The sequence below is a fragment of the uncultured Methylibium sp. genome (assembly GCF_902826655.1).
GTDB lineage: Bacteria > Pseudomonadota > Gammaproteobacteria > Burkholderiales > Burkholderiaceae_C > Methylibium.
In genome coordinates this window covers 1-56431 of the sequence record NZ_CADEFR010000006.1, presented here as the reverse complement: position 1 = coordinate 56431, position 56431 = coordinate 1, and the positions used below count along the sequence as shown (strand labels likewise).

Annotated in this window: 51 protein-coding genes (1 of these 51 cut by a window edge); 41 read left to right on the top strand and 10 right to left on the bottom strand. The window is 69.7% G+C overall.

Annotation, left to right across the window (positions count from 1 at the left end):
- The 10 genes from QZV97_RS04685 to QZV97_RS04640 form a co-directional block, all read left to right on the top strand.
- Positions 1-855, top strand: partial view of an MFS transporter gene (locus QZV97_RS04685; RefSeq protein ID WP_295639212.1) — the 3' portion only. The gene continues 381 nt to the left of window position 1, outside the view; only the last 855 of its 1236 coding nucleotides appear in the window; its start codon lies off the left edge, out of view; its stop codon occupies positions 853-855.
- Between the two features lie 13 nt (positions 856-868).
- Entirely contained in the window at positions 869-2467 is a 1599-nt protein-coding gene (gene guaA, locus QZV97_RS04680) for a glutamine-hydrolyzing GMP synthase (RefSeq protein ID WP_295639209.1), read from the top strand.
- 12 nt (positions 2468-2479) lie between these two features.
- Entirely contained in the window at positions 2480-2722 is a 243-nt protein-coding gene (locus QZV97_RS04675; protein ID WP_295639206.1) for a hypothetical protein, read from the top strand.
- Positions 2723-2732: 10 nt separating this feature from the next.
- Positions 2733-3332, top strand: coding sequence for a tRNA adenosine(34) deaminase TadA (tadA, locus tag QZV97_RS04670; protein ID WP_295639204.1), 600 nt, complete (start codon positions 2733-2735; stop codon positions 3330-3332).
- Positions 3332-4267 carry an LD-carboxypeptidase gene (locus tag QZV97_RS04665; RefSeq protein ID WP_295639200.1) on the top strand — a complete coding sequence of 312 codons (936 nt, stop codon included), beginning with the start codon at positions 3332-3334 and terminating at the stop codon, positions 4265-4267. Before tadA ends, QZV97_RS04665 begins: the two co-directional genes overlap by 1 nt.
- A 398-nt stretch (positions 4268-4665) precedes the next feature.
- Positions 4666-7449: a TonB-dependent receptor gene (locus QZV97_RS04660; protein ID WP_295639196.1), complete on the top strand. Its 2784-nt coding sequence runs from the start codon at positions 4666-4668 to the stop codon at positions 7447-7449.
- 399 nt (positions 7450-7848) lie between these two features.
- On the top strand, positions 7849-8727 hold the full coding sequence (locus QZV97_RS04655; RefSeq protein ID WP_295639193.1) for a MotA/TolQ/ExbB proton channel family protein: 879 nt from the start codon (positions 7849-7851) through the stop codon (positions 8725-8727).
- 2 nt (positions 8728-8729) lie between these two features.
- Positions 8730-9161 (top strand): biopolymer transporter ExbD, encoded by a 432-nt coding sequence (locus QZV97_RS04650; protein WP_295639190.1) that lies wholly within the window; start codon positions 8730-8732, stop codon positions 9159-9161.
- Between the two features lie 18 nt (positions 9162-9179).
- Positions 9180-9617 carry a biopolymer transporter ExbD gene (locus QZV97_RS04645; protein WP_295639188.1) on the top strand — a complete coding sequence of 146 codons (438 nt, stop codon included), beginning with the start codon at positions 9180-9182 and terminating at the stop codon, positions 9615-9617.
- A gap of 57 nt (positions 9618-9674) precedes the next feature.
- Positions 9675-10325 (top strand): energy transducer TonB, encoded by a 651-nt coding sequence (locus QZV97_RS04640; protein ID WP_295639185.1) that lies wholly within the window; start codon positions 9675-9677, stop codon positions 10323-10325.
- A gap of 31 nt (positions 10326-10356) precedes the next feature.
- On the opposite strand, the gene QZV97_RS04635 is transcribed toward QZV97_RS04640, so the two are convergent.
- Positions 10357-12990: a [protein-PII] uridylyltransferase gene (locus QZV97_RS04635; RefSeq protein WP_295639182.1), complete on the bottom strand. Its 2634-nt coding sequence runs from the start codon at positions 12988-12990 to the stop codon at positions 10357-10359.
- Between the two features lie 10 nt (positions 12991-13000).
- Positions 13001-13804: a type I methionyl aminopeptidase gene (map, locus tag QZV97_RS04630; RefSeq protein ID WP_295639180.1), complete on the bottom strand. Its 804-nt coding sequence runs from the start codon at positions 13802-13804 to the stop codon at positions 13001-13003.
- 121 nt (positions 13805-13925) lie between these two features.
- On the opposite strand from map, the gene purL reads away from it, so the two are divergent.
- The 3 genes from purL to QZV97_RS04615 are packed head-to-tail and all read left to right on the top strand — an operon-like array spanning position 13926 to position 19085.
- Positions 13926-17942 (top strand): phosphoribosylformylglycinamidine synthase, encoded by a 4017-nt coding sequence (gene purL / locus QZV97_RS04625; protein WP_295639177.1) that lies wholly within the window; start codon positions 13926-13928, stop codon positions 17940-17942.
- Positions 17943-17952: 10 nt separating this feature from the next.
- The gene (locus tag QZV97_RS04620; protein ID WP_295639174.1) at positions 17953-18357 is read left to right on the top strand and encodes a YciI family protein; all 405 of its coding nucleotides are present in this window, start codon (positions 17953-17955) and stop codon (positions 18355-18357) included.
- A gap of 2 nt (positions 18358-18359) precedes the next feature.
- A complete protein-coding gene (locus tag QZV97_RS04615) occupies positions 18360-19085 on the top strand; it encodes a heparan-alpha-glucosaminide N-acetyltransferase (RefSeq protein WP_295639171.1) in 726 nt (241 codons plus the stop codon).
- On the opposite strand, the gene QZV97_RS04610 is transcribed toward QZV97_RS04615, so the two are convergent.
- From QZV97_RS04610 to QZV97_RS04590, 5 genes are all read right to left on the bottom strand, one after another.
- Positions 19078-19899 (bottom strand): peptidylprolyl isomerase, encoded by an 822-nt coding sequence (locus tag QZV97_RS04610; protein WP_295639167.1) that lies wholly within the window; start codon positions 19897-19899, stop codon positions 19078-19080. The two genes, QZV97_RS04615 and QZV97_RS04610, sit on opposite strands and share 8 nt — an antisense overlap.
- Before the next feature lie 80 nt (positions 19900-19979).
- Positions 19980-20279: a BolA family protein gene (locus tag QZV97_RS04605; RefSeq protein WP_295639164.1), complete on the bottom strand. Its 300-nt coding sequence runs from the start codon at positions 20277-20279 to the stop codon at positions 19980-19982.
- A complete protein-coding gene (locus QZV97_RS04600) occupies positions 20272-20895 on the bottom strand; it encodes a septation protein A (RefSeq protein ID WP_295639162.1) in 624 nt (207 codons plus the stop codon). Before QZV97_RS04600 ends, QZV97_RS04605 begins: the two co-directional genes overlap by 8 nt.
- Before the next feature lie 76 nt (positions 20896-20971).
- Positions 20972-21379 carry a peptide-methionine (R)-S-oxide reductase MsrB gene (msrB, locus tag QZV97_RS04595; RefSeq protein ID WP_295639160.1) on the bottom strand — a complete coding sequence of 136 codons (408 nt, stop codon included), beginning with the start codon at positions 21377-21379 and terminating at the stop codon, positions 20972-20974.
- Positions 21376-22878, bottom strand: a complete 1503-nt coding sequence (locus QZV97_RS04590) for a protein adenylyltransferase SelO (protein WP_295639157.1) — start codon at positions 22876-22878, stop codon at positions 21376-21378. Before QZV97_RS04590 ends, msrB begins: the two co-directional genes overlap by 4 nt.
- Positions 22879-22990: 112 nt before the next feature.
- On the opposite strand from QZV97_RS04590, the gene QZV97_RS04585 reads away from it, so the two are divergent.
- From QZV97_RS04585 to QZV97_RS04495, 19 genes are all read left to right on the top strand, one after another.
- Positions 22991-24619 (top strand): 3-(methylthio)propionyl-CoA ligase, encoded by a 1629-nt coding sequence (locus tag QZV97_RS04585; protein WP_295639154.1) that lies wholly within the window; start codon positions 22991-22993, stop codon positions 24617-24619.
- A 146-nt stretch (positions 24620-24765) separates the two neighbouring features.
- Positions 24766-26031 (top strand): branched-chain amino acid ABC transporter substrate-binding protein, encoded by a 1266-nt coding sequence (locus QZV97_RS04580; protein WP_295639151.1) that lies wholly within the window; start codon positions 24766-24768, stop codon positions 26029-26031.
- 120 nt (positions 26032-26151) lie between these two features.
- A complete protein-coding gene (locus QZV97_RS04575; protein WP_295639148.1) occupies positions 26152-27171 on the top strand; it encodes a branched-chain amino acid ABC transporter permease in 1020 nt (339 codons plus the stop codon).
- A gap of 7 nt (positions 27172-27178) precedes the next feature.
- Entirely contained in the window at positions 27179-28474 is a 1296-nt protein-coding gene (locus QZV97_RS04570) for a branched-chain amino acid ABC transporter permease (protein ID WP_295639142.1), read from the top strand.
- Complete coding sequence (locus QZV97_RS04565; RefSeq protein ID WP_295639140.1) at positions 28471-29259, top strand: ABC transporter ATP-binding protein; 789 nt, start codon at positions 28471-28473, stop codon at positions 29257-29259. The genes QZV97_RS04570 and QZV97_RS04565 overlap by 4 nt, the downstream gene beginning before the upstream one ends.
- Before the next feature lie 3 nt (positions 29260-29262).
- Positions 29263-29958: an ABC transporter ATP-binding protein gene (locus QZV97_RS04560; RefSeq protein ID WP_295639136.1), complete on the top strand. Its 696-nt coding sequence runs from the start codon at positions 29263-29265 to the stop codon at positions 29956-29958.
- Positions 29959-30165: 207 nt separating this feature from the next.
- Positions 30166-32259: a 3-hydroxyacyl-CoA dehydrogenase NAD-binding domain-containing protein gene (locus QZV97_RS04555; RefSeq protein WP_295639133.1), complete on the top strand. Its 2094-nt coding sequence runs from the start codon at positions 30166-30168 to the stop codon at positions 32257-32259.
- A gap of 16 nt (positions 32260-32275) precedes the next feature.
- Positions 32276-32860 carry an HD domain-containing protein gene (locus tag QZV97_RS04550; protein ID WP_295639130.1) on the top strand — a complete coding sequence of 195 codons (585 nt, stop codon included), beginning with the start codon at positions 32276-32278 and terminating at the stop codon, positions 32858-32860.
- A gap of 16 nt (positions 32861-32876) precedes the next feature.
- Positions 32877-34052 carry an acetyl-CoA C-acyltransferase gene (locus QZV97_RS04545; RefSeq protein WP_295639126.1) on the top strand — a complete coding sequence of 392 codons (1176 nt, stop codon included), beginning with the start codon at positions 32877-32879 and terminating at the stop codon, positions 34050-34052.
- A gap of 290 nt (positions 34053-34342) precedes the next feature.
- A complete protein-coding gene (locus tag QZV97_RS04540) occupies positions 34343-35110 on the top strand; it encodes a hypothetical protein (protein WP_295639124.1) in 768 nt (255 codons plus the stop codon).
- Positions 35111-35135: 25 nt separating this feature from the next.
- Entirely contained in the window at positions 35136-36974 is a 1839-nt protein-coding gene (locus tag QZV97_RS04535) for an acyl-CoA dehydrogenase (RefSeq protein WP_295639121.1), read from the top strand.
- Positions 36975-36976: 2 nt separating this feature from the next.
- A complete protein-coding gene (locus tag QZV97_RS04530; RefSeq protein WP_295639118.1) occupies positions 36977-37171 on the top strand; it encodes a hypothetical protein in 195 nt (64 codons plus the stop codon).
- A gap of 81 nt (positions 37172-37252) precedes the next feature.
- On the top strand, positions 37253-39232 hold the full coding sequence (locus QZV97_RS04525) for a M3 family metallopeptidase (RefSeq protein ID WP_295639114.1): 1980 nt from the start codon (positions 37253-37255) through the stop codon (positions 39230-39232).
- A 16-nt stretch (positions 39233-39248) separates the two neighbouring features.
- A complete protein-coding gene (locus tag QZV97_RS04520) occupies positions 39249-40040 on the top strand; it encodes an SDR family oxidoreductase (RefSeq protein ID WP_295639111.1) in 792 nt (263 codons plus the stop codon).
- A 16-nt stretch (positions 40041-40056) separates the two neighbouring features.
- Positions 40057-40512, top strand: coding sequence for a PaaI family thioesterase (locus QZV97_RS04515; RefSeq protein WP_295639108.1), 456 nt, complete (start codon positions 40057-40059; stop codon positions 40510-40512).
- 28 nt (positions 40513-40540) lie between these two features.
- Positions 40541-41560, top strand: coding sequence for an NADP-dependent oxidoreductase (locus QZV97_RS04510; protein WP_295639105.1), 1020 nt, complete (start codon positions 40541-40543; stop codon positions 41558-41560).
- A complete protein-coding gene (locus tag QZV97_RS04505; RefSeq protein WP_295639103.1) occupies positions 41560-42759 on the top strand; it encodes a fatty acid desaturase in 1200 nt (399 codons plus the stop codon). The genes QZV97_RS04510 and QZV97_RS04505 overlap by 1 nt, the downstream gene beginning before the upstream one ends.
- Positions 42756-43694: a glutathione S-transferase family protein gene (locus QZV97_RS04500; protein ID WP_295639100.1), complete on the top strand. Its 939-nt coding sequence runs from the start codon at positions 42756-42758 to the stop codon at positions 43692-43694. Before QZV97_RS04505 ends, QZV97_RS04500 begins: the two co-directional genes overlap by 4 nt.
- Positions 43688-44596, top strand: coding sequence for an SDR family oxidoreductase (locus QZV97_RS04495; RefSeq protein WP_295639377.1), 909 nt, complete (start codon positions 43688-43690; stop codon positions 44594-44596). The genes QZV97_RS04500 and QZV97_RS04495 overlap by 7 nt, the downstream gene beginning before the upstream one ends.
- A 13-nt stretch (positions 44597-44609) precedes the next feature.
- On the opposite strand, the gene QZV97_RS04490 is transcribed toward QZV97_RS04495, so the two are convergent.
- Complete coding sequence (locus QZV97_RS04490; protein ID WP_295639097.1) at positions 44610-45533, bottom strand: LysR family transcriptional regulator; 924 nt, start codon at positions 45531-45533, stop codon at positions 44610-44612.
- Between the two features lie 66 nt (positions 45534-45599).
- On the opposite strand from QZV97_RS04490, the gene gtdA reads away from it, so the two are divergent.
- From gtdA to QZV97_RS04470, 4 genes are read left to right on the top strand one after another with little or no spacing between them, the layout of a single operon-like run.
- Positions 45600-46664: a gentisate 1,2-dioxygenase gene (gtdA, locus tag QZV97_RS04485; protein ID WP_295639094.1), complete on the top strand. Its 1065-nt coding sequence runs from the start codon at positions 45600-45602 to the stop codon at positions 46662-46664.
- Complete coding sequence (locus QZV97_RS04480; RefSeq protein ID WP_295639090.1) at positions 46661-47950, top strand: aromatic ring-hydroxylating dioxygenase subunit alpha; 1290 nt, start codon at positions 46661-46663, stop codon at positions 47948-47950. The genes gtdA and QZV97_RS04480 overlap by 4 nt, the downstream gene beginning before the upstream one ends.
- Positions 47947-48426, top strand: a complete 480-nt coding sequence (locus QZV97_RS04475; protein WP_295639087.1) for an aromatic-ring-hydroxylating dioxygenase subunit beta — start codon at positions 47947-47949, stop codon at positions 48424-48426. Before QZV97_RS04480 ends, QZV97_RS04475 begins: the two co-directional genes overlap by 4 nt.
- Positions 48423-48743, top strand: coding sequence for a non-heme iron oxygenase ferredoxin subunit (locus QZV97_RS04470; RefSeq protein WP_295639084.1), 321 nt, complete (start codon positions 48423-48425; stop codon positions 48741-48743). The genes QZV97_RS04475 and QZV97_RS04470 overlap by 4 nt, the downstream gene beginning before the upstream one ends.
- A 7-nt stretch (positions 48744-48750) precedes the next feature.
- Here QZV97_RS04470 and QZV97_RS04465 read toward each other — a convergent pair whose 3' ends face one another.
- Positions 48751-49470, bottom strand: coding sequence for a thioredoxin family protein (locus tag QZV97_RS04465; RefSeq protein WP_295639080.1), 720 nt, complete (start codon positions 49468-49470; stop codon positions 48751-48753).
- Between the two features lie 154 nt (positions 49471-49624).
- On the opposite strand from QZV97_RS04465, the gene QZV97_RS04460 reads away from it, so the two are divergent.
- From QZV97_RS04460 to QZV97_RS04440, 5 genes are all read left to right on the top strand, one after another.
- A complete protein-coding gene (locus QZV97_RS04460; protein WP_295639076.1) occupies positions 49625-50131 on the top strand; it encodes an ASCH domain-containing protein in 507 nt (168 codons plus the stop codon).
- Complete coding sequence (locus QZV97_RS04455; protein ID WP_295639073.1) at positions 50128-51624, top strand: hypothetical protein; 1497 nt, start codon at positions 50128-50130, stop codon at positions 51622-51624. Before QZV97_RS04460 ends, QZV97_RS04455 begins: the two co-directional genes overlap by 4 nt.
- Positions 51611-52864, top strand: a complete 1254-nt coding sequence (locus QZV97_RS04450) for a TIGR03862 family flavoprotein (protein WP_295639070.1) — start codon at positions 51611-51613, stop codon at positions 52862-52864. The genes QZV97_RS04455 and QZV97_RS04450 overlap by 14 nt, the downstream gene beginning before the upstream one ends.
- Before the next feature lie 4 nt (positions 52865-52868).
- Positions 52869-53873, top strand: coding sequence for a biotin synthase BioB (gene bioB / locus QZV97_RS04445; RefSeq protein ID WP_295639066.1), 1005 nt, complete (start codon positions 52869-52871; stop codon positions 53871-53873).
- 74 nt (positions 53874-53947) lie between these two features.
- On the top strand, positions 53948-55531 hold the full coding sequence (locus QZV97_RS04440; RefSeq protein ID WP_295639063.1) for a glucan biosynthesis protein: 1584 nt from the start codon (positions 53948-53950) through the stop codon (positions 55529-55531).
- Positions 55532-55540: 9 nt separating this feature from the next.
- Here the strand turns inward: QZV97_RS04440 and QZV97_RS04435 are convergent, their stop codons facing one another.
- Entirely contained in the window at positions 55541-55828 is a 288-nt protein-coding gene (locus QZV97_RS04435) for a GYD domain-containing protein (protein ID WP_295639060.1), read from the bottom strand.
- Between the last annotated feature and the right edge of the window lie 603 nt (positions 55829-56431).

Here is a 56431-nt window from a genome sequence, read left to right as displayed (position 1 = left end):
TTCGGTCTGCTGGGGGCGATGTTCGGCCTGGGCTTCATCGCCGGGCCGGTGGTCGGCGGGCTGCTGGGGGCGATCGACCTGCACCTGCCGTTCTTCGCGGCCGGCGCGCTGGCGATGGCGAACCTGCTCTACGGCTGGTTCGTGCTGCCCGAGTCGCTGCCGGCCGATCGTCGCCGCAGCTTCGACTGGCGGGCCGCGAACCCGCTGACCGCCCTGCGCGAACTGACCGAGCTGAAGGGCATCGGCATGCTGGTGGCGGTGCTGGCCTGCACGGGCCTGGCTCAGTTCACGATGTACACGACCTGGGTGCTGTACACCAGCTTCAAGTTCGGCTGGGGTCCGGCGGAGAACGGCTGGTCGATGTTCGCGGTCGGCGTGATGTCTGCGCTGGTGCAGGGCGTGCTGCTCGGCCGCCTGCTCAAGCGCTTCAGCGCGCAGCGGCTGGCGCTGCTGGGTCTGCTGTCGTCGACCTGTGCCTACCTCGCCTGGGGCCTGGCCGCCAACGGCTGGGTGATGATCGCGGTGGTGTTCGTCAACGTGCTGGGCTTCACCGTCACCGCGGCGCTGCAGAGCATCTTTTCGAGCGCGGCCGACGCCAGCACCCAGGGCCGCACGATGGGCTCGGTCAGCGCACTCAACAGCCTGATGGCGGTCGCCGCACCGGCCATCGGCGCACCGCTGCTGGGCCTGGTCTCGCACCTGCCGCAGGGCGACTGGCGCCTCGGCGCGCCGTTCTTCTTCTGCGCCCTGCTGCAGGGCGTGGCGCTGCTGCTGGCGTGGCGGCACTTCAGGCCGGATCGCCGTTCTCCCCTGCACGCCCCGACGGCCGCCGGCTCGGGCGGCCTGACTTCCTGAACGCCTGCCACCCATGCACGACAAGATCCTCATCCTCGACTTCGGCTCCCAGGTCACGCAGCTGATCGCACGGCGTGTGCGCGAGGCGCATGTCTACTGCGAGATCCATCCGAACGATGTCTCCGACGAATTCATCCGCGAACTCGCACGGAACGGACTGAAAGGCATCATCCTCAGCGGCAGCCACGCCAGCACCTACGAGGCCCAGGACCTGCGGGCACCGCAGGCCGTCTGGGACCTGGGCGTTCCCGTCCTCGGCATCTGCTACGGCATGTTCACGATGACGGTGCAGCAGGGCGGCGAGGTCGAGGCCAGCACGCACCGCGAGTTCGGCTACGCGGAGGTGCGGGCACACGGCCACACCGCGCTGCTCAAGGGCATCGAGGACTTCGCCACGGCCGACGGCCACGGCATGCTCAAGGTCTGGATGAGCCACGGCGACAAGGTCACGAAGCTGCCGCCGGGCTTCAAGTTGATGGCGTCCACGCCGTCGTGTCCGATCGCCGGCATGGCCGACGAGTCGCGCGGCTACTACGGCGTGCAGTTCCACCCCGAGGTCACGCACACGGTCCAGGGGCGGGCGCTGCTGGACCGCTTCGTGCTCGACATCGCGAAGGCCCGGCCCGACTGGGTGATGCGCGACTACATCGGCGAGGCGGTCGCGCGCATCCGCGAGCAGGTCGGCAACGAGGAGGTGATCCTCGGCCTGTCCGGCGGGGTCGACTCCAGCGTCGCGGCGGCGCTGATCCACCGTGCGATCGGCGACCAGCTGACCTGCGTCTTCGTCGACCACGGGCTGCTGCGCCTGAACGAGGGCGCGATGGTGATGGACATGTTCGCCGGCCCATCCTCCAATATTCACGCGAAGGTCGTGCACGTCGATGCGAGCGAACAGTTCCTGGGCCAGCTGAAGGGCGTGTCGGACCCCGAGGCCAAGCGCAAGATCATCGGACGCGAGTTCGTCGAGGTGTTCCAGCGCGAGGCGAAGAAGCTGACGAATGCCAGGTGGCTGGCCCAGGGCACGATCTATCCCGACGTGATCGAGTCCGGCGGCGCGAGCAAGAAGGCCACCACGATCAAGAGCCACCACAACGTCGGCGGCCTGCCCGAGACGCTGGGCCTGAAGCTGCTGGAGCCCTTGCGCGAGCTGTTCAAGGACGAGGTGCGCGAACTCGGCGTGGCGCTCGGCCTGCCGCCGGAGATGGTCTACCGCCATCCCTTCCCGGGGCCCGGACTGGGCGTGCGCATCCTCGGCGAGGTCAGGCGCGACTACGCCGATCTGCTGCGGCGAGCCGACGCGATCTTCATCGAGGAACTGCGCAACACCATCGACCCGGCCACCGGCAAGTCCTGGTACGAGCTGACCAGCCAGGCCTTCGCGGTCTTCCTGCCGGTCAAGAGCGTCGGCGTGATGGGCGATGGCCGCACCTACGACTACGTCGTCGCGCTGCGCGCCGTCCAGACCAGCGATTTCATGACCGCCGACTGGGCCGAACTGCCTTACGGTCTGCTGAAGCGGACGAGCGGTCGCATCATCAACGAGGTGCGCGGTATCAACCGCGTAACCTACGACGTATCGTCCAAGCCACCCGCCACCATCGAGTGGGAGTGAACGGAGTCAGCGATGCGTCTGGTCTTCGGAGTGCTGAGCCTGCTGCTGGTCGTCGCCATCGTCGCGACGGTGGCGCGAAGGCAGCTGTCATCGGTGGCGCCTTCGGTGGCGCCGTCAGCGGCGGCGCAAGCCGGCGTTCCCGCGGCCGGCGCGACCCCCGCCCAGCAGTCGCAGCAGTTGCAGCGCAAGGTCGCCGACGACGTCAACAAGCTGATGCAGCAGGCCCCGGCGCGCAGCGACGCGCCGGCGCAGTGAGGCCGGACCCGTGGATCCGCGCGACGAACAGGCCCGCCACGACGAAGCCGCCATGCGGCTGGCGCTCGACCAGGCGCACAACGCCTGGCTGGTCGGCGAGGTGCCGGTCGGCGCGGTGATCGTCCGGGAGTTCGAGGGCCAGCGCCAGGTCTTGGCGACCGGCTACAACCGACCGATCACGACCCACGACCCCACGGCGCATGCCGAGATCGTGGCGCTGCGCCACGCGGCCCAGCTGCTGGGCAACTACCGGCTGCCGGATTGCGAGCTGTACGTGACGCTCGAGCCCTGCGCGATGTGCGCGATGGCGCTGATGCATGCGCGCTTCAAGCGTGTCGTGTTCGCCGCGGTCGACCCGAAGACCGGCGCCGCCGGCTCGGTGGTCGACCTGTTCGCGAACCCGCAACTCAACCACCACACCGCCGTCCATGGCGGCGTGCTGGCCGAGCCCTGCGGCAGCCTGCTGCGGAACTTCTTCGCCGAGCGGCGCGAGCAGACGCGGCGCGCCCGCGAGGCTGCGGCAGCCGCAGCGGCCACGGAGCCCGACTACGACATCGTCGAGGTGATCGAGATGCAGGACACCACGCCCGGCGACCTGAGCGACGTCTGATGCACGCCCACGACCACCACCACGACGGCCCCGCGCTCAGCCTCACCATCCACTCGCCGTCCGGCATCCTGCTCCAGGGCGCGGCACTGACCCGGGCGCTGCGGCACCTGCGCCACCTCGGTTTCGATGCGCACCTCGACGAGTCGGCGCGCGCGCGGCAGCAGCGTTTCGCCGGCGACGACGAGACCCGGCTGGCCGCACTGCACCGGGTGGCCCGCGACGGACGCGACATCGCGCTGGCCTCGCGCGGCGGCTACGGCCTGACCCGCCTGCTCGATGCGATCGACTACCGCCTGATCGCGCGGTCGATCGATGCCGGCAAGCGCTGGGTCGGCCACAGCGACCAGACCGCCTTCCAGCTCGCCGTGCTGGCCCACACCGGCCGTGGCACCTGGGCCGGGCCGCTGGCGCACGACGACTTCAGTCGCACGCCGGAGCAGGGGGGTGTCGACGACGTGACCGAGGCCTGCTTCACCGAAGCGATGCACGGCGAACTCGAGGCCGTCGGCTTTCGCACCGAGACGGGGTTCGACGGACTCGAGGTCCGCGGTCCGCTGTGGGGCGGCAACCTGTGCATGCTGCTGTCGCTGCTGGGCACACCGCACTGGCCAGCCGTCAAGGGCGGCATCCTGTTCCTGGAAGACGTCAACGAGCATCCGTACCGCATCGAGCGCGGCCTGCTGCAACTGCATCAGGCCGGGGTGCTGGACGCGCAGAAGGCGGTCGTTCTCGGTGCGTTCACCGACTTCCGGCCGTCGCCGCTCGACCGCGGCTACACCCTGAAGAGCGCGATCGCCAGGGTGCGTGCCGCGACGCGCCGGCCCGTGCTGACGGGGTTGCCTTTCGGGCACGTGCCCACCAAGGTCTGCCTGCCGGTGGGTCGGCGCGGGACGCTGGCCGTGCAGGGGCGCGACGCGCTGATCGGCTGGGCCTGACCCGGGTGCGGCGGAGCGTCGCACGAGGCCGTCCCCCGATCACGGGGCATGCGCAAGCGCTTATGTAGCGCGCTACCAACGGTGCGCAGCCGGCCGGCTAGGCGACAGGCTCTAGAAACCCGCCGCCGGCCGTTACGAAGCGCCCGGAGCGAGGCCGACGATCGGGCTGCAACCCGCATGAATACTGGATTCGGCGGAACTGCTCCGGCCTCGTCCCGCGGACCCTCGGCCGCGTCCGTCATGACGATCGAGGAAACCCCGAGGCCGGGCTCATTGCCCCGAACGTGACAATTCGTTTACACAGTTGCGGGGTCATGTGCCGTCGGTTCACCAAATCGGCATGCAGATTGCTCAGCGCGTGGGTTCTATCGTCAACCTTTCCCTCCCAGGAGTCTTGAATGCACAAAAGAACGAAGCTCACAACGAGCTTGCTGGTCGCGTTCGGCGGCGTTCTGCTGTCGAGTGCGCCCATCGCTCAGGCGCAGGACGCGCAGAAGCTGGAGCGGGTGACCGTCACCGGCTCGAACATCAAGCGCACCGACACCGAGACCGCTTCGCCGGTCCAGGTGCTCACCCGCGAGGACATCGAGAAAACCGGCAAGCAGTCGATCCAGGAGATCCTGCGGACCGTCACCTCCGACGGCTCGGGCTCGATCCCGTCGTCGTTCAGCAATGGCTTCGCCTCGGGTTCCGCTGCTGTGTCGCTGCGGGGTCTGGGCGTCAATTCGACGCTGGTGCTGGTCAACGGCCGTCGCATGACGACCTACGGTCTCGCGGACGACGGAACACGCAACTTCGTGGACCTCAACTCGCTCCCGCTCGAGGCGGTGGACCGGATCGAAGTCCTGAAGGACGGCGCGTCGGCAATCTACGGCGCGGACGCGGTCGGCGGCGTGGTCAACGTGATCCTGCGCAAGAGCTACACCGGCGCGTCGATCGGCGGCTCCTATGGGCAATCCGGCAAGGCCGATGGCCAGACCACCCGGGCCTTCGGTTCGTTCGGTTTCGGCGACCTCGATGCCGACAAGTACAACGTGTTCGTGAGCCTCGAAGCTTCCAAGCAGAAGAACATCTGGTCGAAGGACCGTGGGTTCATCGGCCAGAGCGATCTTCGGTCGCTCGGCTACTACGACACCACCAACGGCGCCCCTCGGCCCTACTTCACGCTCGGACCGACGTCCAATTCGCCCTTTGGTGTGACTCGGAATGCTGATGGCACTGGGGCGCGGGTAAACATCCTTCCGTGCTCGGCCAGCCTCATCGACCCGACAACCGGCCTGTGTCGGTACAACCCGCTGGACGAGCAAGAGGTGCAGCCCCAGATCGAGCGACTCAACCTGTTCACGCGTGGCACGCTGCAGCTGTCGGAGTCGATGACCGGCTATGTCGAACTTGGTCTCTTCAACACCAAATCGAAGGCCAACGGCACGCTGGGCGCGAACAACGATGGTGGCGTCTTCGTCCCTGGGGATCCGTTCAACCCGCTCCTCGTTCACGGCCCGATGGTCCTGCCCGCTGCTCATCCGGACAACACGTTCGGGGTCGATCGGATGCTGTTCCATCGCCCGTCCGAACTAGGCGGCCGTGACCAGACGACCGACAACAAGGTCTACCGCCTGATCGCCGGCCTTCAGGGTGCTGCGGCGGGGTGGGACTATGACGTCGGCGTGTCCTACATCAAGAGCGAGTTGAAGAACACGAACACCGGCTTCATCCGCTACGGCGTGATGCAGGCGGCGCTCGACAACGGGACCTACCGCTTCACCCCGGGCGCGACAGACCCCAGCGTCATCGCGGCGATTTCGCCGGCCCTGACGAACAAGCCGACCAGTTCGATCAAGGTGATCGACGTCAAGGTATCGCGCGAGTTGATGAGCCTGGCCGGCGGTCCGCTCGGACTGGCGCTCGGTGCCGAGACGCGCTGGGAAGAGGCTGATACGCCGCCGGTGCCGTTCACGGACACCGCCGAGATCGTCGGCCTGGGCTACTCGGCGTTCAGCGCCAAGCGCCGCGTCAGTGCGGTATTCGGCGAACTCAACGCGCCGGTGACCAAGTGGCTGGAACTGAACGGCGCAGTGCGCTATGACCGTTACTCAGACTTCGGCAGCTCGACGACGCCCAAGGTCGGGTTCAAGGTCAAGCCTATCGACCAGGTCGCCATCCGCGGCACCTACGCCGAAGCCTTCCGTGCGCCCGGGCCGGCCGAGTCCGGCGGTTCCAGCTTCGGCTTCACGACCTACGGCATCCTGTCGCAGGGCAATCCCAGCATTAAGCCCGAGGAAGCCAAGAGCTATACCCTGGGCCTGATCGTCGAGCCGATGCCGGGCACCAGCGCAACGCTGGACTTCTGGAAGGTCGATCGCGAGAACGAGATCGTGCAGGCTGATCCGAACTCGATCATCGGCAACCTGCCGACGGCTGGCACTCCGCTGAGCCGAATTCCCGGAGCGCAGCCGAACACGTTCATCTACTACGACGCGAACGGAGACATCGGGACCGTCACCGGCTTCTACCGAAACGCGGCCCAGACGAAGACAGAAGGCGTCGACCTGGAACTGCGCCAGCGCTTGAATCTCGGCGAAGCCGGCCGGCTGTCGGCTCAGCTGAACTGGACCCACGTCCGGAGCTACGAGCGCACCGACCCGGATGGCAACACCTTCGAGTACGCTGGAACGCACGGCCCGCTGGTGCAGAGCGCTGGTGGCGGTTCACCGAAGGATCGACTGGCCCTGACTCTGAGCTGGGACCGTGGGCCCTGGGCGATCAGCGGTGCGGTCAACTACGTAGGCCCGATCAAGATGGTCGACAACAAGGGCGAGGTCTCGACCCAAAGAATAGATCCGGCCACTGGGCTGCCGGACCCCACCAGGATCCACAACAACAACACCGGCGTGGACTATCCGGACAACGGGGGGCCGAGAGGCTGCGGTGTGTTCGACACAGCCGGCAACATCTACAACGGTTGCCGCCTACCGTCGTTCACGACCTTCGACCTGTTCGCCCGCTGGTCGCCGACGAAGAATCTGGACCTCAACTTCTCGATCCAGAACCTTTTCGACAGAAAGGCGCCGTTCGATCCGTATCTCGCGATCCCCTACGGCATCAACTACAACCAGACGTGGCATCAGGCTGGTGCGATCGGCCGCTTCTTTACCGTCGGCGCGAAGTACTCGTTCTACTAAAGAAGCCACGAGGGTCTGAAGGACGCCGATCGGCAAGCCTCGCGCTTGCCTGATCGGCGACCCAGGAACCGTCGGTATGCAATTGCGCCCGCCGGCTCGAGCCGGCGGGCTTTTTCGTTGGCCCGTACAGGGCTGACGGCGCCTTGTATTCAGGCGTAACCCCCATTCCCGCCGTGTCCGGCCCCTGGGTCGAGCGGCCATAATTCACGGTCTCGCCGCCAACCCCTAGCCGTATCCATGGAGTGACGCTGCAGTTCCTGCCGAGCCCCGGGTTGCCTCACGAGGGTGTCCGTAGTGGCTTGCGATCGTTCCGATGGGTCCACTGGCGCTGGCCCGTCACATGCGAGGGATCGAACAGCGATCCCTTCATTTCAAGCTACCCGCTTTCACGGAGATCCCATGTTCCGCATTGCCCGTTCTTCCCTTGCCGCCTCATTCGCCGCTGCGGCGCTGGCGGCGACGACGCTGCTCGCGACTCCGCTGCCGGCCGCCGCCCAGGCCACTGACACCGCCTCGGCGCCGGCCGCTGCCGCCCCGGCTCCCGCCCCTGTGGTCGCGCCTGCGCCCGCGGCCACCACCGCCGCCGTGCCGGCGGCCCCGGCAGAGAAGGTCGACAACCCCTACGGCCTCGAAGCCCTGTGGCGGACCAGCGACGGTGTCGCCAAGGCCGTGCTGCTGATCCTGGTGATCATGTCCATGGGCAGCTGGTACATCATGATCGTCAAGATCCTGGAGCAGGCGAAGATCAGCCGCCAGGCCAAGCTGGCGGCCAAGAGCTTCTGGAACGCCGGCAGCGTGCGCCAAGGCGCCGACACGCTGGAGCAGGCGAGCCCCTTCCGCTTCATCGCCGAAGCAGGCATCGAGGCCACCAAGAAGCACGGCGGCCTGCTCGAGCACGTGGACCTCAACAGCTGGGTCACGATGTCGATCCAGCGCGCCATGGAGCGCGTGCAGAGCCGGCTCCAGGACGGCTTGGCCTTCCTGGCGACCGTCGGCTCGACGGCCCCGTTCGTCGGCCTGTTCGGCACGGTCTGGGGCATCTACCACGCGCTGACGGCGATCGGCGTGGCCGGTCAGGCCTCGATCGACAAGGTCGCCGGCCCGGTCGGTGAGGCGCTGATCATGACCGCCATCGGCCTGGCCGTCGCGGTGCCGGCGGTGCTGGGCTACAACTGGCTGGTCCGCCGCAACAAGGGCGCGATGGACGAAGTCCGCGCCTTCGGCAACGACCTCTACGCGGTGCTGCTCGCCCAGACCAACGTCAAGGCGCGGGGTTAACCATGTCGATGGCCGTCGGCTCCCCGTTCGGGGAAGAAGACGAGGTGGTGTCCGCCATCAACACCACGCCCCTCGTGGACGTGATGCTGGTGCTGCTGATCATCTTCCTGATCACGATCCCCGTGGTCACCACCTCGATCCAGGTGAAGCTGCCCAAGGAGGCCATCCAGGTCCGCGAGAGCAAGCCCGAGAACGTCATCATCTCGGTCGACCAGGCGGGCGGGATCTTCTGGTACGACGCCAAGGTGTCGGGCACGCAGGCGCTGGTGGACCGGCTCAAGAAGGTCGCGGTGATGAAGCCGCAGCCCGAGGTGCAGATCCGCGGCGACCTTGCCGCGCGCTACGACTCGGTCGGCAAGATCGTCTATGCCTGCCAGCGCGCCGGCATCGCGAAGGTCTCCTTCATCACCGAGCCGCCCGCACGCGGCGGCTGATCAAGTGGAACAACCGCCATGGGAATGAACGTAGGAAACGCCAGCGGCAGCGGCGAGCCCGAGGTGATGATGGACATCAACACCACGCCGCTGATCGACGTGATGCTGGTGCTGCTGATCATGCTGATCATCACCATCCCGATCCAGCTGCATGCCGTCAACCTCGACCTGCCGACGGGCAATCCGCCGCCGCAGCTGGTGCAGCCGCAGATCGTCAAGATCGACATCGACCAGAACAACCAGATCTTCTTCAACGGCGAGCCGGTGCAGGGCATGCAGGACGTCAACTTCAAGCTGAGCGAGATGGCCAAGCTGGACCTGCCGCTGCAGCCCGAGTTGCACCTGCGCCCCAACAAGCTGGCCAAGTACGAGACGGTCGCGATGGTGATGGCGTCGGTGCAGCGCTTCGGCCTCACCAAGTTCGGCATCGTCGGTGCCGAGCAGTTCATCGAGTAATGCGCCAACGCCCGCCGGGCCCACGAGGCCGGGCGGGCGCGCAAGGAGCCTAACGGCATGGATCTGAGCTACGACCAGCAACCCTCGTCGCGACGCCTCGTCGGCTTCGCGGCGGTGGTGCTGCTGCACATCTTCATCTTCTACGCCCTGGTGTCGGGGCTGGCGCGCAACGTCGTCGAGATCGTCAAGAAGCCGCTCGAGACCAAGATCATCGTCGAGCTGCCGCCGCCGCCCCCGCCGCCGCCCCCGCCGCCGCCCCCGCCGCCCAAGGAGATCGTCAAGCAGCCGCCGGCCCCCAAGGTCGAGGCACCACCGCCGCCCTACGTGCCGCCGCCCGAGATCCAGGTCGCGCCCAGCGTCGCACCGCCGATCACCGTGGCACCGGAGCCGCCCAAGGTCGAATACAAGATCGAGGCCCCGCCGCCGCCGGCCCCCGCGCCGGCCCCGCCGGCCGCCAAGAGCGACATCGCGATCGCCTGCCCGACGCAGACCAAGCCCGAGATGCCGCGCAAGGCGCTCCAGGAAAACGTCTCGGGCGTCGTCCGGGCCCAGGCGCGCATCAGCGGCGGCGTCGTCAAGGAAGTGACGATCCTGTCCGGGCCCCGGGTCTTCCATGCGGCCGTACGTGCAGCGATGAGCCAGTACAAATGCGTGGCGAGCGACGGCGAGGTGCTGGCCACCCAGGAGTTCGAGTTCAAGGTCGAGTAGCAGCGGACGGGCCGCAGCGGCCCGTTGCGCGCTAGGCGATCGCGTCCAGCAACTCGGTCTCGATCTCCAGCTGCCGCTTGTTCTGCTGCAGCGAAGCCCCGTCGATCAGGAAGGTGTCCTCGACGCGCTCGCCCAGCGTCGACACCTTGGCGAGCTGCAGGTTGATCTGGTGGTGGGCCAGCACGCGGGCGATCGCGTAGAGCAGGCCCGAGCGATCGCTGGCCGACACGCTGAGCAGCCAGCGCTGCGCCCGGTCGTCCGGACGCAGCAGGACGCGCGGCGTGATCGGGAAGGACTTGACGCGCCGTGACAGCCGGCCTCGGCCGGGCTCGGGCAGCGGACCGGTGGCCGCCAGCGCCAGCGAGAGCTGGTTCTCGACCAGCGCGATCATGTCGCGATAGTTCACGTCGAGGTGCTGCTCGACGTACGGCGACACGACCTGGAAGGTGTCGAGCGCGTAGCCGCGCTTGGTGGTGTGGATCTTGGCGTCGAGGATGTTGAAGCCGGCGCCGTCGAAGTAGCCGCAGATGCGCGCGAACAGATCCGGGCGGTCCGGCGCGTAGACCAGCACCTGCAGGCCCTCGCCGACGCTCGACAGCCGGGCGCGCACCACCGGGATCGGCGTGTCGACGTGGCGGTACAGCGAGCGTGCGTGCCAGGCGATGTCGGCGGCGTCGTGGCGCGCGAAGTAGCTGATCTCCAGCGTGTCCCACAGCGGCTGCTGCACGCCGGGCAGCAGCGAGTACAGGTTGAGGACGTGCAGCGTCTCCTGCTTGCGCGCCTCGATCTCGGTGTCGGCGTTGGGCCGCGCGCCGCCCAGTGCGCGCAGCGTGCTGCGGTACAGGTCCTCGAGCAGCTTGCCCTTCCAGGCGTTCCAGACCTTCGGGCTGGTGCCGCGGATGTCGGCCACCGTCAGCAGGTACAGGGCGGTCAGTGTTCGCGGATCGCGCACCTTGGCGGCGAAGGCGTCGATGACGTCGGCGTCGCTGAGGTCTTCCTTCTGCGCGATGTGGCTCATCGTCAGGTGCTGGCGCACCAGGAACTCGATCAGCCGCGCGTCCTCGCGGTCGATGCCGTGGTCGCGGCAGAAGCGCCGCACTTCGGCACCGCCCAGCTGCGAGTGATCGCCGCCGCGGCCCTTGGCGACGTCGTGGAAGAGCGCCGCGACGTACAGCACCCAGGGCCGCTCGAAGTCGGCCGCGAGCTGCGAGCAGAACGGGTACTCGTGGGCATGCTCCGGGATGAAGAAGCGCCGCACGTTGCGCATCACCATCAGGATGTGCTGGTCCACGGTGTAGACGTGGAACAGGTCGTGCTGCATCTGCCCGACGATGCGGCGGAAGACCCACAGGTAGCGCCCCAGCACCGAGGTCTGGTTCATCAGGCGGAAGGCATGCGTCTGGCCGCCGCCCGGCACCTGCAGGATCTGCATGAACAGCGCGCGGTTCACCGGGTCGCGCCGGAAGGCGCCGTTCATGACCTCGCGCGAGTTGTAGAGCGCCCGCAGCGTGCGTGCCGACAGGCCCTTGATGCCGACGACCTGCTGGTAGGTCAGGAAGGTCTCGAGGATGGCGTGCGGGTCGCGCAGGTAGAGCTCGTCGCTCGCGACCTCGAGCATGCCGCCGCGGTCGAGGAACTTGTCGCTGATCGGCCGCATCGGCGCGGCGCCGGTGTCGTTGATGCGCTCCTCGATGCCCAGCATCAGGATCTGGTTGAGCTGCGCCACCGCCTTGGCGGCCCAGTAGTAGCGCCGCATCAGCGCTTCCGAGGCACGGCGCTCGCGCGTGCCCTGGTAGCCGAAGCTCTCGGCCACGGCGGTCTGCAGGTCGAAGACCAGCCGGTCCTCCCGGCGGCCCGCCACCATGTGCAGGCGCGCGCGGATCAGCTTCAGCAGCCCCTCGTTGCGCTGCAGCTGCTTCACCTCGAAAGGCGTCACCAGGCCCTTCGCCGCCAGCGCGGTCCAGGTCTTGCCCAGGCCGGCGGCGCGGGCCACCCAGATCACCAGCTGCAGGTCGCGCAGGCCGCCGGGGCTTTCCTTGCAGTTGGGTTCGAGCGAGTAGGGCGTGTCCTCGTACTTGATGTGGCGCTGCCGCATCTCGAGCACCTTGGCGCGCAGGAAGGCGGCCGGATCGAGCGCGTCGATGTGCGCGCGCCGGAACTCGTCGAAGAGGCGCCGCGACCCGCACAGGAAGCGCGCCTCCAGCAACGCCGTCTGCACGGTGACGTCACGCTCGGACTCGGCGACGCACTCGGCCACCGTGCGCACGCTCGAGCCGATCTCCAGGCCGATGTCCCAGCAGGCGGTGATGAAGCCGCCGACGGTGGCCTTCAGGGCCTCGTTGTCGTGGGCCTGGCCGTCGCCATGCAGGTCCGGCAGCAGCACCAGCACGTCGACGTCGGAGTAGGGAAAGAGCTCGCCGCGGCCGTAGCCGCCCACCGCCACCAGCGCCGCGCCTTTGGGCATCAGCGCGTGCTGCCACAGCGGCTGCAGGGTTTCGTCGACGTGGCGGGCCAGACCGCGGATCAGGCGCGTGGCGGCCGGCGCCGTGGCGCGGCATTGCCGGAAGTGATCGATCAGCGCCGCACGTCCGTCGCGCAGCCGCGCGCGCAGCGTCGGCACGGACGGCGGCGCTGCCGCTTCCTGGCCCATCGGCGCCGCGGCCATGCCCGCAGCCTCAGGCGGCTTGCAGCTCGGGCGGCGGCGGGCTGCCGGCAGAGACCGTCAGCACCTCGTAGCCCGACTCGGTGACCAGCACCGTGTGCTCCCATTGCGCCGACAGCGATCGGTCCTTGGTGACGATGGTCCAGCCGTCGCCCAGTTCCTTGATCTCGCGCCGGCCGGCGTTGACCATCGGCTCGATGGTGAAGACCATGCCGGGCACCAGCTCCTCGAGCGTGCCGGGGCGGCCGTAGTGCAGGACCTGCGGCTCCTCGTGGAACTTGCGACCGATGCCGTGGCCGCAGAACTCGCGCACGACCGAGTAGCCCTGGCGCTCGGTGAAGGTCTGGATCGCGTGGCCGATGTCGCCCAGGCGCACGCCGGGCCTGACCTTGGCGATGCCGCGCCACATGGCCTCGTAGGTCAGCTGGCACAGGCGCTTGGCGGCGATCGAGCCCTCGCCCACGACGTACATGCGGCTGGTGTCACCGTGCCAGCCGTCCTTGATGACGGTGACGTCGATGTTGACGATGTCGCCGTTCTTCAGCGGCCGGTCGTTCGGGATGCCGTGACAGACCTGGTGGTTGATGGACGTGCAGATCGACTTGGGGTAGGGCGTGTACCCCGGCGGCGCGTAGTTCAGCGGCGCGGGCACGGCGCCCTGGACCTCGACGATGTGCCGGTGCGCCAGGCGGTCCAGGTCGTCGGTGGTGATGCCCGGCTTGACATGCGCGGTCAGCATGTCCAGCACCTCGGAAGCCAGCCGGCCGGCGACGCGCATCCCTTCGGCGTCGGCGGCACTCTTGATCGTGATCGACATGCCGGGATTATCTCACCGGCCCCTTAAAATCCAGGGCTCGCGAGATGGAGACCCCAGCTCGCACCGCCCGCCGAAACCTCACGCCACGCCCGCAGATCACGCTGCGACAGCCGCGAGCCCCATGAGCCCTCCGACCCTTCTCTGCTTCGACGGCGGCAACGCGCTGTCCGGTTTTCGCGCCCAGGCGCTGCTGCCCCGGCTCCAGGCGGTGGCGCCTGCCGTCATCGCGGTGCATGCGCGGCATCTGCACTGGGTCGCTGCGGACGAGGCGCTCCCGGCGCAGGCGCGCGATGCCTTGCAGGCGCTGCTGCGCTATGGCGACGACTACACCGGCCCCGCCGACGGCGAGCGCGTGCTGGTCATGCCGCGGCTGGGCACGCTGTCTCCCTGGGCCAGCAAGGCCACCGACATCGCGCACAACTGCGGCCTGGGCATCCGCCGCGTCGAACGCGTCACCGAGTACCTGCTGACGATCAAGGGCGGACTGCTCGGCGGCGCCCGATCGCTGGCCGCCGGGGATCGGGCCGCCGTCGCCGCGCTGCTGCACGACCGCATGACCGAGAGCGTGGCCTTCGAGCGCGAAGCCGCGGTGCGCCTGTTCGACCCCCAGCCGGGCCGGCCGATGGAGACGGTCGACGTCATCGGCCACGGCAAGGCGGCATTGGCCTCCGCCAACCGCGACTTCGGCCTCGCGCTCAGCGAGGACGAGATCGACTACCTGGTCGCGGCCTTCAACGGCCTGAAGCGCAACCCGACCGACGTCGAGCTGATGATGTTCGCGCAGGCCAACAGCGAGCACTGCCGCCACAAGATCTTCAACGCCCGCTTCACGATCGACGGCCAGCCGCAGGAACACTCGATGTTCCAGATGATCCGTCACACGCACGCCACGGCTCCGCAGCACACCATCGTGGCCTACAGCGACAACGCCGCGGTGATGGAAGGCGGACCGATCGAGCGCTGGGGACCGCAGGGCTACACCAACGCACCGGTCTACGGCGGCCGCGCCGAGATCGCGCACGTGTTGATGAAGGTGGAGACGCACAACCATCCGACCGCGATCTCGCCCTTCCCGGGGGCCAGCACCGGCGCCGGCGGCGAGATCCGCGACGAGGGTGCGACCGGGCGCGGGGCGCGGCCGAAGGCAGGGCTCGCGGGCTTTTCGGTGTCGAACCTGCTGCTGCCGGGGACCGACGAGCCCTGGGAGCGCGAGCCGGGCGGACGACGCTACGGCAGGCCCGAGCACATCGCGAGCGCGCTGCAGATCATGATCGAAGGCCCGCTCGGCGGCGCCGCCTTCAACAACGAGTTCGGACGACCGAATCTCGGCGGCTACTTCCGCGTCTACGAACAGGCCGTGGACGGCCAGCGTCGCGGCTACCACAAGCCCATCATGATCGCCGGCGGTGTCGGCACGATCAGCGACGGACAGACGCACAAGCTGGCCTTCCCGGCCGGCACGCTGCTGATCCAGCTCGGCGGTCCGGGCATGCGCATCGGCATGGGCGGCGGGGCGGCCAGCTCGATGGCGGCCGGCAGCAACACCGCGCTTCTGGACTTCGATTCAGTGCAGCGCGGCAACCCCGAGATCGAGCGCCGCGCCCAGGAGGTCATCAACCACTGCTGGGCGCTCGGTGCGCTGAACCCGGTGCTGGCGATCCACGACGTCGGTGCCGGCGGCTTGAGCAATGCCTTCCCCGAGCTGGTCCACGATGCAGGCCGCGGCGCGCACTTCGACCTGTCGAAGGTCCCGGTCGAGGAGAGCGGCCTGGCGCCCAAGGAAGTCTGGTGCAACGAGAGCCAGGAGCGCTACGTCCTGGCGATCGCGCCGGAGAGCCTGCCGCTGTTCGAGGCGATGGCGGTGCGCGAGCGCTGCCCGTACGCCGTCGTCGGCGTGACGACCGGGGAGAAGCAGCTGGTGCTCGATGCGGGTCCGGGTGCTGCCCGACCCATCGACATGCCGATGGAGGTGCTGCTGGGCAAGCCGCCCAAGATGCACCGCGACGTGAAGCGCGTCGCGCGGGCCTTCGCGCCGGTCGCGTTGACCGGCGTGACCCTGGAGCAGGCGGCCTTCGACGTGCTGCGCCACCCGACCGTGGCCAGCAAGCGCTTCCTGATCACGATCGGCGACCGCAGCGTCGGCGGCCTGTCGCACCGCGACCAGATGGTCGGCCCCTGGCAGGTGCCGGTGGCCGATTGCGCGGTGACGCTGGCCGACTACGCCGGCCTGCGCGGCGAGGCCATGGCCATGGGCGAGCGCACGCCGCTGGCCGTGATCGATGCGCCGGCCGCCGGCCGCATGGCGGTGGCCGAGAGCATCACCAACCTGCTGGCCGCGCCGATCGAGCTGGCGCGCGTCAAGCTCAGCTGCAACTGGATGGCGGCCTGCAGTGACGACCCCCAGGCGCCCGGCGACGACGCCGCGCTGTACGACACCGTGCGCGCGGTCGGCCTCGAGCTGTGCCCGGCGCTCGGCATCAGCGTGCCCGTCGGCAAGGACAGCCTGTCGATGCGCACGCGCTGGTCCGACGGCGGCGAGTCGAAGCAGGTCACCGCGCCGGTGTCGCTGATCGTCAGCGCCTTCGCGACGCTGGCGGACGTCGGCGACACGCTGACGCCGCAGCTGCGCGCCGGCGACGAGGCGGGCGACACGACGCTGATCCTGATCGACCTGGGTCAGGGGCGCAATCGCCTCGGCGGCTCGATCCTCGCGCAGGCGCTCGGCCAGGTCGGCGACGCGACGCCCGATCTCGACGACCCGGCGCTGCTGAAGGCCCTGGTCGCGGCGATCAACCGCCTGCGGGCCGGCGGCAAGCTGCTGGCCTACCACGACCGCAGCGACGGTGGCCTGTGGGCCACGGTCTGCGAGATGGCCTTCGCCGGGCACCGCGGCGTGTCGCTCAACGTCGACCTGCTGGTGACCGAGGGCAACGGCATCGACGACAGCCGCATGGACTGGGGCGACGCCAAGAACTGGACCGGCCAGACGGCCGAGCGCCGCAACGCGCTGACCCTGCAGGCGCTGTTCGCCGAGGAACTGGGCGCCGTGATCCAGGTTCGCAGCGGCGACCGCGACCCGGTGATGCAGGTCCTGCGCGAGGTCGGCCTCAGCAAGCACAGCCACGTGATCGGCAAGCCCAACGACCGCGGCGTGGTCGAGGTCTGGCGCGACACGAAGGCCGTCTTCAGCGCGCCGCTGCGCGACCTGCACCAGGCGTGGGACGAGGTCAGCTGGCGCATCGCGCAGCTGCGCGACCACCCGGCCTGCGCCGATGCCGAGCACGCGGCGGCCGGCGCGGTCGACGACACCGGCCTGCACCTGCACCTGACTTTCGATGCTGGCGAGAACGTCGCCGCGCCCTTCCTGAACCTCGCGCGACCCAAGGTGGCGATCCTGCGCGAGCAGGGCGTCAACTCGCACCTCGAGATGGCCTATGCGATGGACCAGGCCGGCTTCGAGCCCTACGACGTCCACATGAGCGACCTGCAGTCGGGCCGCGCACGGCTCGACATGTTCCGCGGCTTCGTCGCCTGCGGCGGCTTCAGCTACGGCGACACGCTCGGCGCCGGGGAGGGGTGGGCGCGCTCGGTGCTGTTCAACGCCAGGCTGGCGGAGCAGTTCGCGGCCTTCTTCGCGCACCCGCAGAGCTTTGCGCTCGGCGTGTGCAACGGCTGCCAGATGGTGGCCGCACTGTCACCCATCATCCCGGGCGCGCGGGCCTGGCCCAAGTTCACGCGCAACCGCAGCGAACAGTTCGAGGCGCGCCTCAGCCAGGTCGAGGTGCTGGAGTCGCCCTCGATCTTCTTCGCCGGCATGGCGGGCAGCCGCCTGCCGATCGCCGTTGCCCACGGCGAGGGTTACGCCGACTTCTCTCAGCGCGGCGATGCAAAGTCGGTGCACCGCGCGATGCGTTTTGTCGACCACGCCGGCCGGCCCACCGAGGCCTACCCGGCCAACCCCAACGGCAGCCCCGACGGCCTGACGGCGGTGACCACGGCCGACGGTCGCTTCACCGCGCTGATGCCGCATCCGGAGCGGGTATTCCGTAACGCGCAGATGAGCTGGACCCGCGGCGAGCTGCGCGCGCACAGCCCGTGGATGCGCATGTTCGGCAACGCTCGCCGCTGGCTGGGCTGAGGAACGGCCGATGCGTCCGAGCACTCTGGCACTCGCGATCGGCTTGCTGGTCGGTGCGGGGACGCTGCCGGTCGCACGGGCCAACGACGCGAGCCCGGCGGCGATCGTCCCGGCGCTGCCGCTGTTCGTGGTCGAGTTCCGCACCGGCCCGGCCTGGGACCCGGCCAGGCCGCCGCAGGAGCAGCCGCGCTTTCGCGAGCACTCGGCCAACCTGAAGAAGCTGCGCGACGAAGGCCGGCTGCAGGTCGGCGCACGCTACGCCGACAAGGGTTTCATCGTGCTGGCCGCCGAGTCGCTGGAGCAGGCCCGCGGCTGGATCGACGCCGACCCGGCCGTGCAGGCCGGCACCTTCGTCTACGAGCTTCACGATTTCCGCGTCTTCTACCCCGGCAGCCTCGGCGCGCCGCGGCGCTGAGCATGGGCATCGCGAGCGAGCGCCATGCGCGGCTCGATGCGCTGCGCGGCTTCGCGATCGTGTGGATGGCGATCTTCCACTTTGGCTTCGACCTGGCCTACTTCCGGCTGATCGACGCCAACTTCTACCGCGACCCGTTCTGGCTGCACCAGCGCACGGCGATCGTCAGCCTGTTCCTGTTCTGCGCGGGCTTCGGTCAGGCGCTGGCGGTGGCCCAGGGCCAGGACTGGCCGCGCTTCTGGCGGCGCTGGGCGCAGGTGGCGGGCTGCGCGCTGCTGGTCAGTGCCGGCAGCGCGCTGATGTTTCCCAGGAGCTGGATCAGCTTCGGCGTGCTGCACGGCATCGCGCTGATGCTGATCGCGTGCCGGCTCGGCGCGCGGGCCGGGGCCTGGCTGTGGCCGCTGGGGCTGGCGGCGATCCTGCTGCCGCAGTTCGTCCAGCATCCGTTCTTCGACAGCCGGCTCACCAACTGGGTGGGTCTCGTGACCCGCAAGCCGATCACCGAGGACTGGGTGCCGCTGCTGCCCTGGCTGGGCGTGATGGCCTGGGGGGCGGCAGCGGGCGACTGGGTGTCACGCCGCCGCGCCGGCTGGCTGGGCGGAGCGCTCCCGCGCCCGCTGCGTCCGCTCGCGACCCTGGGTCGCTGGAGCCTGAGCTTCTACATGCTGCACCAGCCCGTGCTCATCGGGAGCCTGCTGGCCTGGCAGGCGCTCGTGCGGCTCAGTTGAACTTGTAGTCGGTCTTGGCCTTGCTCTTCAGCTCGTCGCGGAAGCTGGCGAGCTTCTGCTGCGACAGGCGCTGCTGGATCTGCGGCTTGACCTCGTCGAGCGGCGGGAACTGCGTGTCGCGCACGTCCTCGAGCTTGAGGATGTGCCAGCCGAACTGGCTCTTGACCGGGGTATCGGTCATCGCGCCCTTGTTCAGCTTGACCATGGCCTGCGAGAACTCGGGCACGTAGCTGCCGGCGGTCGCCCAGTCGAGGTCGCCGCCCTTGGCCGCCGAGCCCGGGTCCTTGCTCGACTTCTTGGCCGCGTCCTCGAAGCTGGCGCCGCCCTTGAGCTGCGTGATCAGCGCCTTGGCCTCGTCTTCCTTCTCGACGAGGATGTGGCGCACGCGGTATTCCTTGTCGCCGGCCTGGGCCTTGTACTTGTCGTACTCGGTCTTGATCTCGGCGTCGGTGACCGGGTTCTTCTTCTCGTAGTCCTTGAACAGCTCGCGGATCAGGATGCTCTGGCGAGCGATCTCCATCTGCTGCTTGTAGTCACCGCTGGCGGTGAGGCCGCGCTTCTCGGCCTCCTGCACGAAGATCTCGCGCAGCACGACCTCGTCCTTGACCTGGCGCGCGGCCTCGGGCGGCAGCTGCTGTCCCTGGCCGCGGGCCTGGCTCTCGACCTGCTGCAGCAGCGCGTCGGCCCGCGCCTTGGGCACCGGCTTGCCGTTGACGGTGGCGATGTTCTGGGCGCCGGCGACCTGCGGCGCGAGCAGCGCGACGGTCAACGCGAACGAGGAAAGGCTGAGGGCAAGGGGAGTGGACGGCTTCATGCGTGCAACGGCGGCTGGGGTTGGAAGGCAAGGCCGATGGATGGGGTGTCGCGAGCGGATCGCGAGCCGGTTCTCGGGCCTCAGGAGTCGGTGCGGGCGGCTTCGGCGGGAGTCAGCGCCGTCAGGGCCAGGGCGTGGATGCCACGGGGCATCCAGCGGGTCAAGGCATCATACACAAGGCGATGGCGCGCGACGCGGCCCAGCCCGTCGAAGCGCGCGCTGACGATGCGCACGCTGAAGTGACCGCCCTCGCGGGCGCCGGCGTGGCCGGCGTGCAGGTGGCTGTCGTCGCCGACGGCCACCGACTGCGGCGCGAGCGCCTCGCGCAGGCTCGCTTCGATCTCGGCCGCGGTCGGTGCGGCCACGGCGGCGTCACTCATCCTCGGCCTTGATGTGCCGACTGAGGTAGAGACCCTGCAGCAGCGTGAACAGCAGCATCAGGCCGACGCCGCCGAAGAGCTTGAAGTTGACCCAGGTGTCGGTCGAGTAGCTGTACGCGACGTACAGGTTCAGCAGCCCCATGAAGGCGAAGAACGCGATCCACATGAAGTTGAGGTTGCGCCACACCGGTGGCGGCAGTTCGAGCTGCTGCCCGATCATCAACTGCAGCAGGTTGCGCCGGAACACGGCCTGGCTGAGCCAGAAGGCCGTGCCCATGACCCAGTACAGCACGCTGGGCTTCCACTTGATGAAGGTCTCGTTGTGGAACCAGACCGTTGCGCCGCCCAGCACCGTGACCAGCCCCAGGCTCACCCACAGCATCGTGTCGATCTTCTTGCCGCGCGCCAGCAGCCAGCCGATCTGCGCGAAGGTGGCCAGGATGACCGCCAGCGTCGCCAGCAGCACCGGGGCCTCGTTCGGCCCGACCGTACCGCCCGAGACCAGGAAGCCGAAATGCTGGCTCGCGAATGCGGCAGCGGCATCGGGCTGGCCTTCGGCGACCTTGAAGGCGATGAAGAAGAAGACGATCGGGAACAGGTCGAACAGGAACTTCATCGAAGGATCGGGGCAGGGCGCAGGTGAGCGACGGGCGGATTGTGCCGCCCGGACGGTGTCCGGGCGGCTGGCCGGGTTACGAGCCGTTGCGCGGCTGGAAGTCGATCGAGGCCGAGTTGATGCAGAAGCGCTCGCCGGTCGGTTCGGGGCCGTCGTCGAAGACATGACCCAGGTGCGCGCCGCAGCTCTGGCAGCGGACCTCGACGCGCACCATGCCGTGGCTGCGGTCGACCACGCGCTCGACGATGCCGGCCTTCAGCGCCTCGGAGTAGCTCGGCCAGCCGCAGCCGGCGTCGAACTTGGTCGCGGAGTCGAACAGCGGCTCGCCGCAGCAGACGCAGGCATAGGTGCCGGCCTGCCAGTGGTCCCAGTACTTGCCGGTGAAGGCGCGCTCGGTGGCGGCGTGGCGGGTGACCTCGAACTGCGTGGCATCCAGCTGGGCACGCCATTCGGCGTCGGGCTTGTTGACCTTGTACGAACTCATGATGAACAGGACACCTCCAGTTGCTGCGCCCAGTCGGGCGGGAAGTCGGCGTAGGCCGACGCTTCGACCTGTTCGTCGTAGGGACGCTCCAGAACTTTCAGCAAGCGGTGGGTCTCGGCGAAGTCACCCGCCTGGGCGGCGCGGATCGCGTTCTCGCACAGGTGATTGCGCAGCACGAACTTCGGGTTGACGCGGTCCATGCTCCGGCGGCGATCGGCGTCGGCGCTGCCCTCGGCGGCCAGCCGGAGCGCGTAGCGGCCGGCCCAGGCGTCGAAGGCGGCGCGGTCGATGAAGAGGTCGCGCACCGCGCTCGGGTCGGCCGGCGTCCAGGTGCCGAGGCGCCGCCAGGCGATCGTGAAGTCCGTGCGCTCCGACGCCAGCAGCTTGAGCCAGTCGTCGATTAGCGCACGGTCGTCGTCCTGCGCCGTCGCCAGCCCGAGCTTGGCACGCATGCGGGCCTCCAGCGTCGCCGGAAAGAGCGTCCGGTAGGGCTCCAGCGCCTCGAGCGCCAGTTCGCTGGTGGCCTCGGCGACCTCGCCGTCTCCAGCGATCAGCGGCAGCAGGGCCTGCGCCAGCGCGTGCAGGTTCCACATCGCCACGTTGGGCTGGCGCGCGTAGGCGTAGCGGCCCTGGTGGTCGGAGTGGTTGCAGACGTGGCCGGGGTCGAAGCCGTCGAGGAAGCCGAACGGGCCGTAGTCAATCGTCAGGCCCAGGATGGACATGTTGTCCGTGTTCATCACGCCGTGACAGAAGCCGACCGCCTGCCAGTCGGCCAGCAGCGTGGCGGTTCGGCGCGCGACGGCCTCGAGCAGCGCTGCGTACGGGTTCACTGCGTCCCGGCAGATGGGGTAGTGCGCATCGATGACGAAGTCGGCCAGCACCCTCAGCGCCGCGTGCTGGTCGTGGTGGGCGAAGTGCTCGAAATGCCCGAAGCGCACGAAGCTCGGCGCGATCCGGGTGACGATGGCGGCCGTCTCGACGCTCTCGCGCCTGACCGGCAGCGGCGAACCGACGACCGCCAGCGCCCGCGTCGTGGGGATGCCCAGGTGATGCATCGCCTCGGAGCACAGGAACTCGCGGATCGACGAGCGCAGCACCGCGCGGCCGTCGCCCATGCGGGAGTAGGGCGTCAGGCCGCCGCCCTTGAGCTGCAACTCCATCGCGCCGGCGGGGGTTTCGATCTCGCCCAGCAGCAAGGCCCGGCCGTCGCCCAGCTGCCCGGCCCAGACGCCGAACTGGTGGCCGGAATACACCGAGGCGAAAGGCCGCGATCCGTCGGCCACCGCCGAGCCGGCCAGTACCTCGAGCGCCACCGGCGTGTCCAGCCAGCCGCTCAGGCCGAGCTCGTCGGCCAGTGCCTCGCTGCGCGCCACCCAGTGCGGCGCCGGCACGGCCTGGGGCGGCAGCGCGGTGCCGAAGCGCGAGCCCAGCGACGCGAGGCCGCCGGAAGAGCGCCACGCAGGTGCTGCGTTCTGGAGCGAGAGGTCGACGGCATTCACGAGTCACGGATTGTCCGCCAGCCCGCATGCGCCTTCCGGCCCTGGGGGAATCACGCTTTGACAGCGATCGCGCGCGGCTTCGATACTCGCCGCCCGTCCTTAGGAGAACCCGATGCTCGGCCTGATGCAAGACTCCCCTCTGCTGATCTCGGGACTGATCGAGTTCGCGGCTCGTCATCACCACGACACCGAGATCGTGTCGCGCCGCGTCGAAGGCGACCTGCACCGCACCACCTACGCCCAGGTCGGTGCGCGCGCCCGCCAAGTCGCCAACGCGCTCGACCGGCTCGGCCTGGCCTTCAGCGACCGCGTCGGCACGCTGGCCTGGAACGGCTACCGCCACCTCGAGCTGTACTACGGCGTCTCCGGCAGCGGGCGGGTGGTGCACACCATCAACCCGCGGCTGTCGCCCGAGCAGGTGGTGTGGATCGCCAACCATGCCGAGGACCAGGTGCTGTGCTTCGACATGAGCTTCCTGCCGATCATCAAGGCGGCGTGGTCCAAGTGCACGACCGTCAAGCACTGGATCGCGCTGTGCGATGCCGACGCGCTGCCGGCCGACACCGGCATCCCCGGCCTGCGCAGCTACGAGGCCTGGATCGGCGGCGAGAGCGAGCAGTACGCCTGGCCGAGCTTCGACGAGCGCAGCGCCGCGGCGCTCTGCTACACCAGCGGCACCACCGGCAATCCCAAGGGCGTGCTCTACAGCCACCGCTCGACGCTGCTGCACGCCTGGGGCATCGCGCTGCCCGACTCGCTGGGCATCTCGGCGCGCGACTGCGTGCTGCCGGTGGTGCCGATGTTCCACGTCAATGCCTGGGGCCTGCCGTATGCGGCCGCGATGACGGGCACCAAGCTCGTCTTCCCGGGGGCGGCGCTCGACGGCAAGTCGGTCTACGAGCTGATCGAGGCCGAGAAGGTCACGATGTCGGCCGGCGTGCCGACGGTGTGGCTGATGCTGCTCAACCACCTGAAGGCGAACGATCTCCAGTTCTCGACGATGACGCGCACCGTGATCGGCGGCTCGGCCTGCCCGCCGGCGATGATCAAGAGCTTCCGCGACGACTACGACGTGACGGTGCTGCACGCCTGGGGCATGACCGAGATGTCGCCGGTCGGCACGGTGTGCAAGCTCAAGCTCAAGCACCTGGAGATGGATCCCGCGGCGCAGCTCGGCGTGCTGATCAAGCAGGGCCGGTCGGTCTTCGGCGCCGAGATGAAGATCGTCGATCCCGACGGCCGCGAGCTGCCCTGGGACGGTGCCACCAGCGGCGACCTCCTGGTCCGGGGGCCGTGGATCGTGTCGAGCTACTTCAAGGGCGAGGGCGGCGACCCGCTGGTCGACGGCTGGTTCCCGACCGGCGACGTGGCGACCATCGACCCCGACGGCTTCCTGCAGATCACCGACCGCAGCAAGGACGTCATCAAGTCCGGCGGCGAGTGGATCAGCTCGATCGACGTCGAGAACATCGCGGTGGCCCACCCGGCCGTGGCGATGGCCGCCTGCATCGCCATCGCCCACCCCAAGTGGGACGAGCGGCCGATGCTGGTGGTGGTCAAGAAGCCCGGGGCCGAGCTGAGCCGCGAGGCCATGCTGGCGCACTTCGAGGGCAAGCTCGCCAAGTGGCAGGTGCCCGACGACGTGGTCTTCGTCGAGGCCATCCCGCTGGGCGCGACCGGCAAGATGCAGAAGAACAAGCTTCGCGAGCAGTTCAAGGACTACCGGCTGCCGGGCGCCTGAGCCCGGCGACGCCCCGGTCGAGGGCAGGTTGTCCGGTGGGCGACATCCCGGAGTGGGGAAGTCCCGGAAACCTGTGAAGTCGGTTGCACATTACGCTAGCTGACACCGTGTTGAACACAAGGGCCCAAGGCCGCAAGGAGACCAGGATGCGATTCACGAAACGGATGTTCGGTGTGGTGATCGGCGCCAGCATGGCGCTCCACGCGGGGCTGGCCTTCGCGCAGAAGGGCGAGACCGTCAAGATCGCCTGGATCGACCCGCTGTCGGGCCTGATGGCCCCGGTCGGCCAAAACCAGGTGAAGAGCTTCCAGTTCTTCGCCGAGAAGTTCAACAACGATCCCAAGCTCAACCCGGCCGGCGTCAAATTCGAGATCATCGCGCTGGACAACAAGCTCAGCCCGACCGAGAGCCTAAACGCCTTCAAGGCGGCGCTCGACCAGGGCGTGCGCTACATCACCCAGGGCAACGGCTCGTCGGTGGCCGGCGCGCTGATCGAGGCCGTGGCCAAGCACAACGAGCGCAATCCGGGCAAGGAAGTCGTCTACCTCAACCACTCGGCGGTGGACCCCGACTTCACCAACAGCAAGTGCAACTACTGGCACTTCCGCTTCGATGCTGACACCTCGATGAAGATGGAGGCGCTGACCACCTTCATCAAGGAGGCCCAGCCCGACGTCAAGAAGGTCTACCTGCTGAACCAGAACTACTCGCACGGCCACCAGGTGGCGCGCTTCGCGAAGGAGAACCTGGCGAAGAAGCGCCCGGACGTCCAGATCGTCGGCGAGGACCTGCACCCGCTCGCCCAGGTGCGCGACTTCGCGCCCTATGTCGCCAAGATCAAGGCGGCCGGCGCCGACACCATCATCACCGGCAACTGGGGCTCCGACCTGGCACTGCTGGTCAAGGCGGCCAACGAGGGCGGCTACACCGGCAAGTTCTTCACCTACTACAGCGGCGTCAGCGGCACGCCGACGGCGCTGGGCAAGAGCTACGAAGGCAAGCTGTTCCAGGCCTCGTACAACCACTACAACCTGCCGGGCCAGATGGGCAAGTGGCAGGCCGAGTACAAGGCCAAGTTCAACGACGACTTCTACACCGGCTCGGTGATCCGCATCTACTCGGCGCTGACCGCCGCGATGGCCAAGGCCAAGTCGACCGACCCGGTCAAGGTGGCCGCGGCGCTGGAAGGCCTGAGCTTCAACGGCAACATGAACGGCGAAGTCGAGATGCGCAAGACCGACCACCAGCTGCAGCAGCCGCTGTACATCACGGTCTGGCAGAAGGCCGATGCCAAGTTCCCGTACAGCCCCGAGAACACCGGCATGACGCTGGCCCCGGTCAAGGAGTACCCGGCCTACGTGTCGAGCACGCCGACCAGCTGCCAGATGAAGCGGCCGGGCGCAGGCGCCTGATGACGACAGGCGGCTGCGGCCCCTGATCCAGGGCTGCAGCCGGGCGGGGCTCGATCGGCGTCACCGTATCGAGCCCCTTTTTCTTGGCGCCGCCGCGGCGCCCTTGTACCGCCGACCCTGATGGAATTCTTCACGATCTCCATGCTCAACGGCCTGAGCTACGGGCTGTTGCTGTTCATGCTGAGCTCGGGGCTGACGCTGATCTTCAGCATGATGGGCGTGCTGAACTTCGCCCACGCCAGCTTCTACATGCTGGGCGCCTACATCGCGTACACGATCTCGCAGATCGTCGGCTTCTGGCCCGGCCTGCTGATCGCGCCGCTGCTGGTCGGCGTGCTGGGGGCGCTGTTCGAGCGCACGGCGCTGCGCAAGGTCCACAAGTTCGGGCACGTGCCGGAACTGCTGGTGACCTTCGGCATCTCCTACGTGATCCTCGAGCTGGTGCAGCTGATCTGGGGGCGCACCGCGGTGCCGTTCCCGCCGCCGGCCGCGCTGCAGGGGCCGGCCTTCACGCTGATCGGCTCCGACGCCGGCCTCGGCCTGACCTGGGGCGCCGCGCCGGCGGCCGTGTGCGCGGTGGCCGGTACCGTGTGCTCGCCGTTCCCCGCCACGCGCGGCTTCATGATGCTGGTGGCGCTGTTCATGCTGGTGGCGCTGTGGCTGCTGCTCACGCGCACGCGCATCGGCCTGGTGATCCAGGCCGCGCTGACGCATCCCGAGATGGTCGAGGCGCTCGGGCACAACGTACCGCGCGTCTTCATGCTGGTGTTCGGCGCCGGGGCGGCGCTCGCGGGCCTGGCCGGCGTGATCGGCGGCGTGACCTTCGTCACCGAGCCGGCGATGGCGGCGACGGTGGGCTCGGTCATCTTCGTCGTCGTGGTGGTCGGCGGCATGGGTTCGCTGTCGGGCGCCTTCCTCGCGTCGCTGATCATCGGCGTGGTGCAGACCTTCGCGATCGCGGTGGACTACTCGCTCGGCAGCCTGTTCCAGCAACTCGGCATCGCGCTCAGTCCGGAGGCCGCCAACAACTCGGTGCTGCGGCTGACGATCTCGCAGATCGCGCCGATCCTGCCCTACCTGTTCCTGGTGCTGATCCTGATCTTCCGGCCCAAGGGCCTGCTCGGGACGCGGGAAGGCTGATCCGGCGATGAGCACCACGCAGAACTTCCATTTCAAGCCCTACAACGTCGGACGCTGGGTCGTCTGGACGCTGTTCGCGCTGCTGCTGCTGATCGCGCCGCTGGTGTTCACCAGCGGTCTGTCGCGCACGATGCTGGCGCAGATGGGCATCGCGATCATCACCTGCCTGTCCTACAACATGCTGCTGGGGCAGGGCGGCATGTTGAGCTTCGGCCATGCGGTCTACACCGGCCTGGGCTCCTACATCGCGATCCACATGCTCAACGCGGTGGCAGGCGGCCAGTGGCCGATCCCGGTCAGCCTGATCCCGCTGGTCGGCGCCGTGGCCGGCATGGGCTTCGCGGTACTGTTCGGCTTCGTCACGACCAAGAAGGCCGGCACGCCCTTCGCGATGATCACGCTGGGCATCGCCGAGCTGGTGTTCGCGGCCTCGCTGATGATCCCGGAGTTCTTCGGCGGCGAGGCCGGCGTCTCGGGCAACCGTGTCGTCGGCACGCCGGTGGCCGGCATCAACTTCGGTCCGCAGATCCAGGTCTACTACCTGATCGCGATCTACACCTTCATCGCGACGGCGGCGATGTTCGCCTTCACGCGCACGCCGCTGGGCCGCATGCTCAACGCGGTGCGCGACAACCCCGAGCGCGTCGAGTTCATCGGCTACAACACGCAGCGGGTGCGCTACTTCGCCTTCATCATCTCGGGCTTCTTCGCGGGCCTCGCGGGCGGCCTGTACACGCTGAACTTCGAGATCGTGACCGCCGAGGTCGTCGGCGCGGCACGCTCGGGCGCCTACCTGCTGTTCACCTTCCTCGGCGGCGCGACCTTCTTCTTCGGGCCGATCATCGGCGCGATCCTGATGGTGCTGGCCTTCGTGCTGCTGTCCGAGTTCACCAAGGCCTGGCTGCTCTACCTGGGCCTGATCTTCCTCTTCATGGTGATGTACGCGCCGGGCGGCATCGCCAGCCTGATCATGATGAACCTCCGCGTCGCGGCCTTCGGCAAGCTCAAGCGCCTGTGGACGTCCTACCTCGCGCTGGCGGGCTGCGCGCTGGTGGTGCTGGCTGGCGCCGCCGCGATGGTCGAGATGGTGTACCACCTGCAACTCGGTGCGGCCCTGGGCAGCACCTTGCCCTTCCTGGGTGCGACGCTCGACGTGAAGGGCATCGACAGCTGGTTCGGCGCGGCCTTCGTGATGCTGACCGGCCTGGGCCTGTTCGAGATCACGCGGCGCCAGTTCTCGCGCGAGTGGGGCACGATCCAGGAAGAGATCGAGCACGAGATCCGGAGGCGTGAAGCGCTATGAGTGGCAACAGCAGCTACGCGGTCGAACTCAAGGACATCCGCAAGAGCTTCGGCAAGACGGAGATCATCCGCGGCGCCAGCCTGGCCGTGAAGCCGGGCGAGCGGGTCGCGATCATCGGCCCCAACGGGGCCGGCAAGTCGACGCTCTTCAATCTCATCAGCGGCCGCTTCGGCCTGACCAGCGGCGAGATCCTGCTGCACGGCCAGCGCATCGACGGTGAGAAGCCCTACGAGATCAACCGCAAGGGCCTGGCGCGCAGCTTCCAGGTCAGCAACCTGTTCACGCGGCTGTCGGTGTTCGAGAACGTCCGCTGCGCGGTGCTGTGGAGCCAGGGCTACAAGTACGCGTTCTGGAAGTTCCTCGCCGACCTGACCGACGCCAACGAGCGCGCCGAGCAGGTGATGACGATGATCAAGCTCGACAAGAAGCGCGACACGCTGGCGATGAACCTGACCTACGCCGAGCAGCGCGCGCTGGAGATCGGCATCACCATCGCCGGCGGCGCCAGCGTGATCCTGCTCGACGAGCCGACCGCCGGCATGAGCAAGAGCGAGACCAAGCGCTTCGTGCAGCTGATCCGCGAGGTGACCGAGGGCAAGACCCTGCTGACCGTGGAGCACGACATGGGCGTGGTGTTCGGCCTGGCCGACAAGATCGCGGTGCTGGTCTACGGCGAGGTCATCGCCTTCGACGAGCCCGAGGCGGTGCGTGCCAATCCGCGCGTGCAGGAGGCCTACCTGGGCTCGGTGCTGGCCGACCAGCAGGCCGCAGCCGCGGGGCACTGAGCGATGCTGAGCCTTTCCAATCTCCACGCCTTCTACGGCAAGAGCCACGTGCTGCACGGCGTGTCGCTCGACGTCAAGCCTGGCGAGATCGTCAGCCTGCTGGGCCGCAACGGTTCGGGACGGTCGACCACGGTCAAGACCATCATGGGCCTGGTCGACGGCCAGGGCTCGGTGAAGTGGAAGGACGAGGAGATCCTCGGCCACCACGCCTTCGACATCGCCCACCGCGGCATCGGCTACGTGCCCGAGAACCGCGACATCTTCCCCGAGCTGACCGTGCACCAGAACCTGCTGCTCGGCGAAAAGCGCAAGGCCAAGGATCCGCGCTGGAAGACCGACGACATGTACGCGATGTTCCCGCGCCTCAAGGAGCGCCAGCACACCGAGGCCGGCGTGCTGTCGGGCGGCGAGCAGCAGATGCTGACGCTGTGCCGCACGCTGATGGGCGACCCGGACCTGATCATGATCGACGAGCCGACCGAGGGCCTGGCGCCCAAGATCGTCGAGCTGGTGGCCGAGTACCTGAAGGAACTGAAGCGGCGCGGCCTGTCGGTGCTGCTGGTCGAGCAGAAGCTGACCATCGCGCTGGAGATCTCCGAGCGCTGCTACGTGATGGGCCACGGCCGCATCGTCTTCGAGGGCACGCCGGCCGACCTGCGGGCGAACGCCTATATTCGCAAGGAGTGGCTCGAGGTCTGACCGCGGAGCGAAGGGCGAGGGGCCCCGTCCACGGGGATCGACCAGCGCAGCGGTCAGCGAGGAAGCGGACTCGATGTCCGCGACCGAGTGCCCGCACACCACGGACCGTGTTTGTCACGGCAGCGACATCGCACCGCCGCATTTCACCCCAGAATCGAACGATCGTTCGTTTCGTACCGCTTCCCTTTCACCTGCGAGGGCTGATCCATGAGCGCCAGCTATGAAGTCCGCGGCGACGTCGCCGTCATCACCCTGAACAACCCGCCGGTCAACGGTCTGGGCTACGAGACGCGGCGCGGCCTGGCCGACGGGCTGGCGCGTGCCGAGGACGATGCCGCCGTCAAGGCCGTCGTCATCACCGGCGCCGGCAAGGCCTTCTCGGGCGGTGCCGACATCAAGGAGTTCGGCTCGCCCAAGGCGCTGGCCGAGCCCAACCTGCTGAGCGTGATCAAGATGATCGAGACCGGCAGCAAGCCGGTCGTCGCCGCGGTCCACAGCGTCTGCATGGGCGGCGGCCTCGAGCTGGCGCTGGGCTGCCACTACCGCGTGGCCGCGCCCGGTACCAACGTCGCGCTGCCCGAGGTCAAGCTGGGCCTGCTGCCCGGCGCCGGCGGCACGCAGCGCCTGCCGCGCGCGATCGGCGTCGAGCATGCGCTCAACATGATCGTCAGCGGCGAGCCGGTGAAGAGCGAACTGCTGGCGCAGGCACCGGGCCAGAAGCTGTTCCAGAAGATCATCGAAGGCGACCTGCTGGAAGGCGCGATCGCCTACGCGAAGGAAGTCTCCGGCCAGCGTCCGTTGCCGCTGGTGCGCGACCTGAAGGCCACCCACCCCAACGCCGACGGCTACTTCCAGTTCGCGCGCAACACCGTCGCGGCGATGGCGAAGAACTTCCCCGCGCCCGGCCGCTGCGTCGACTGCGTCGAGCAGGCCGTGAAGGCCAAGTTCGAGGACGGCATGCGCTACGAGCGCGAGGCCTTCACGTCGCTGATGTTCACGCCGGAGAGCAAGGCGCTGCGCCACGCCTTCTTCGCCGAGCGGGCCGCCAGCAAGATCCCCGACGTTCCCGAGGACACGCCGGTGCGCGAGATCAAGAAGCTCGCCGTCATCGGCGCCGGCACCATGGGCGGCGGCATCGCGATGAACTTCCTCAACGCCGGCATCCCCGTCGTGATGCTGGAGATGAAGCAGGAAGCCCTGGACAAGGGCCTGGGCATCATCCGCAAGAATTACGAAGCCCAGGTCAAGAAGGGCAAGCTGAAGCAGGACAAGTACGAGCAGCGCATGAGCCTGCTGTCCACGACGCTGAACTACGCCGACCTCAAGGACGCCGACATGGTGATCGAGGCGGTGTTCGAGGACCTCGGCGTCAAGGAGAAGGTGTTCAGCACGCTCGACGAGGTGATGAAGCCGGGCGCGATCCTGGCGTCCAACACGTCGACGCTGGACATGAACAGAATAGCGTCCTTCACCAGGCGTCCGCAGGACGTGATCGGCACGCACTTCTTCAGCCCGGCCAACGTGATGAAGCTGCTGGAGGTGGTGCGCGGCGAGAAGACCGCCAAGGACGTGCTGGCCACGGTCATGCAGCTCGGCAAGAAGATCAAGAAGACCTGTGTGGTCTCGGGCGTGTGCGACGGCTTCATCGGCAACCGCATGATCGAGCAGTACTCGCGCCAGGCCGGCTTCCTGCTGGAGGAGGGCGCCACGCCCGCCCAGGTCGACAAGGCGGTCGAGAAGTTCGGCTTCGCGATGGGCCCCTTCCGCATGGGCGACCTCGCCGGCAACGACATCGGCTGGGCGATCCGCAAGCGCCGCTACGTCGAGAAGCCGCACATGCGCTACAGCAAGACGGCCGACCTGCTGTGCGAGCTGGGCCGCTACGGCCAGAAGACGGGCGCCGGCTGGTACGACTACGTGCCTGGCAAGCGCGACGCGATCCCCTCCAAGCTGGTCGAGGAGATGATCGACAAGCACCGCAGGGAGCTCGGCATCACGCCGCGCAAGATCAGCGACGAGGAGATCGTGCACCGGCTCGTCTATTCGCTGGTCAACGAGGGCGCCAAGATCGTCGAGGAAGGCATCGCCAGCAAGGCGAGCGACATCGACATGGTCTACCTCACCGGCTACGGTTTCCCGCTGCACCGCGGTGGCCCGATGTGCTACGCCGACACCCAGGGCCTCTTCAACGTCGTGCAGACCATGAAGCGCTTCCAGAAGAACCCGCACGACGACGCGACGTTCTGGGAGCCGGCACCGTTGCTGGCGCGCCTGGCCGCCGAAGGCAAGAGCTTCAGCTGACGCCGCGAGACCCGCGATGAGCGAGCGCGCCACCTTCAGCCGGATGCAGGACAGCACCGCCGACGACTGGCGCAAGATCGCCGGCGAGTTCGCGAGCTTCACCCGCACGCTGCCCGACCGGCTGATGGCGCACCTGAAGCTGCTCGAGGGCGACTACGGCGGCTTCCCGGTCGACCGCTACACGCATTCGCTGCAGACCGCGACGCGGGCGCTGAAGGACGGCCGCGACGACGAGTACGTGGTCTGCGCGCTGCTGCACGACATCGGCGACACGCTCGGCACCTACAACCACTTCGACATCGCCGCGGCGATCCTCAAGCCGGTCGTCAGCGACGCCAACCTCTGGATGATCCAGCACCACGGCATCTTCCAGGGCTACTACTTCTTCCACCACCTCGGCATGGACCGCGACCTGCGCGAGCAGCATCGCGGCCACGCGCACTTCGAGCGCACGGCCGAGTTCTGCGAGCTCTACGACAACCCGGCCTTCGACGCCCGCGGCGAGACGCTGCCCATCGCCGAGTTCGAACCGATGCTGCGGCGCGTCTTCGCCGAGCCCCGCAACAGCCTCTACAAGGCGGCGATGCCCGCTGCCGCCTGATCCTCAGGAGTTCTCCATGACCAACGCCGTGATCGTCTCCACCGCCCGCACGCCGCTCGCCAAGAGCTGGAAGGGCGCCTTCAACATGACCCATGGCGCGACGCTGGGCGGCCACGCTGTGAAGGCCGCGGTCGAGCGCGCCGGCATCGAGGCCGCCGAGGTCGACGACGTGATCATGGGTTGTGCCAACCCCGAGGGCGCGACCGGCGCCAACATCGCGCGCCAGGTCGCGTTGCGCGCCGGCCTGCCGATCACGACCAGCGGCATGACGGTCAACCGCTTCTGCTCCAGCGGCCTGCAGACCATCGCGATGGCTGCGCAGCGCATCGTGGCCGGCGAGGGCGACGTCTTCATCGGCGGCGGCGTCGAGAGCATCTCCTGCGTGCAGCAGGAGATGAACAAGCACATGCTGGCCGACCCCTGGCTCGTCGAGCACAAGCCCGAGATCTACTGGAACATGCTGCAGACCGCCGAGCAGGTGGCCAAGCGCTACAAGATCAGCCGCGAGCGCATGGACCAGTACGGCGCGCAGAGCCAGCAGCGCGCGACCGCCGCGCTCGAGGCCGGCAAGTTCAAGGACGAGATCATCGCCGTCACGACCACGGCCGGCGTCGCCGATGCGGTGATGGGCCTGCGCACGAAGGAAGTGACGGTCAGCGCCGACGAGGGCATCCGCCCGGGCACCACGTACGAAGGCATCTGCGGCATCAAGCCGGCGATTCCCGGCGGCGTGATCGCGGCCGGCAACGCCAGCCAGTTCAGCGACGGCGGCGGCGCCTGCGTGCTGATGAACGAGACGCTGGCCCAGAAGAAGGGCCTCAAGCCGCTGGGCCGCTTCCTCGGCTTCGCGGTGGCCGGTTGCGAGCCCGACGAGATGGGCATCGGCCCGGTGTTCGCGGTGCCCAAGGTCCTCAAGCGCCTGGGCCTGAAGGTCGACGACATCGACCTGTGGGAGCTGAACGAGGCCTTCGCGGTGCAGGTGCTCTATTGCGCCGACACCCTGGGCATCCCGATGGACCGGCTCAACGTCAACGGCGGCGCCATCGCGGTCGGCCACCCCTACGGCGTCAGCGGCCAGCGCCTGACCGGCCACGCGCTGATCGAAGGCAAGCGCCGCGGCGCGAAGAAGGTCTGCGTCACGATGTGCATCGGCGGCGGCATGGGCGCGGCCGGCGTCTTCGAGGTGCTGTGAGTCGGGGCGCCGCCGGCCCCGCGCCGGTGCGAGATGTTTGCACTGCGCGGTGCTGACGAGAAGCTGATCACCCCGGAGAAGATCGTCCGCCTGGGCGAGGCTGAGATCAGCTGACACGGGGGCAAGGCCCCCGATCGGGGCATTCGACACATGCGGGCAAGTCGGTCGAAGAAGCACAATCGCCGCTTGTCTTCCGCGAGCAGGTCACGAGCCTGAGGCGGATCGTCTTCCTCATCAATCATGCAAGGGAGTTCTCGATGGGTTTGAGCATTCGGTATCTCGGTCTGATCATGTTGACTGCGGCGCTGCCGCTGGCGGCACAGGCGGCGCCCGCCAGCCGCTACAACATGGAGGTCCTGACCGAGTTGTCCTGCGACCAGGCCGTCGCGCGGCTCAACGAGGGCCTGGACGCCAAGGATGTCGAGGCGATGTACGCCGGCGGCCAGATGTATGACGAAGGTTGGTGCGTGAAGCGTGATGCCACCCGCATGGCGCAGTTGTGGCGTGCCGCCGCGGACGCAGGCCACAGCCCATCGGCAGCCGCCTTGGCGCTGAAGATCGGGCAAGGCGATGGCGTTGCCCAGGACTACGCCGCAGCCGGCGAGTTGCTGAAGAAGGCGGGTCTCAAGGTCGGTGAAGCCGATTTCCCGGACGCCTACAGCTTCGGATACGCCTTCACCTGGCTGCGCACCACGCAGCGCGAACTGCGATCGTCTAAGGAACTGGCGTCGTCGGGCGCACAAGGCCTGGCCGATGTCGAGTTCGACACCAAGCGGGGAGCCGCCCAGGTCGTGACCTTCCGGCGCACCGACGGCGGCGAGGCGCCGGTGGGGACGCGAATCGATCGATCGCGCAGTGTGGTGCGCCTGGCGCTCACGGCCGCTGCGGAGGCCGCGGTCGCCAAGCTGAGCAAGCCGGATCCGACGCGCCTCGCTGACGTGCGGTTCAAGGAGCAGTTCGCGATCGCGCCGGGCGCCGATTACGAGAACCGTGACCTGGGGTCCCGGATCGGGCCGGCCGGCATGATCATGCGCACCGGGCCTGTGTTCCGCAACTGAGGCGGCCATCTCCGGCTGACGCACGATGCGCGCCACGCTCGACTTCCTGCTGCACGACTGGCTCCACGTCGAGTCGCTGACCGCGCGGCCGCGCTTCGCCGACCACAGCATCGAGACCTTCGCCTCGGTGCTGGACACCTGCGAGCGCATCGCCCGCGAGAAGTTCGCGCCGTTCAATCGCCTGGCCGACACCGAGGAGCCGCGCTTCGATGGCGAGCGTGTCCACCTGCCGCAGGCCACGTACGCGGCGATGGCCGCCTACGTCGAGAGCGGCATGCTGGCCGCGATGCAGGACTACGAGCACGGCGGCATGCAGCTGCCCTGCGTCGTCGAGATGGCCGGCAATGCCTTCTTCTCCAAGGCCAGCGTCGCGATGGGCGGCTACGCGATGCTGACCTCGGGCAACGCCAGCCTGCTGATGGCGCACGGCACGCCGCAGCAGGTCGAGACCTTCGCGAAGAACGAGTTCGCCGGCCGCTGGTTCGGCACCATGTGCCTGTCCGAGCCGCAGGCCGGCTCGAGCCTCAGCGACGTCGCGACGCGCGCGGTGCCCGACGGTGCGGAGTTCGAGCACGACGCCCTTGGCCCGCGTTACCGGCTGCGCGGTAACAAGATGTGGATCTCGGGCGGCGAGCACGAGATCACCGAGAACATCGTCCACCTGGTGCTGGCCAAGATCCCCGGTCCCGACGGCAAGTTGCAGCCCGGCGTGAAGGGCATCTCGCTCTTCATCGTGCCCAAGTGGCTGGTGCACGCCGACGGCACGCTGACCGGCGAGCGCAACGACGTCGCCCTGGCCGGCCTGAACCACAAGCTGGGCTACCGGGGCACGACCAACACCCTGCTGAACTTCGGCGAGGGCCGCTTCAAGGTCAACGGCCAGGCCGGCGCGGTGGGGTATCTGGTCGGCCAGCCCGGCGAAGGCCTGAAGTGCATGTTCCACATGATGAACGAGGCGCGCATCGGCGTCGGCCTCGGCGCGGTCATGCTGGGCTACGCCGGCTACGAGGCCAGCCTCGACTACGCGAAGCAGCGCCCGCAGGGTCGGCCGCTGTCGGCCGGCGGCAAGAACTCGGCAGCGCCCCAGGTGGCCATCGTCGAACACGCCGACATCAAGCGCATGCTGCTGGCCCAGAAGGCCTACGTCGAGGGCGGCCTGGCGCTGGAGCTGTACTGCGCCCGTCTGGTCGACGAGCAGCAGACCGGCACACCCGACGCGCGCGTCGAGGCCGGCCGGCTGCTGGAACTGCTGACGCCGATCGCCAAGAGCTGGCCCAGCGAGTGGTGCCTCGAGGCCAACAGCCTGGCGATCCAGGTGCACGGGGGCTACGGTTACACGCGCGACTTCCCGGTCGAGCAGTACTGGCGCGACAACCGCCTCAACATGATCCACGAGGGCACACACGGCATCCAGGCGCTGGACCTGCTGGGCCGCAAGGTGCTGATGGACGACGGTCAGGGCCTGCGGTTGCTGGCCACGCGCATCAACGGCACGATCGCGCACGCCGGCCAGGTGCGCGGCCTGGCCGAGCACGGCAACGCGCTGGCGCGCGCGCTGCAGCACGTCGGCGCGGCCACGAAGGCGGCCTGGGCCAGCGGCAACCCGCTCGACGCGCTGGCCAATGCCACGCCCTACCTGCAGGCCTTCGGCCACGTCGTGCTGGCCTGGCTGTGGCTGGACGTCGCGCTGGCCGCGCAGCGCGGCCTGGACGCCGGCGATGCGCGCGGCACCGACTTCCACCGCGGCAAGCTCGCCGCGGCGCGCTATTTCTTCCGCTACGAGCTGCCGAAGATCGATGCCTGGCTGGCCGTGGTCGAGACCCGCGACACCACCTGCCGGGACACCGACCCGGACTGGTTCTGACGATGAAGCCCGCGCGCGTCGAGACCCTGGTCTGGGTGCTGATCTACGGCGGCCTGGCCCTGCTGATCCTCGGCCTGTGGGTGCGAGGCGCCGACGCGGCGGTCGGCCAGGTGCTGGCCTGGGCGGGCGGCCTGCTGGCGCTGGTCGGCGTGCTGCTGATCTGGATCCGGTCGCGCATGCCCGACGGGCCGGGATGAGCGGCGCCAACCGCCGCGACCACGCCTGACGCCGCCCGATTCATTGCCTCCTTCCTGCCATCCTCCACCGAGTTGCTGCCGATGAAGTTCCTTCCTCTTTCCGTGCTGGGCCTGGTCGCGACGCTCGCGATGACGACGACCGCCGGCGCGGCCGACAGCGGGCCGTTCGTGTTCCCGGACTACCGCAACGGGGCCGAGATCACGGCGCGCTGCGAGGCGATCCTCAAGGACATGGCGGCGCAGGAAGCGCAGGTCGCGGCCGGCGGCACGTCCGACAATGTGCTGGTCGGCATGGACCGCCTCAGCCAGACGGTCGACGACGGCCTGGGGCCGATCTCCTTCATCGCCAACGTGCACCCCGACAAAGGCCTGCGCGATGCCGCCGAGGCCTGCGAGCTGCGCTACCAGGCCTTCGCCAGCAAGCTGTACCAGAACGCCAAGATCTACGCGCGCGTCAAGGCCTTCGCGCCGGCCGATCCGATCGACGCCCAGCTGCGCGACGACCTGATGGCCAGCTTCGACGACGCCGGCGTCGCCCTGCCGACGGCGGCCCGCGCCCGCGCCCGCGCGCTGAACAACGAGATCGGCAAGCTGGCGCAGACCTTCGAGCGCCGCGTCCGCGAGGACAAGACCCGCGTGCCCTTCACCGTCGCCGAGCTCGAGGGCGTGCCCGAAGCCGCCTGGGCCAAGGCGCCGCGCGACGCCAAGGGCCGCGTGCTGGTCGGACTGGACTACCCCAGCTACAACCCGGTGGTCGAGAGCGCCCGCAATGCCGCGACCCGCGAGCGCATCTGGCGCGCCTTCCAGAGCCGCGGCGGCGCCGCCAACCTCAAGACCCTGGGCGAGCTGGGCCAGAAGCGCCGCGACTACGCGCGCCTCTTCGGCCTGCCGAGCTACGCCGACTTCACGCTGCGGCGGCGCATGGCCGGCAGCGTGCCCAACGTACAGCGCTTCCTCGGCGAGGTGAAGGGCGTGGTCGAGCAGCGCGAGCTGCGCGACATCGCCGACCTGCGCGAGGCCAAGGCCGCCGACCTGAAGCAGCCGGCCGAGCGCACGAAGCTCAAGCGCTGGGACGCGCCGTACTACATCGAGCGCGTGAAGCGCGAGCGCTTCGCGCTCGACCAGGACAGCTTCCGCCGCTACTTCCCGCCGCAGGCCAGCGTCGACTTCGCGATGGCGCTCAGCGGCAAGCTCTTCAACGTCGGCTTCAAGCCGCTGGAGCAGAAGCTCTGGCATGCCGATGCGCGGGCCTACGAGGTGGTCGAGCTCGGCAGCGGCAAGCTGCTGGCCACGCTCTACGTCGACCTCTACCCGCGTGCCGACAAGTACGGCCACGCTGCGGTGTGGCCGATGCGCGGCTCGTCGACGCTGGCCGGCCGGCTGCCGACCGCCGCGCTCGTCACCAACTTCGACCGCAACGGCCTGACGCTCGACGAGCTGGAGACGATGCTGCACGAGTTCGGCCACGCCCTGCACGTCACGCTGTCGGCCACGCGCTACAGCAGCAACGCCGGCACCAGCGTCAAGCTCGACTTCGTCGAGGCGCCGTCGCAGATGCTCGAGGAGTGGGTCTACGACGCCAAGGTGCTGGCGCTGTTCCAGGAGGTCTGCAAGACCTGCGAGCCGGTGCCCGCCGACCTGCTGGAGCGCGCAATCCGCTCGCGCAGCTTTGCCAAGGGGCTGCAGTTCTCGCGCCAGCATCTCTACGCGAGCTACGACCTGGCGCTGTACTCGAAGGCGGCACCCGAGCCGATGTCGACCTGGGCGCGCATGGAAGGCGCCACGCCGCTGGGCCACGAGAAGGGCACGATGTTCCCCGCCGCGTTCGCGCACCTGGCCGGCGGCTACGGCGCCGGCTACTACGCCTACCTGTGGAGCCTGGCCACCGCGCAGGACCTGCACACCGCCTTCGCGGCCGACCCGCTGGACGCCAAGGTCGGGCGCCGCTACCGCGACGTCGTGCTCGGCAACGGCAGCCAGGTCGACGCGAACGAGCTGGTCGGGCGCTTTCTCGGGCGCGCTCCCAGCAACAAGGCCTTCTTCGAATGGCTGAACCGCTGAACTGCAGGAGACCGTCATGAGCCGATCGATCCAGCAACTGTTCGACCTGAAGGGCCGCACGGCCCTCGTCACCGGCGGTTCGCGCGGCCTGGGCCTGCAGATCGCCGAGGCCCTGGGCGAGGCCGGCGCGAGCGTGCTGCTCAGCTCGCGCAAGGCCGCCGACCTGGAGGAGGCCGCCGCCCACCTGAAGGAGCGCGGCATCGCCGCGCAGTGGATCGCCGCCGACGCCAGCCAGCCGGCCGAGGTGCAGCGCCTGGCCGACGAGGCGCTCGCCCGGCTCGGCCACGTCGACATCCTGGTCAACAACGCCGGCGCGACCTGGGGCTCGCCGGCGGCGGATCATCCGCTCGAGGCCTGGGACAAGGTGATGAACCTCAACGTGCGATCGATCTTCCTGCTGAGCCAGCAGATCGGCAGGCGCTCGATGATCCCGCGCAGGCACGGCCGCATCGTCAACATCGCCTCGATCGCCGGACTGGGCGGCAACCACGAGGGCATGCAGACCCTGGCCTACAACACCAGCAAGGCGGCGGTCATCAACCTGACGCGCGCGCTGGCCGGCGAGTGGGGGGTGCACGGCATCACCGTCAACGCCATCGCGCCGGGCTTCTTCCCGAGCAAGATGACCAAGGGCCTGCTCGACAAGCTGGGCGCCGACAACATGGCCGCGCATGCGCCGCTGCGCCGCATCGGCGACGACGAGGACCTGAAGGGCACGGCCCTGCTGTTCGCCAGCGACGCCGGCAAGCACATCACCGGGCAGACGCTGCCGGTCGATGGTGGTGTCAGCGCGATGATCGGTGGGTAGTCACGGGACCGCGAGCATGGACTTCCCCGTCCACATCCCCTTCGTCGAGCAGCTCGGCTTCGAGCTGCTGGGCATGGCCGACGGCGAGGCCGAGATCGCGGTGACCCTGACCGAGTCGATGTGCAACTCGTTCAAGGTTGCGCACGGCGGCCTGACGATGACGCTGCTCGATGTCGTGATGGCGCATGCGGCACGCAGCGTCAATCGCAGCCACCCGAACTTCGGGCCCGGCGTCGTGACGATCGAGATGAAGACCAGCTTCATGCGACCCGGCCTCGGCCGCCTGCTCGGCAAGGGCCGGCTGCTGCACCGGACCGCGACGCTGGCCTTCTGCGAAGGCAGCGTCGTCGGCGACGACGGCCGGCTGTGCGCCCACGCCAGCGGCACCTTCAAGTACCTGCAGGCGCTGCCCACCGGCGCCCGCGACACCCAGCCGCTGCAACGCCGCCTCGACGGCAGCGGCTCCGACTGATGATCCGACCTAGCGGAGGGCCCATCCCATGGCCACGATGAACCAACAGATCCTGCTCGCTTCGCGTCCCGAGGGCGAGCCGACCGCGTCCAACTTCAAGCTGGTCGAGGCCGCGCTGCCCGAGCTGAAGGACGGCCAGGTGCTGGTGCGCAACCACTACCTGTCGCTCGACCCTTACATGCGCGGCCGCATGAACGAGGGCAAGAGCTACGCCCAGCCGCAGCCGCTGAACGAAGTGATGATCGGCGGCACCGCCGGCGAGGTGGTGGCGTCGAAGAACGCCAATTTCGCGGTCGGCGACCAGGTGGTCGGCATGGGCGGCTGGCAGCTCTACCAGCTGGTCGACGCCAGCCAGCGCGGCGTGCTGAACAAGGTCGACACCCGCCACGTGCCGCTGTCGGCCTACCTCGGCGCGGTCGGCATGCCCGGCGTGACGGCGTGGTACGGGCTGACGCAGATCATCGCGCCCAAGGCCGGCGAGACCGTGGTCGTCAGCGCGGCCAGCGGCGCGGTCGGCGGGGCCGTGGGGCAGCTCGCCAAGGCGCGCGGCGCGCGCGCCGTGGGCCTGGCCGGCGGGCCGGACAAGTGCGCCTACGTCACCGGTGAACTCGGCTTCGATGCCTGCATCGACTACAAGCAGCATCCCGACCTGAAGTCGCTGAGCACCGCGCTCAAGGCCGCCTGCCCGGGCGGCATCGACGGCTACTTCGAAAACGTCGGCGGCATGATCCTCGACGCCGTGATGCTGCGTTGCAATGCCTTCGCGCGCATGGCCTTCTGCGGAATGATCTCGGGCTACAACGGCGAGCCGATCCCGATGCTGCACCCGCAGCTGATCCTGTCCAACCGCATGAAGCTCGAAGGCTTCATCGTCAGCGAGCACATGGAAGTCTGGCCGCAGGCGCTGAAGGAGCTCGGCACGATGGTCGCGACCGGCAAGCTCAAGTACCGCGAGACCGTGGCCGACGGCCTGGCCAATGCGCCCGAGGCCTTCATGGGCTTGCTGAAGGGCCGCAACTTCGGCAAGCAGCTGGTCAAGCTCGTCTGATGGACCACCCCCGTTGCGGCTCCGCCGCGCCCCCTCGAGGGGGCGACGCCAGTGGCCCGGCAGAGCCGGATCCACGGCGTCTGCTGGATGGCAGCGGGGTCGGCGAAGAGTTCCGCGAGGACCTCCGACCGCTGGCCGCGCCCTCGCTGGCGGGGCAGGGCAACGCCGCCGCGCGGCGCGTGCTGAGCGCCGAGGAGCTGGCGCCGCTGACGCGCCTGAACGACGCTCGCTCGCTGGCCGCCGTGGCGCTCACGGTCGCCGTCAGCGGCGCCGCCATCGCCTTCGGCCTCGCGGTCTGGCCGAGCGCCTGGGTGCTGCTGTCGGTGCTGGTCGTCGGCGTGCAGCAGCACGGCTTCTTCATCCTGGCGCACGAGTCGGCGCACTACCGGCTGCTGAGCCACCGCGGCGCCAACGATGCGCTGGGCCGCCTGATCGGCATGACCGGCGGCATCTCGATGTGCACCTACCGCGTGATCCACCGCCTGCACCACAACCACCTCTACGGCCCGCAGGACCCGGACACCGCGATCCACGGCGGCTACCCGCGCGGCGTGGCCTACCTGTGGAAGAAGCTCGCGCAGGACCTGGCCGGCTGGAACGCCTGGAAGACCTATGCCTACTTCTTCGGCGCGCCGGCCATCAACGACGAGCAGGCGGCGCCCGGCGAAGCGGCCCGCACGCAGAAGCTGCTGAACGACACCTCGGCCGAGTTGCGGCGCGCGGCGCGGGCCGATCGCTGGTGGGTGGTGGCGTTCCAGCTCGCATTGCCCGCCGCGGCCCTCGCGCTCGGCGGTTGGCAAGGCCTGGCGCAGTACGCGGTGCTGTGGCTGCTGCCGCTGCTGACGGTGCTGCAGCCCATCCTGCGGCTGCGCGCGATCTGCGAGCACGGCGCGGTCACCGACCTGAGCTCGCCGCTGACCGCGGCGCGCAGCAACCTGACCGGGCGCGCGCAGAGCGGCCGCTTCGGCGACACGCTGCTGAACCTGGCGGGCCGTGCGCTGCTGTTCCCGCACCACGTCAATCACCATCTCGAGCACCACCTCTATCCGGCGGTGCCGCACTACCACCTGCCGCGACTGCACCGCCTGCTGGCCGGGAAGGGCGCGCTGCAGGGCGCCGAGGTGCGCGACCTGTCGGCGACCTTGCGCACGATCTTCGCCGCGCGGCCGCAGCGCCGCGCCACGCTGAGGTCCGCATGAGCGCCGAGCTGATCCTCCACCACTACACGACCTCGCCGTTCTCCGAGAAGGTGCGGCTGGTGCTCGGCGCCAAGGCCCTGGCCTGGCGCTCGGTGCACATCCCCGTGGTGATGCCCAAGCCCGACGTGCTGGCGCTGACCGGCGGCTACCGGCGCACCCCCTTCCTGCAGATCGGCGCCGACATCTACTGCGACAGCGCGCTGATCTGCCGGCTGCTCGACCGGCTCCAGCCCGAACCGCCGCTGTACCCACCCGAATCCGCCGGCACGGCCCAGATGCTGGCCCAGTGGGCCGACAGCCGCCTCTTCTGGGCCGCGGTGCCCTATGCGCTGCAGCCGCGCGGGGCCGCAGCGGCCCTCGCCGACGTCGCCCCCGAAGTGGCCCTGGCCTTTGCCGCCGACCGCGCGGCCTTCACCGCCGGCATGCGCCGGCCGACCCTGGCCGACGCCACCGTCGCGCTGCACAGTTACCTGGCCTGGCTGGAGCTCCATCTCGGCGACGACCGGGCCCACCTGGCCGGTCCGCAGCTCAGCATCGCCGACTTCTCGGTCGCGCATTGCCTGTGGTTCGTGCATCGCGTGCCGCCCGTGGCCGGTGTCCTGCAGCGCCACCCACGGGTGCTGGCCTGGCTGCAGCGCACGCTGGCGCTCGGCCACGGCCGGCCGTCGCTGATGGACAGCGGCGAGGCGATCGCCGTGGCCGCGGCCGCCCCGGGCCACGCGCCGGTCGAGGTGGCGCCAGGACTCGGCTTCGAAGCCGGCGACGCGGTCACGGTCGCCGCCACCGACTACGGGCTCGACCCGACACCCGGCCGGCTGGTCGGCCTGGGCGTCGACAGCGTGACCATCGCCCGCAGCGACCCGCGCGCCGGCCTCGTGCACGTGCACTTCCCGCGCCTGGGCTTCCAGATCAAGAAGGAGAAGATCGAATCATGAAGAGCTTTTCGGGCCGCACCGCGGTCATCACCGGCGCCGGTTCGGGCTTCGGGCTCGAGACCGCGCGCATCGCCGCCCGCGAGGGCATGAACGTGGTGATGGCCGACGTGCAGCAGGACGCGCTGGACCGTGCGGTCGCCGAGATCGAGGCGCTGGGTTCACCGGTGCTGCCGTTCCGCCTGGACGTGGCCAAGTCCGCCGAGGTCGAGGCGCTGGGGGCCGCCGTCCAGGCGCGCTTCGGCGCGCCGCACCTCGTCTTCAACAACGCCGGCGTCGGCTTCGGCGGGCTGATCTGGGAGCACACGCTGAAGGACTGGGAATGGGTCGTCGGCGTCAACCTGATGGGCGTGGCCCACGGGGTGCGCGTCTTCACGCCGATGATGCTGGCGGCCGCCGCGGCCGATCCGGACTACGAGGGCCACGTCGTCAACACCGCGTCGATGGCGGGCCTGCTGAACGCGCCCAACATGGGCGTCTACAACGTCACCAAGCACGCGGTCGTCAGCCTCAGCGAGACGCTCCACCAGGACCTGAGCCTGGTCACCGACCAGATCCACGCGTCGGTGCTGTGCCCGTTCTTCGTGCCCACCGGCATCCACCACAGCCATCGGAACCGGCCGGGCGAGCTGGCCGCGGGCAAGCCGACCCGGAGCCAGCTGATCGGGCAGGCGATGATCGGCAAGGCCGTGGGCTCGGGCAAGGTGACGGCCGAGCAGGTGGCGCAGCGCGTCATGGATGCGGTGCGCGACCGGCAGTTCTACATCTACAGCCACCCGCAGGCGCTCGCCAGCGTGCAGACGCGCATGGAAGACGTGATGCTGGCCCGCAACCCGACGGACCCCTTCGCGGCCAAGCCCGAACTCGGTCAGCAGCTGCGCGCCGCGCTGCGCGCTGCCGACTGAGGCGGCGCCAGCGTCAGTCCTCTCGCGCGAACAGCGCGACGAAGCGCTCGCGCAGCCAGCGCTGGCCGGCGTCCTGGTGGGCCCGGCGGTGCCAGAACAGGCTGACCGGAAAGCGCGGCAGCGCGATCGGGTGCTCGCGCACCACCAGGTCGAACGGTTCGGCGACCCGCTCGGCCAGCGCTTCCGGCACCGTCACCAGCAGGTCGGTGCCGGCCACGATGTGCGGCACCGCGACGAAGTGCGGCAGCTGCAGGCTGACCAGGCGCTTGACGCCCAGGCGGCGCATCAGGGTCTCGACGCGGCCGTGGCCGGTGCCCTCGGACGCGACGGCCGCATGCCGCGCCTTCAGGAAGCGCGCCTGCGTCAGCCGCGTGCCGGCCAGCGGGTGCGCCGCCGACATCAGGCAGACGTAGCGCTGCTCGAACAGCCGGCGCTGGAACACGCCGGAGCCCAGGTCCGGCAGCCAGCCGACCGCCAGGTCCACGCTGCCGCGCGCCAGCGCCTCGCGCAGGTCTAGCGCGCCTTCGCGCACGCTGTGGCGCACGGTCGCGATGCCGACCTGCGGTGCCTCGCGCTGCAGCGCGGCCAGCAGGGTCGGCAGGAAGTAGATCTCGCCGATGTCGGTCATGGCGATGCGGAAGACGCGGTCGCTGCGCGCCGGGTCGAAGGCCGCCGGCGGCGCCAGGCTGGCCTCGAGCTGCGCCAGCGCCTGCGCCACCGACGGCGCGATCCGCTCGGCATGCGCCGTCGGCTGCATGCCGGCCGGCGTGCGGGTGAAGAGCTCGTCGTCGAGCTGCCGTCGCAGCCGCGCCAGCGCATTGCTGAAGGCCGGCTGCGTCAGGCCGACGGCCGCCGCGGCCGGTGCCACGCGGCGCGCGCGGAACAGGGCGTCGAAGACGCGCAGCAGGTTCAGGTCGAGCGGGCGGCTGTCATTCATGGTGTGAATGATGGAAGTCAAGTCGCCAGCCTAGCCTGAATCGGCGACGCGGCCGACAATTCGTCGATGAACGACCGCGCCCCACCGCAGGCCGAGCGTGCCGCGCTCTACGAGCGCATGCGGCCGCTGGGCCTGACGCCGCTGTGGGAAGTGCTGCACGCGCTGGTGCCGCTGCAGCCAGCCGTGCGCACGCAGCCGGCGCACTGGCGCTGGGACGAGGTCCGGCCTTTCCTCGCCGAAGCCGGCCGCCTGATCAGTGCCGAGGAAGCGGTGCGCCGCGTGCTGATCCTCGAGAACCCGGGATGGCGCGGCGAGTCGCGCATCACGAGCAGCCTCTACGCCGGCCTGCAGCTGATCCTGCCGGGCGAGGTCGCGCCCAGCCACCGGCATGCGCAGTCGGCGCTGCGCTTCGTCGTCGACGGCCGCGGCGCCTGGACCGCGGTCGACGGCGAGCGCGTGACGATGGAGGAGGGCGACTTCATCATCACGCCGGCGATGGCCTGGCACGAGCACGGCAACGACGGCGGGCAGCCGGTGACCTGGCTCGACGGCCTGGACATCCCGACCGTCGCCTTCTTCGAAGCCGGTTTCGCCGAGAACGGCAGCGCGGCCCGGCAGGCCGTGACGCGCGTCGAAGGCGACAGCCTGGCGCGCTACGGGCAGGGCCTGCTGCCGGTGGAGGGCGCGCGGCGCTTCGGTGCGACCTCGCCGATCTTCAGCTACCCCTACGCGCGCAGCCGCGAGGCCCTGGCCCACCTGCTGCGTCACGGCGAGCCCGAGGCGGCCCACGGCCATCGCGTGCGCTACGTCAACCCGGCGACCGGCGGCTGGGCGATGCCGACGATCGCGACCTGGCTGCAGGCCCTGCCCGAGCGCCATGCCACGCAGCGCTCGCGCAGCACGGCGGGGCGGGTGTACTCGGTCGTCGAGGGCCGCGCCCGCCTGACCATCGCCGACGACCGACCGGGCGGCGCCAGCGTCGGCTTCGACGTCGGCCCCAGAGACCATGTCGTCGTGCCGCCCTGGCACTGGCTGAGCATCGATGCCGAACGCGAGACCGTGCTGTTCGGCTTCTCGGACGCGCCGCTGCAGCAGGCGGCCGGCCTGCTGCGCGAGGAGACCGCCGCATGAACGCCCCGAACGAGATGCCGCTGCGCTTCGAGCCCGCCGCCGCGCGACGCGAATGGGGCGACGCCCCGACCAGCCGCGCGCCCGGCTGGGTCTACACCGACCCCGAGGTCTACCGCGAGGAACTGGAGCGCTTCTTCTACCGCGGCCACTGGGCCTATGTCGGCCTGGAGTGCGAGGTGCCCGGTCCCGGCGACTTCAAGCGCACCTCCATCGGCGAGCGCAGCGTGATCCTGGTGCGCGGCAAGGACGGCGCGCTCAATGTCGTCGAGAACCGCTGCGCCCACCGCGGCGTGGCCTTCTGCCGCGAGCGCCGCGGCACGGTCAAGGACTTCACCTGCCCCTACCACCAGTGGAACTACGACCTCGAAGGCAAGCTGGTCGGCCTGCCGTTCCGCCGCGGCGTCAAGCGCCGCACCGAGGCCGGCGTCGAAGTGCAGGGCGGCATGCCCGAGGACTTCAAGCTCGAGGACCACGGGCTCACGCGCCTGAAGGTCGCGGCGCGCGGCGGCGCGGTGTTCGCGAGCTTCGACGCCGAGGTCGAGCCGCTGGAAGACTACCTCGGCCCCGCGATCCTGCCCTGGTTCGACCGCTGCTTCGACGGCCGGCCGCTCACGCTCCTGGGCATCAACCGCCAGCGCATCCCCGCCAACTGGAAGCTGATGCAGGAGAACATCAAGGACCCCTACCACCCGGGCCTGCTGCACACCTGGTTCGTCACCTTCGGCCTGTGGCGCGCCGATCAGACCAGCCGCATGGTGATGGACGCGCAGCATCGCCATGCCGCGATGATCTCCACGCGCAACGCCGGCGGCGGCGGTGACGTGACCCAGGGCGTGACCAGCTTTCGCGACCAGATGAGCCTGCAGGACGACCGCGTCCTCGACGTCGTGCCCGAGGCCTGGTGGAACGGTCCCAGCGTCGTGATGCAGACCATCTTCCCGAGCCTGATCGTGCAGCAGCAGGTCAACTCGCTGTCGACGCGGCAGATCATCCCGGCCGGCCCCGGCGCCTTCGACTTCGTCTGGACGCATTTCGGCTTTGCCGACGACGACGCGGCGATGACGCGGCGCCGCCTGCGCCAGGCCAATCTCTTCGGGCCGGCGGGCTATGTCAGCGCCGACGACGGCGAGGTGATCGAGTTCGTGCAGCGCGCCTTCGCGGCGAACGACGGCGCCCGCACGCTGAGCGAGCTCGACGGCCGCGAGGCGAAGGACACGCCGCACATGGTCACCGAGACCCTGATCCGCGGCATGTACGGCTACTGGCGCGGAGTCATGGGCGTATGAGCATGGTGGGCTTCGAGGACTGGCAGGCGCTGCACCAGCTCCACGCCGACCACGCCGCCACGCTGGACCACGGCGACCTGGCGCGCTGGCCCGACCACTACACCGAGGACGCGGTCTACCGCCTGCAGTCGCGCGAGAACTTCGACCGCGGCCTGCCGCTGGCCATCATGGCCTACGAGAGCCGCGGCATGCTGCGCGACCGCGTCGTCGGCGTCGTCGACACGATCTACCACGACCCCTACAGCCAGTGCCACATCGTCGGCCTGCCGCGGATCACCGCCGTGGCCGGCGACGCCGTCGAGACCGAGACGCCGCTGCTGGTGCTGCGCACCAAGCGCGACGCGATGCCCGAGACCCTGCTGGTCGGCCGCAGCATCGACCGCGTCGTGCGCACGCCCGAAGGCTGGCGTTTCGCGAGCCGCGTTGTCGTCTACGACAACGACCTGATCCCCAACTCCATCATCGATCCGGTATGAGCGAAGCTCATTGGCACGACGCCGGCCCGGCCGACGCCGTACCCGACGGCGAGGTCGTCGGCTGCCAGCTCGCCGGCCGCCAGATCGCGCTGGCGCGGCTGGGCAGCGAATGCTTCGCCTTCGACGCCTGGTGCACCCACGGCCAGGCCGCGCTGACCGACGGCTTCGTCGAGGCCGACGGCTCGATCGAGTGCCCGCTGCACCAGGGCCGCTTCGACATCCGCAGCGGCAAGGCCCTGTGCGAGCCGCTGGAGCAGCACCTCCAGACCTTCGCGCTGAAGATCGAGGACGGCCGCGTCTGGGTGCGGCTGGGCTGAACAGCGCTCAGCAGCCCAGCGCCACCGCCTGCACCGGCACGCCGCTGCGCGCGTCGATCACGACGAACTGCACGCGCTGCGGCCGGGGGCCGCTGACCGCATCGGGCAGCGACTTCGGCGTGAAGCGCAGCGGCTGGTCGTCGACCAGCAGCACCTGCTGCAGCTCGCGCACCACCGCGTCGTGCTGCAGGGTCGCGCCGGCGTTCTCGCCGCTGCGCACCTGTGTGCGATGGCCGTTCTCGGTCACGGCCCAGTAGCCCATCAGTTCGGCCGGGGCGCCGGCCCCGCGGCGCGTGAGGCGCGCGACGTAAGCGTCGCCGTCGCGGACGAGGCTCAGGTCCACGGTCGACGCGGCGGGCGTCGGCAGCGCCGGCCAGCGCCGGTAGTCGCGGGCGTTGACCAGCACCTGCGGCGTGTAGACGAAGCTCGCGCCGCTGCGCGATGCCGCGTGGTTCTGGCGCCGCGTCCAGTCCGGGCTGGCGAAGCGGTCGGTCCAGCCGAGGCGGTCCCAGTAGTCGACGTGGAAGGCCAGCGCGATGACGTCGCCGCGGTCCTTCAGCGTGCCCAGCCACTTGTCCGCCGGCGGGCAGGAGTTGCAGCCCTCCGACGTGTACAGCTCGACGACCAGCGGAACCTTGGTCCCCGACCGGGCCGAGCAGGCGGCGGGGTCGGCCGCGGCGGCCAGGGCCGGGATCGACAGCATCAAGGCAGACAGGGCAAGGCGCATCGCGGACTCCGGCAGCGGGCTTCGCCATCAGTCGCGCCATGCTGCCAGACCTTGCACTGCGGGGCTCGTGGCACACTGCGCCGCCCATGAGCCGCCACCGCCCGTCGTTCATCCGCTTCGCGCCTGCGGCCACCCGCTGCGGCGCCGCCCCGCGATGAGCCTCCACGCCGCGCCGCTGCCGGGCCGGGTCGACGAGATCGAGCCGTTCTGGCTGGCCTTCCAGCGCGAATGCAAGGTCAGCGTCGAGGGCTTCTCGGCCAGTGCGCTGGGCCACGACCGCGGGCTGGCCGACCAGCTGGCGGAACTGGTCGCCAGCGGCATCAAGCGCGCGCACGCGACGCTGCGGCGCGACTTCCAGAAGGACCTCGAACCGCTGCCGCAGCCGGGCGACCACCTCGTGGTGCTCGACGGTAGCGGCCGGCCGCGCGCGATCGTGCGCAACACGCATGTCGAGCTGCGCCACTTCAACGAGATCGACGACGCCTTCGCCTTCGAGGCCGGCGAAGGCGACATGAGCCTGGCCTGGTGGCTGACCGCGCACCGCCAGGACTTCGCCGAGCGCGGCGAGCAGGAGGGCTTCGAGGCCGACGAGCGGCTCGAGCTGGTGCTCGAGCACTTCGAGCTGGTCTGGCCCGTGGCGACGACCGGGAGCGCCGCATGAAGCCCGGTCCCGGCCTGCGTGCCCTGGCGACGGCCCTGGGCCTGCTGTCGGCGCCGGTCGCCTTTGCCCAGCCCACCGCCGAACCGATCGAGACCACGCCGGCGCGCATGCGCCTGAACCTCGAGCGCACCGAGCTGCCCGGCAACGAAGGCATGGGCCTGGTCGGCACCAGCTACCTGCTCGAGGTGGTACCCGGCGTCTGGGTCGGTCCGGCGGCCTACGGCGCGATCACCGGCTCGCGCGGCGGCATGTTCACGGTGGGTGCCGAAGCCGGCTGGCAGCGGCCGCTGGTCGGTCCGCTGTCGATCGAGCTCGGCTTCTATGCCGGCGGCGGTGGCGGCGGCAATGCACCGGTCGGCGGCGGCCTGATGCTGCGGCCGCACGTCGACCTGCTGTGGAACATCGGCGGCCAGCAGATCGGCCTGTCGTGGTCGCGCGTGCGCTTCCCGAGCGGTGGCCGCATCGACAGCCGCCAGCTCGGCCTGGTGTGGAACGTCGACACCGAGTTCCGGCGCGTGCCCGCCGCGCGCCTGGGCGAGGTGGCGCGCCACGAGGCGCGCTCCGGCATCGGCTTCGACCGCGTGCAGGCCGTGGCCGGCGTCTACCGCACGCGGGCCGGCAGCATGCGGGTCAGCGGGCCGCCGCTGCCGCGCAACATCGGCTATGCCGGCGCGCGGCTCGAACAGGCCTTCGACGACAACGCCTACTGGGGGCTGGAAGCGGCCGGCGCCGCGAGCGGCGGCGTCTCCGGCTATGCCGAGTACCTGGGCCTGCTGGGCACGGAGTACGGCGTCGCCGGCGACTGGCTGACGCTCGGCGGCCGCGTCGCCGTCGGCATGGGCGGCGGCGGCGATGTCGACGTCGGCGGAGGCCTGCTGCTCAAGGCCGGCGCCTATGCGATCGCGCGGCTGGGCGTCGACCTCGGCGTGACGGCCGAGCTCGGCTGGGCGCAGGCGCCGCAGGGCAGCTTCAAGGCGCTGTACGGCACGGTGGCGCTGAACTGGATCCTCGACGACCGCACCGGCAGCGCGATCCCGGCGCGCACCACCCGCATGGAATGGGTCGGCGGCGTCGAGCGCTACGCGGCCGCACGGCGCGACGGCACGACGCGCAAGCTCGACGCGGTGTCGCTGCGCGTCAACCGCTACATGTCCGAGCGCTTCTACCTCAGTGCCCAGGCGCACAGCGCCTACGACGGCGGGGCCGGCGGCTACTCGGTCGGCCTGCTGGGCGTCGGCTGGCGAACCGACATCGGCTCGCGCTGGCATGCCGGCGTCGAGGCCCTGGCCGGCGCCGCCGGCGGCGGCGGCGTCGACACCGCCGGTGGCGCGCTGGTGCAACCCATGGCCTACATCGGCTACGCGCTGACCCCCGGCGTCGCGCTGCGCGTCGGCGGCGGCCGCATCCAGGGCTTGCGCGGCCCGCTGAAGGGCGACGTGGTCGAAGTCTCGCTGGCCTTCACCTTCGGGGTGACCAGCCGTGGCGTCCGATGATGACCTGCTGAGGGATGCGGCCGTCGTCATCGGCGCCGGCCCGGCCGGCCTGATGGCGGCCGAGGTGCTGGCGGCCGGTGGTGCGCGGGTCGAGGTCTTCGACGCCATGCCCTCGGTCGGCCGCAAGTTCCTGCTGGCCGGCAAGGGCGGGCTCAACCTGACGCACGGCGAGCCCTTCGAGGCCTTCGTCGGCCGCTACGGTGTCCGGCGTGCGGAGATCGAAGGCCTGCTGCGCCGCTTCGACGCCGACGCGCTGCGCGCCTGGGCGCAGGGCCTGGGCATCACCACCTTCGTCGGCAGCTCGGGCCGCGTCTTCCCGGCCGACCTGAAGGCCGCGCCGCTGCTGCGGGCCTGGCTACACCGGCTGCGCGGTGCCGGGGTCGTGTTCCACCAGCGCCATCGCTGGGTGGGCTGGGACGAGACTAGGTGTGCCCGCTTCGAAACGCCCGACGGCGAGCGCATCGTCGAGGCGCGCGCCGCGGTGCTGGCGCTCGGCGGCGCGAGCTGGCCGCAGCTGGGCTCCAACGGCGCCTGGGCGCCGCTGCTGGCGGCGCGCGGTGTCGGCCTGGCGCCGCTGCGGCCGTCGAACTGCGGCTTCGATGTCGGCTGGTCGGACCACTTCCGCGAGCGCCATGCCGGCGCGCCGATCAAGCCGGTGGTGCTGGACTTCACCGCCCGCGACGGCGCGCACTTCCGGCGCCAGGGCGAGTTCGTCGCCACCGCCACCGGCATCGAGGGCAGCCTGGTCTACGCGGCCTCGGCGCTGCTGCGCGAGGAGATCGCCGCGCACGGCGACGCCACGATCCACCTCGACCTGCTGCCCGACCGGGACGCCGGCTTCGTCGCGGCCGAAGTGGCGCGCCCGCGGGGCAGCCGCTCGCTGTCCACCCACCTCAAGAGCCGGCTCGGCATCGCCGGCGTCAAGGCCGCGCTGCTGCACGAGCTGCTGGACCGCGAGGCGATGCACGACCCGGCGCGGCTCGCGTCGGCCCTGAAGGCGCTGCCGCTGCGCCTGACCGCGCCGCGGCCCATCGCCGAAGCCATCAGCACCGCCGGCGGCGTGCGCTTCGAGGCGCTGGACGGGCGGCTGATGCTGCAGGCCGCGCCGGGCGTCTTCTGTGCCGGCGAGATGCTGGACTGGGAGGCGCCCACCGGCGGCTACCTGCTGAGCGCCTGCTTCGCCAGCGGCCGGGTCGCCGGGCAGGGCGCGCTGGACTGGCTGGCCGAGCGGCGACAATAGGCGCATGACTGCCACCCAGCCCATCCACCTCGTCCGCCCCCCCGCCCCGCAGGCTGCGCACGCGCCGCATCCGTCGACCGAGCGCTGGAGCGTCGAGCAGATCGAGGCGCTGTTCGCGCTGCCCTTCAACGACCTGCTGTGGCAGGCCCAGCAGGTGCACCGTGAGCACCACGACGCCAACGCGGTGCAGCGCTCGACGCTGCTGTCGATCAAGACCGGCGGCTGCCCGGAAGACTGCGCCTACTGCCCGCAGTCGGTGCACTACGACACCGGCGTCGAGGCCGACAAGCTGATGGACGTGGCCGCCGTGCGCGCCGCCGCCCAGGCCGCCGTGCAGGCCGGTGCCACGCGCTTCTGCATGGGCGCGGCCTGGCGCGAGCCCAAGGACCGCGACATCGAGAAGGTCGCCGAGCTGGTGCGCGAGGTCAAGTCGCTGGGGCTGGAGGCCTGCTGCACGCTGGGCATGCTGACCCAGCCGCAGGCGCAGGCGCTCAAGGAAGCCGGCGTCGACTACTACAACCACAACCTCGACACCGCGCCCGAGGCCTACGGCCGCATCATCAGCACGCGCGTCTACGAGGAGCGCCTGACGACGCTGGCGCATGCGCGCGAGGCCGGCATGAGCGTGTGCTGCGGCGGCATCGTCGGCATGGGCGAGTCGCGGCGCGAGCGCGCCGGCCTGATCGCCCAGCTGGCCAACCTGGACCCGTACCCGGAATCGGTGCCGATCAACGAGCTGGTGCAGGTCGAGGGCACGCCGCTGGCGGGCACCGACAAGATCGACCCCTTCGAGTTCGTCCGCATGATCGCGGTGGCGCGCATCACCATGCCCAAGGCCTGGGTGCGGCTGTCGGCCGGCCGCCAGGGCCTGGGCGACGGCATCCAGGCGCTGTGCTTCCTGGCCGGCGCCAACTCGATGTTCTACGGCGACAAGCTGCTGGTCACCGGCAACCCGGACGTGGCGCGCGACGACGCGCTGTTCGAGCGCCTCGGTATCAGCCCCTGCTGACGCGGCATCGTCCTACAAGCCGCCACGTCGGCCGGCGACAGCAGCTGGCCCGCGGCTCGCTAGCATCGACGTCGATGCAAAGAAGAACCTTGTTGCGCGGCTCGGCCGCGTTCGCCGCGCTGCAGGCACTGTGGAGCGGCCCCGCCGCGGCCGCCGGCCTCAAGACCCTGGGCGAGGCCCGGCCCTTCGACTACGCCGTGCTCAAGGGCCGCGCCCGCGCGCTGGCCGGTCAGGCCTACGTGCCACCGCCGTCCACGCTGCCGGCGTCGCTGGGCGACCTGGACTACGACCGCTACCAGGCCCTGCGCTACCGCGCCGACCACGCGCTGTGGGCCGGCGAAGGCCGGCGCTTCCAGGCGCAGTTCTTCCACCCGGGCCTGTTCTTCAAGTCGCCGGTGCGCATCCACGAGGTGGTGGACGGCCAGGCGCGCGAGCTGGCCTACGACCCCGAGCTCTTCGACTACGGCAAGAGCGGCGTCGACGGCCGCCAGTTGCCGCGCGACCTGGGCTTTGCGGGCTTCCGGCTCCACTTCCACACCGACCTGCAGCGCGACGTCTCGGCCTTCCTGGGCGCGAGCTATTTCCGCGCGGTCGGCGGCGAGTGGCAGTACGGCCTGTCGGCGCGCGGCCTGGCGGTCGACACCGGCCTGCCGCGGGCCGAGGAGTTCCCGAACTTCGTCGCCTTCTGGCTGGAGCGCCCGCCGGCCGCGTCGAACAGCCTCACGGTCTACGCGCTGCTCGACTCGCCCAGCATCGCCGGCGCCTACCGCTTCGTCATCACGCCGGGCGATACGCAGGTGATGGACGTGGACGCCGCGCTCTACCCGCGCCGGCCCATCGAGCGCCTGGGCATCGCGCCGCTGACCAGCATGTACCAGCACGGCGAGAACGACCGCCGCATGGCCTACGACTGGCGCCCCGAGATCCACGACAGCGACGGCCTGCAGATGTGGACCGGCGCTGGTGAGTGGATCTGGCGGCCGCTGGCCAACCCGGCGAGCCTGCGCTTCAACGCCCATGCCGACGAGAACCCGCGCGGCTTTGGCTTGATGCAGCGCGACCGCAACTTCGACCACTACCAGGACGACGGCGTCTTCTACGAGCGCCGGCCCAGCCTGTGGGTGGAGCCGAAGTCCGGCTGGGGCGCCGGGTCGGTGCAGCTGGTCGAGATCCCGACGGTCGACGAGACCTTCGACAACATCGTCGCGCTGTGGAACCCGAAGCGGCCGCCGCTGCCCGGTGAGGAGCTGCTGTTCGCCTACCGCCTGCACTGGGGCGCCGACGCGCCGGTGCAGCCGCCGCTGGCGCGCTGCGTCGCCACGCACACCGGCCTGGGCGGCGTGGTGGGGCAGCCGCGCAAGTACTGGTCGTGGCGCTTCGCGGTCGACTTCAGCGGCGGCGAGCTGGCGCGGCTGGACCCCAAGGCCAAGGTCGAGCCGGTGATCACCGCCTCGCGCGGCCGCGTCGAGGTCACCTCCGCGCGACCCCTGGCCTCCGTCAAGGGCTACCGCGCGATGTTCGACGTGGTGCCGCCCGATGACGGCAGCGCGCCCGTCGACCTGCGCCTCTACCTGCGCAGCAGCGACGGCCGGCCGCTGACCGAAACCTGGCTCTACGCCTGGAGCCCGCCGCCGGCGGCCGAGCGCAAGCTGATCTAGCCAGACCGGCTACAGCTTGGCGGCGAAGCCGCGCATCTCCTTCTCGGTGTAGCCGCGCAGCGTCTGCGTGCGCACGTTGCCGAGCTGGGCCATCTTGAGCGCGGTCGCCATCACCGCGTCTTCCGGGCCTTCGGTGACCAGCACGATGTCGTAGGCGCCCTCGGTCCAGTGCACGCTCTTGACCGTGATGCCCGCGGCCTCGGCCAGCTGCTTGTAGGCCTGGAAGCGGTCCGGCGAGTCCTTGATCGAGCGCGCGCCCTGCTCGGTGAAGTTGGCCAGCGTGATGAAGGTGGGCATGGTGAGTCTCCTCGTGCGTCCGTCCGTCGCCCCTGCCGCTGGCGCCGCGTGTCCGAGGGGGCGTCGTCGTCGGCCCGGGCACCGCACGCAATGCGCACCAGGTTCTGAGCTTCGGCGGTGGGCGGTGTGATTGCAAGGCGGCGGCTGCCGGGCGCCGCGAGGGAGGGATCGCTGTCAGCTTCCAGCCGCGAATTTTTAGGTCGCCTATCGCGCCACGACCGCCCCCGTCGACAGGCAGCAAGATGGGGTTTTCAGAGGCGGCGAGGGCGGTGATGATGCGAGTCATGCTCGCGCATACACCAACCGCCGCCATCCCTGTCGGTTGGCCTATTTCACTACAAGGGCTTCCCCCGAAGTCAAGCAAATGAAGTCCACGAGCCGCGCAGCGGCTCGATTCACTTCTGGCTTCGTCTTCTTCGACCTATCGCATCACCGCGCAGCAGCGCATCGAGTTGATCAGTCGAGCAAAGGTGCAGACGGACAAACTACAACCGGTCATCGATGCAGCTTCGAGTGCTGCGGACCCTGATGAAAGACGCGCGCAGGAGGGCTCTATGCCGTTTCGTGTGGAACGCGACAGTCTCATCTGACGGCTGCGGCGGC

Bases quoted from the DNA above. Each gene is read 5' to 3' on its own strand.
- QZV97_RS04525 (WP_295639114.1), top strand. From the start codon at position 37,253: ATGAAGTTCCTTCCTCTTTCCGTGCTGGGCCTGGTCGCGACGCTCGCG.
- QZV97_RS04585 (WP_295639154.1), top strand. From the start codon at position 22,991: ATGCTCGGCCTGATGCAAGACTCCCCTCTGCTGATCTCGGGACTGATC.
- QZV97_RS04455 (WP_295639073.1), top strand. From the start codon at position 50,128: ATGAAGCCCGGTCCCGGCCTGCGTGCCCTGGCGACGGCCCTGGGCCTG.
- QZV97_RS04635 (WP_295639182.1), bottom strand. From the start codon at position 12,990: ATGGCCGCGGCGCCGATGGGCCAGGAAGCGGCAGCGCCGCCGTCCGTG.
- QZV97_RS04515 (WP_295639108.1), top strand. From the start codon at position 40,057: ATGGACTTCCCCGTCCACATCCCCTTCGTCGAGCAGCTCGGCTTCGAG.
- bioB (WP_295639066.1), top strand. From the start codon at position 52,869: ATGACTGCCACCCAGCCCATCCACCTCGTCCGCCCCCCCGCCCCGCAG.
- QZV97_RS04540 (WP_295639124.1), top strand. From the start codon at position 34,343: ATGTTGACTGCGGCGCTGCCGCTGGCGGCACAGGCGGCGCCCGCCAGC.
- QZV97_RS04600 (WP_295639162.1), bottom strand. From the start codon at position 20,895: ATGAAGTTCCTGTTCGACCTGTTCCCGATCGTCTTCTTCTTCATCGCC.
- QZV97_RS04470 (WP_295639084.1), top strand. From the start codon at position 48,423: ATGAGCGAAGCTCATTGGCACGACGCCGGCCCGGCCGACGCCGTACCC.
- QZV97_RS04660 (WP_295639196.1), top strand. From the start codon at position 4,666: ATGCACAAAAGAACGAAGCTCACAACGAGCTTGCTGGTCGCGTTCGGC.
- QZV97_RS04650 (WP_295639190.1), top strand. From the start codon at position 8,730: ATGTCGATGGCCGTCGGCTCCCCGTTCGGGGAAGAAGACGAGGTGGTG.
- QZV97_RS04560 (WP_295639136.1), top strand. From the start codon at position 29,263: ATGCTGAGCCTTTCCAATCTCCACGCCTTCTACGGCAAGAGCCACGTG.
- QZV97_RS04460 (WP_295639076.1), top strand. From the start codon at position 49,625: ATGAGCCTCCACGCCGCGCCGCTGCCGGGCCGGGTCGACGAGATCGAG.
- QZV97_RS04480 (WP_295639090.1), top strand. From the start codon at position 46,661: ATGAACGCCCCGAACGAGATGCCGCTGCGCTTCGAGCCCGCCGCCGCG.
- QZV97_RS04545 (WP_295639126.1), top strand. From the start codon at position 32,877: ATGACCAACGCCGTGATCGTCTCCACCGCCCGCACGCCGCTCGCCAAG.
- QZV97_RS04475 (WP_295639087.1), top strand. From the start codon at position 47,947: ATGAGCATGGTGGGCTTCGAGGACTGGCAGGCGCTGCACCAGCTCCAC.
- QZV97_RS04435 (WP_295639060.1), bottom strand. From the start codon at position 55,828: ATGCCCACCTTCATCACGCTGGCCAACTTCACCGAGCAGGGCGCGCGC.
- purL (WP_295639177.1), top strand. From the start codon at position 13,926: ATGAGCCCTCCGACCCTTCTCTGCTTCGACGGCGGCAACGCGCTGTCC.
- QZV97_RS04645 (WP_295639188.1), top strand. From the start codon at position 9,180: ATGGGAATGAACGTAGGAAACGCCAGCGGCAGCGGCGAGCCCGAGGTG.
- QZV97_RS04615 (WP_295639171.1), top strand. From the start codon at position 18,360: ATGGGCATCGCGAGCGAGCGCCATGCGCGGCTCGATGCGCTGCGCGGC.
- QZV97_RS04655 (WP_295639193.1), top strand. From the start codon at position 7,849: ATGTTCCGCATTGCCCGTTCTTCCCTTGCCGCCTCATTCGCCGCTGCG.
- map (WP_295639180.1), bottom strand. From the start codon at position 13,804: ATGTCGATCACGATCAAGAGTGCCGCCGACGCCGAAGGGATGCGCGTC.
- QZV97_RS04565 (WP_295639140.1), top strand. From the start codon at position 28,471: ATGAGTGGCAACAGCAGCTACGCGGTCGAACTCAAGGACATCCGCAAG.
- QZV97_RS04510 (WP_295639105.1), top strand. From the start codon at position 40,541: ATGGCCACGATGAACCAACAGATCCTGCTCGCTTCGCGTCCCGAGGGC.
- QZV97_RS04575 (WP_295639148.1), top strand. From the start codon at position 26,152: ATGGAATTCTTCACGATCTCCATGCTCAACGGCCTGAGCTACGGGCTG.
- QZV97_RS04465 (WP_295639080.1), bottom strand. From the start codon at position 49,470: ATGCGCCTTGCCCTGTCTGCCTTGATGCTGTCGATCCCGGCCCTGGCC.
- msrB (WP_295639160.1), bottom strand. From the start codon at position 21,379: ATGAGTTCGTACAAGGTCAACAAGCCCGACGCCGAATGGCGTGCCCAG.
- QZV97_RS04675 (WP_295639206.1), top strand. From the start codon at position 2,480: ATGCGTCTGGTCTTCGGAGTGCTGAGCCTGCTGCTGGTCGTCGCCATC.
- QZV97_RS04610 (WP_295639167.1), bottom strand. From the start codon at position 19,899: ATGAAGCCGTCCACTCCCCTTGCCCTCAGCCTTTCCTCGTTCGCGTTG.
- QZV97_RS04440 (WP_295639063.1), top strand. From the start codon at position 53,948: ATGCAAAGAAGAACCTTGTTGCGCGGCTCGGCCGCGTTCGCCGCGCTG.
- QZV97_RS04580 (WP_295639151.1), top strand. From the start codon at position 24,766: ATGCGATTCACGAAACGGATGTTCGGTGTGGTGATCGGCGCCAGCATG.
- QZV97_RS04570 (WP_295639142.1), top strand. From the start codon at position 27,179: ATGAGCACCACGCAGAACTTCCATTTCAAGCCCTACAACGTCGGACGC.
- QZV97_RS04665 (WP_295639200.1), top strand. From the start codon at position 3,332: ATGCACGCCCACGACCACCACCACGACGGCCCCGCGCTCAGCCTCACC.
- QZV97_RS04530 (WP_295639118.1), top strand. From the start codon at position 36,977: ATGAAGCCCGCGCGCGTCGAGACCCTGGTCTGGGTGCTGATCTACGGC.
- QZV97_RS04620 (WP_295639174.1), top strand. From the start codon at position 17,953: ATGCGTCCGAGCACTCTGGCACTCGCGATCGGCTTGCTGGTCGGTGCG.
- QZV97_RS04605 (WP_295639164.1), bottom strand. From the start codon at position 20,279: ATGAGTGACGCCGCCGTGGCCGCACCGACCGCGGCCGAGATCGAAGCG.
- QZV97_RS04490 (WP_295639097.1), bottom strand. From the start codon at position 45,533: ATGAATGACAGCCGCCCGCTCGACCTGAACCTGCTGCGCGTCTTCGAC.
- guaA (WP_295639209.1), top strand. From the start codon at position 869: ATGCACGACAAGATCCTCATCCTCGACTTCGGCTCCCAGGTCACGCAG.
- QZV97_RS04555 (WP_295639133.1), top strand. From the start codon at position 30,166: ATGAGCGCCAGCTATGAAGTCCGCGGCGACGTCGCCGTCATCACCCTG.
- QZV97_RS04520 (WP_295639111.1), top strand. From the start codon at position 39,249: ATGAGCCGATCGATCCAGCAACTGTTCGACCTGAAGGGCCGCACGGCC.
- QZV97_RS04505 (WP_295639103.1), top strand. From the start codon at position 41,560: ATGGACCACCCCCGTTGCGGCTCCGCCGCGCCCCCTCGAGGGGGCGAC.
- QZV97_RS04535 (WP_295639121.1), top strand. From the start codon at position 35,136: ATGCGCGCCACGCTCGACTTCCTGCTGCACGACTGGCTCCACGTCGAG.
- QZV97_RS04500 (WP_295639100.1), top strand. From the start codon at position 42,756: ATGAGCGCCGAGCTGATCCTCCACCACTACACGACCTCGCCGTTCTCC.
- QZV97_RS04550 (WP_295639130.1), top strand. From the start codon at position 32,276: ATGAGCGAGCGCGCCACCTTCAGCCGGATGCAGGACAGCACCGCCGAC.
- QZV97_RS04640 (WP_295639185.1), top strand. From the start codon at position 9,675: ATGGATCTGAGCTACGACCAGCAACCCTCGTCGCGACGCCTCGTCGGC.
- gtdA (WP_295639094.1), top strand. From the start codon at position 45,600: ATGAACGACCGCGCCCCACCGCAGGCCGAGCGTGCCGCGCTCTACGAG.